Origin of the sequence: Streptomyces sp. NBC_01352 (genome assembly GCF_036237295.1) — a bacterium.
In the GTDB taxonomy this organism is placed as follows: Bacteria; Actinomycetota; Actinomycetes; order Streptomycetales; family Streptomycetaceae; genus Streptomyces; species Streptomyces plumbiresistens.
Genome location: NZ_CP108354.1, coordinates 5,654,717 through 5,708,551, shown reverse-complemented (window position 1 = coordinate 5,708,551; position 53,835 = coordinate 5,654,717). Strand labels below are relative to the sequence as shown.

At 70.1% G+C, this 53,835-nt stretch carries 61 protein-coding genes, 3 tRNA genes and 1 pseudogene (2 of these 65 only partly in view); 39 read left to right on the top strand and 26 right to left on the bottom strand.

Features of this window, described 5'->3' with window-relative positions:
* Positions 1-461, bottom strand: the 5' portion of a protein-coding gene (locus tag OG252_RS26510) for a GAF and ANTAR domain-containing protein (RefSeq protein ID WP_266436962.1). 238 nt of this gene lie to the left of the window's left edge; the window shows 461 of its 699 coding nt (coding positions 1-461); the start codon lies at positions 459-461; the stop codon falls past the left edge of the window.
* A gap of 52 nt (positions 462-513) precedes the next feature.
* Positions 514-1,236 (bottom strand): ANTAR domain-containing protein, encoded by a 723-nt coding sequence (locus OG252_RS26505; protein WP_329339208.1) that lies wholly within the window; start codon positions 1,234-1,236, stop codon positions 514-516.
* 221 nt (positions 1,237-1,457) lie between these two features.
* On the opposite strand from OG252_RS26505, the gene OG252_RS26500 reads away from it, so the two are divergent.
* Positions 1,458-1,820, top strand: coding sequence for an STAS domain-containing protein (locus OG252_RS26500; protein WP_266436957.1), 363 nt, complete (start codon positions 1,458-1,460; stop codon positions 1,818-1,820).
* 44 nt (positions 1,821-1,864) lie between these two features.
* On the top strand, positions 1,865-2,341 hold the full coding sequence (locus OG252_RS26495) for a PPOX class F420-dependent oxidoreductase (protein ID WP_266436954.1): 477 nt from the start codon (positions 1,865-1,867) through the stop codon (positions 2,339-2,341).
* A gap of 70 nt (positions 2,342-2,411) precedes the next feature.
* On the opposite strand, the gene OG252_RS26490 is transcribed toward OG252_RS26495, so the two are convergent.
* The 8 genes from OG252_RS26490 to OG252_RS26455 form a co-directional block, all read right to left on the bottom strand.
* Positions 2,412-3,185, bottom strand: a complete 774-nt coding sequence (locus tag OG252_RS26490; RefSeq protein ID WP_329339204.1) for a TetR/AcrR family transcriptional regulator — start codon at positions 3,183-3,185, stop codon at positions 2,412-2,414.
* A 122-nt stretch (positions 3,186-3,307) separates the two neighbouring features.
* Positions 3,308-4,807: an MFS transporter gene (locus OG252_RS26485; RefSeq protein ID WP_329339202.1), complete on the bottom strand. Its 1,500-nt coding sequence runs from the start codon at positions 4,805-4,807 to the stop codon at positions 3,308-3,310.
* A 113-nt stretch (positions 4,808-4,920) separates the two neighbouring features.
* Positions 4,921-7,107: an ArnT family glycosyltransferase gene (locus OG252_RS26480; protein WP_329339200.1), complete on the bottom strand. Its 2,187-nt coding sequence runs from the start codon at positions 7,105-7,107 to the stop codon at positions 4,921-4,923.
* Positions 7,104-8,609: a bifunctional glycosyltransferase family 2/GtrA family protein gene (locus tag OG252_RS26475; protein ID WP_329339198.1), complete on the bottom strand. Its 1,506-nt coding sequence runs from the start codon at positions 8,607-8,609 to the stop codon at positions 7,104-7,106. The genes OG252_RS26480 and OG252_RS26475 overlap by 4 nt, the downstream gene beginning before the upstream one ends.
* Before the next feature lie 14 nt (positions 8,610-8,623).
* On the bottom strand, positions 8,624-10,228 hold the full coding sequence (locus OG252_RS26470; protein ID WP_329339196.1) for a sensor histidine kinase: 1,605 nt from the start codon (positions 10,226-10,228) through the stop codon (positions 8,624-8,626).
* Positions 10,225-10,965, bottom strand: a complete 741-nt coding sequence (locus OG252_RS26465) for a response regulator transcription factor (protein WP_329339193.1) — start codon at positions 10,963-10,965, stop codon at positions 10,225-10,227. Before OG252_RS26465 ends, OG252_RS26470 begins: the two co-directional genes overlap by 4 nt.
* Positions 10,966-11,090: 125 nt before the next feature.
* Positions 11,091-11,969, bottom strand: a complete 879-nt coding sequence (locus tag OG252_RS26460) for a DUF2797 domain-containing protein (RefSeq protein ID WP_329339190.1) — start codon at positions 11,967-11,969, stop codon at positions 11,091-11,093.
* A 48-nt stretch (positions 11,970-12,017) separates the two neighbouring features.
* On the bottom strand, positions 12,018-12,413 hold the full coding sequence (locus tag OG252_RS26455; RefSeq protein ID WP_266436938.1) for an HGxxPAAW family protein: 396 nt from the start codon (positions 12,411-12,413) through the stop codon (positions 12,018-12,020).
* Between the two features lie 103 nt (positions 12,414-12,516).
* On the opposite strand from OG252_RS26455, the gene OG252_RS26450 reads away from it, so the two are divergent.
* From OG252_RS26450 to OG252_RS26435, 4 genes are all read left to right on the top strand, one after another.
* Positions 12,517-13,062 (top strand): MarR family winged helix-turn-helix transcriptional regulator, encoded by a 546-nt coding sequence (locus OG252_RS26450; protein ID WP_329339187.1) that lies wholly within the window; start codon positions 12,517-12,519, stop codon positions 13,060-13,062.
* 24 nt (positions 13,063-13,086) lie between these two features.
* Positions 13,087-13,485 (top strand): hypothetical protein, encoded by a 399-nt coding sequence (locus OG252_RS26445; protein ID WP_329339185.1) that lies wholly within the window; start codon positions 13,087-13,089, stop codon positions 13,483-13,485.
* A 180-nt stretch (positions 13,486-13,665) separates the two neighbouring features.
* Positions 13,666-14,187, top strand: a complete 522-nt coding sequence (locus tag OG252_RS26440; RefSeq protein WP_329339183.1) for a GtrA family protein — start codon at positions 13,666-13,668, stop codon at positions 14,185-14,187.
* A gap of 78 nt (positions 14,188-14,265) precedes the next feature.
* Positions 14,266-14,985, top strand: a complete 720-nt coding sequence (locus tag OG252_RS26435; RefSeq protein ID WP_266436929.1) for a hypothetical protein — start codon at positions 14,266-14,268, stop codon at positions 14,983-14,985.
* A 60-nt stretch (positions 14,986-15,045) separates the two neighbouring features.
* On the opposite strand, the gene OG252_RS26430 is transcribed toward OG252_RS26435, so the two are convergent.
* Together OG252_RS26430 and OG252_RS26425 are read right to left on the bottom strand one after the other, a co-directional pair.
* Entirely contained in the window at positions 15,046-15,402 is a 357-nt protein-coding gene (locus OG252_RS26430; RefSeq protein ID WP_329339180.1) for an SCO4225 family membrane protein, read from the bottom strand.
* A gap of 95 nt (positions 15,403-15,497) precedes the next feature.
* Positions 15,498-15,755: a GntR family transcriptional regulator gene (locus OG252_RS26425; RefSeq protein WP_266436924.1), complete on the bottom strand. Its 258-nt coding sequence runs from the start codon at positions 15,753-15,755 to the stop codon at positions 15,498-15,500.
* 165 nt (positions 15,756-15,920) lie between these two features.
* Here OG252_RS26425 and OG252_RS26420 point away from each other — a divergent pair, with 165 nt between their 5' ends.
* The 4 genes and pseudogenes from OG252_RS26420 to OG252_RS26405 all read left to right on the top strand — a co-directional run.
* Positions 15,921-16,169: a hypothetical protein gene (locus OG252_RS26420; protein WP_329339177.1), complete on the top strand. Its 249-nt coding sequence runs from the start codon at positions 15,921-15,923 to the stop codon at positions 16,167-16,169.
* Positions 16,169-16,474 carry a hypothetical protein gene (locus tag OG252_RS26415; RefSeq protein WP_329339176.1) on the top strand — a complete coding sequence of 102 codons (306 nt, stop codon included), beginning with the start codon at positions 16,169-16,171 and terminating at the stop codon, positions 16,472-16,474. Before OG252_RS26420 ends, OG252_RS26415 begins: the two co-directional genes overlap by 1 nt.
* A gap of 158 nt (positions 16,475-16,632) precedes the next feature.
* Positions 16,633-16,806, top strand: coding sequence for a hypothetical protein (locus OG252_RS26410; protein ID WP_266436915.1), 174 nt, complete (start codon positions 16,633-16,635; stop codon positions 16,804-16,806).
* A gap of 8 nt (positions 16,807-16,814) precedes the next feature.
* A pseudogene (locus OG252_RS26405) lies at positions 16,815-16,889 on the top strand (cation transporter); the annotation flags it as partial.
* An 8-nt stretch (positions 16,890-16,897) separates the two neighbouring features.
* Here the strand turns inward: OG252_RS26405 and OG252_RS26400 are convergent.
* Entirely contained in the window at positions 16,898-17,200 is a 303-nt protein-coding gene (locus OG252_RS26400) for a hypothetical protein (protein WP_329339173.1), read from the bottom strand.
* A 194-nt stretch (positions 17,201-17,394) separates the two neighbouring features.
* Here OG252_RS26400 and OG252_RS26395 point away from each other — a divergent pair, with 194 nt between their 5' ends.
* A complete protein-coding gene (locus tag OG252_RS26395; protein ID WP_266436910.1) occupies positions 17,395-17,610 on the top strand; it encodes a hypothetical protein in 216 nt (71 codons plus the stop codon).
* 270 nt (positions 17,611-17,880) lie between these two features.
* Positions 17,881-18,666 (top strand): calcium-binding protein, encoded by a 786-nt coding sequence (locus OG252_RS26390; RefSeq protein WP_329339170.1) that lies wholly within the window; start codon positions 17,881-17,883, stop codon positions 18,664-18,666.
* A gap of 441 nt (positions 18,667-19,107) precedes the next feature.
* Here the strand turns inward: OG252_RS26390 and OG252_RS26385 are convergent, their stop codons facing one another.
* Entirely contained in the window at positions 19,108-19,875 is a 768-nt protein-coding gene (locus OG252_RS26385; protein ID WP_329339168.1) for a GntR family transcriptional regulator, read from the bottom strand.
* A gap of 255 nt (positions 19,876-20,130) precedes the next feature.
* Between OG252_RS26385 and OG252_RS26380 the strand changes: the two genes are divergently transcribed.
* The 18 genes from OG252_RS26380 (at position 20,131) to OG252_RS26295 (ending at position 32,174) form a co-directional block, all read left to right on the top strand.
* Positions 20,131-20,376: a helix-turn-helix domain-containing protein gene (locus OG252_RS26380; protein ID WP_329339166.1), complete on the top strand. Its 246-nt coding sequence runs from the start codon at positions 20,131-20,133 to the stop codon at positions 20,374-20,376.
* Complete coding sequence (locus OG252_RS26375; protein WP_329339163.1) at positions 20,373-20,726, top strand: hypothetical protein; 354 nt, start codon at positions 20,373-20,375, stop codon at positions 20,724-20,726. The genes OG252_RS26380 and OG252_RS26375 overlap by 4 nt, the downstream gene beginning before the upstream one ends.
* Positions 20,726-20,881, top strand: a complete 156-nt coding sequence (locus OG252_RS26370) for a hypothetical protein (RefSeq protein ID WP_329339161.1) — start codon at positions 20,726-20,728, stop codon at positions 20,879-20,881. Before OG252_RS26375 ends, OG252_RS26370 begins: the two co-directional genes overlap by 1 nt.
* Positions 20,878-21,684, top strand: a complete 807-nt coding sequence (locus OG252_RS26365; protein WP_329339159.1) for a DUF6907 domain-containing protein — start codon at positions 20,878-20,880, stop codon at positions 21,682-21,684. The genes OG252_RS26370 and OG252_RS26365 overlap by 4 nt, the downstream gene beginning before the upstream one ends.
* Entirely contained in the window at positions 21,681-21,923 is a 243-nt protein-coding gene (locus OG252_RS26360) for a hypothetical protein (RefSeq protein ID WP_329339157.1), read from the top strand. The genes OG252_RS26365 and OG252_RS26360 overlap by 4 nt, the downstream gene beginning before the upstream one ends.
* Complete coding sequence (locus tag OG252_RS26355; protein ID WP_329339155.1) at positions 21,920-22,108, top strand: hypothetical protein; 189 nt, start codon at positions 21,920-21,922, stop codon at positions 22,106-22,108. Before OG252_RS26360 ends, OG252_RS26355 begins: the two co-directional genes overlap by 4 nt.
* On the top strand, positions 22,108-22,488 hold the full coding sequence (locus OG252_RS26350) for a DUF6907 domain-containing protein (RefSeq protein ID WP_329339153.1): 381 nt from the start codon (positions 22,108-22,110) through the stop codon (positions 22,486-22,488). The genes OG252_RS26355 and OG252_RS26350 overlap by 1 nt, the downstream gene beginning before the upstream one ends.
* Positions 22,485-22,859, top strand: coding sequence for a hypothetical protein (locus tag OG252_RS26345; protein WP_329339151.1), 375 nt, complete (start codon positions 22,485-22,487; stop codon positions 22,857-22,859). The genes OG252_RS26350 and OG252_RS26345 overlap by 4 nt, the downstream gene beginning before the upstream one ends.
* Positions 22,860-22,999: 140 nt before the next feature.
* Entirely contained in the window at positions 23,000-23,878 is an 879-nt protein-coding gene (locus OG252_RS26340; protein WP_329339149.1) for a hypothetical protein, read from the top strand.
* A gap of 85 nt (positions 23,879-23,963) precedes the next feature.
* Positions 23,964-26,090, top strand: coding sequence for a zonular occludens toxin domain-containing protein (locus OG252_RS26335; protein ID WP_329339146.1), 2,127 nt, complete (start codon positions 23,964-23,966; stop codon positions 26,088-26,090).
* 399 nt (positions 26,091-26,489) lie between these two features.
* Positions 26,490-26,711, top strand: coding sequence for a helix-turn-helix transcriptional regulator (locus OG252_RS26330; RefSeq protein ID WP_329339144.1), 222 nt, complete (start codon positions 26,490-26,492; stop codon positions 26,709-26,711).
* Positions 26,701-26,943 (top strand): helix-turn-helix transcriptional regulator, encoded by a 243-nt coding sequence (locus tag OG252_RS26325; RefSeq protein WP_329339142.1) that lies wholly within the window; start codon positions 26,701-26,703, stop codon positions 26,941-26,943. Before OG252_RS26330 ends, OG252_RS26325 begins: the two co-directional genes overlap by 11 nt.
* 295 nt (positions 26,944-27,238) lie before the next feature.
* Positions 27,239-28,138 carry a bifunctional DNA primase/polymerase gene (locus tag OG252_RS26320; protein ID WP_329339139.1) on the top strand — a complete coding sequence of 300 codons (900 nt, stop codon included), beginning with the start codon at positions 27,239-27,241 and terminating at the stop codon, positions 28,136-28,138.
* A 2-nt stretch (positions 28,139-28,140) separates the two neighbouring features.
* Positions 28,141-29,409, top strand: coding sequence for a DUF3987 domain-containing protein (locus OG252_RS26315; RefSeq protein WP_443068504.1), 1,269 nt, complete (start codon positions 28,141-28,143; stop codon positions 29,407-29,409).
* Between the two features lie 318 nt (positions 29,410-29,727).
* Positions 29,728-30,336 (top strand): hypothetical protein, encoded by a 609-nt coding sequence (locus tag OG252_RS26310; RefSeq protein WP_329339136.1) that lies wholly within the window; start codon positions 29,728-29,730, stop codon positions 30,334-30,336.
* The gene (locus OG252_RS26305) at positions 30,333-31,172 is read left to right on the top strand and encodes a hypothetical protein (RefSeq protein WP_329339134.1); all 840 of its coding nucleotides are present in this window, start codon (positions 30,333-30,335) and stop codon (positions 31,170-31,172) included. Before OG252_RS26310 ends, OG252_RS26305 begins: the two co-directional genes overlap by 4 nt.
* Positions 31,173-31,458: 286 nt before the next feature.
* A complete protein-coding gene (locus OG252_RS26300; RefSeq protein WP_329339132.1) occupies positions 31,459-31,884 on the top strand; it encodes a hypothetical protein in 426 nt (141 codons plus the stop codon).
* On the top strand, positions 31,881-32,174 hold the full coding sequence (locus OG252_RS26295; protein WP_329339130.1) for a hypothetical protein: 294 nt from the start codon (positions 31,881-31,883) through the stop codon (positions 32,172-32,174). Before OG252_RS26300 ends, OG252_RS26295 begins: the two co-directional genes overlap by 4 nt.
* 314 nt (positions 32,175-32,488) lie before the next feature.
* Here OG252_RS26295 and OG252_RS26290 read toward each other — a convergent pair whose 3' ends face one another.
* Positions 32,489-32,866 (bottom strand): DUF7715 family protein, encoded by a 378-nt coding sequence (locus OG252_RS26290; protein ID WP_329339128.1) that lies wholly within the window; start codon positions 32,864-32,866, stop codon positions 32,489-32,491.
* A 45-nt stretch (positions 32,867-32,911) separates the two neighbouring features.
* Here OG252_RS26290 and OG252_RS26285 point away from each other — a divergent pair, with 45 nt between their 5' ends.
* Positions 32,912-34,078 (top strand): tyrosine-type recombinase/integrase, encoded by a 1,167-nt coding sequence (locus OG252_RS26285; RefSeq protein ID WP_329339126.1) that lies wholly within the window; start codon positions 32,912-32,914, stop codon positions 34,076-34,078.
* A gap of 77 nt (positions 34,079-34,155) precedes the next feature.
* On the opposite strand, the gene OG252_RS26280 is transcribed toward OG252_RS26285, so the two are convergent.
* A tRNA-Arg gene (locus OG252_RS26280) sits at positions 34,156-34,228 on the bottom strand.
* A 219-nt stretch (positions 34,229-34,447) separates the two neighbouring features.
* Positions 34,448-34,538: transfer RNA gene (locus tag OG252_RS26275), tRNA-Ser, on the bottom strand.
* A 179-nt stretch (positions 34,539-34,717) separates the two neighbouring features.
* Between OG252_RS26275 and OG252_RS26270 the strand changes: the two genes are divergently transcribed.
* Positions 34,718-35,212, top strand: coding sequence for an SSI family serine proteinase inhibitor (locus OG252_RS26270; protein WP_266436829.1), 495 nt, complete (start codon positions 34,718-34,720; stop codon positions 35,210-35,212).
* Between the two features lie 291 nt (positions 35,213-35,503).
* A complete protein-coding gene (locus tag OG252_RS26265) occupies positions 35,504-40,192 on the top strand; it encodes a PAS domain-containing protein (protein WP_329339124.1) in 4,689 nt (1,562 codons plus the stop codon).
* Between the two features lie 54 nt (positions 40,193-40,246).
* Here the strand turns inward: OG252_RS26265 and OG252_RS26260 are convergent, their stop codons facing one another.
* Positions 40,247-40,825, bottom strand: a complete 579-nt coding sequence (locus OG252_RS26260) for a TetR family transcriptional regulator (protein ID WP_266436826.1) — start codon at positions 40,823-40,825, stop codon at positions 40,247-40,249.
* Positions 40,826-40,971: 146 nt separating this feature from the next.
* Between OG252_RS26260 and OG252_RS26255 the strand changes: the two genes are divergently transcribed.
* Positions 40,972-42,183 carry an MFS transporter gene (locus OG252_RS26255; RefSeq protein WP_329339121.1) on the top strand — a complete coding sequence of 404 codons (1,212 nt, stop codon included), beginning with the start codon at positions 40,972-40,974 and terminating at the stop codon, positions 42,181-42,183.
* A gap of 61 nt (positions 42,184-42,244) precedes the next feature.
* On the opposite strand, the gene OG252_RS26250 is transcribed toward OG252_RS26255, so the two are convergent.
* The 6 genes from OG252_RS26250 to OG252_RS26225 all read right to left on the bottom strand — a co-directional run bounded on the left by OG252_RS26250 (position 42,245) and on the right by OG252_RS26225 (position 48,025).
* The gene (locus tag OG252_RS26250) at positions 42,245-43,939 is read right to left on the bottom strand and encodes a long-chain fatty acid--CoA ligase (protein ID WP_329339119.1); all 1,695 of its coding nucleotides are present in this window, start codon (positions 43,937-43,939) and stop codon (positions 42,245-42,247) included.
* Positions 43,940-44,060: 121 nt separating this feature from the next.
* The gene (locus tag OG252_RS26245) at positions 44,061-44,618 is read right to left on the bottom strand and encodes a SigE family RNA polymerase sigma factor (protein WP_329339117.1); all 558 of its coding nucleotides are present in this window, start codon (positions 44,616-44,618) and stop codon (positions 44,061-44,063) included.
* 204 nt (positions 44,619-44,822) lie between these two features.
* Positions 44,823-45,989: a lipid-transfer protein gene (locus OG252_RS26240; RefSeq protein WP_329339115.1), complete on the bottom strand. Its 1,167-nt coding sequence runs from the start codon at positions 45,987-45,989 to the stop codon at positions 44,823-44,825.
* On the bottom strand, positions 45,986-46,444 hold the full coding sequence (locus OG252_RS26235) for a MaoC family dehydratase (RefSeq protein ID WP_266436821.1): 459 nt from the start codon (positions 46,442-46,444) through the stop codon (positions 45,986-45,988). The genes OG252_RS26240 and OG252_RS26235 overlap by 4 nt, the downstream gene beginning before the upstream one ends.
* Entirely contained in the window at positions 46,441-47,421 is a 981-nt protein-coding gene (locus OG252_RS26230) for a bifunctional MaoC family dehydratase N-terminal/OB-fold nucleic acid binding domain-containing protein (protein ID WP_329339113.1), read from the bottom strand. Before OG252_RS26230 ends, OG252_RS26235 begins: the two co-directional genes overlap by 4 nt.
* 289 nt (positions 47,422-47,710) lie before the next feature.
* Complete coding sequence (locus OG252_RS26225; protein WP_329339111.1) at positions 47,711-48,025, bottom strand: hypothetical protein; 315 nt, start codon at positions 48,023-48,025, stop codon at positions 47,711-47,713.
* A 356-nt stretch (positions 48,026-48,381) separates the two neighbouring features.
* Between OG252_RS26225 and OG252_RS26220 the strand changes: the two genes are divergently transcribed.
* The 3 genes from OG252_RS26220 (at position 48,382) to OG252_RS26210 (ending at position 50,344) form a co-directional block, all read left to right on the top strand.
* A complete protein-coding gene (locus OG252_RS26220) occupies positions 48,382-49,248 on the top strand; it encodes a bifunctional DNA primase/polymerase (protein WP_329339109.1) in 867 nt (288 codons plus the stop codon).
* 91 nt (positions 49,249-49,339) lie between these two features.
* Positions 49,340-49,771 carry a hypothetical protein gene (locus OG252_RS26215; RefSeq protein ID WP_329339107.1) on the top strand — a complete coding sequence of 144 codons (432 nt, stop codon included), beginning with the start codon at positions 49,340-49,342 and terminating at the stop codon, positions 49,769-49,771.
* A 51-nt stretch (positions 49,772-49,822) separates the two neighbouring features.
* The gene (locus OG252_RS26210; RefSeq protein ID WP_329339105.1) at positions 49,823-50,344 is read left to right on the top strand and encodes a DinB family protein; all 522 of its coding nucleotides are present in this window, start codon (positions 49,823-49,825) and stop codon (positions 50,342-50,344) included.
* A gap of 54 nt (positions 50,345-50,398) precedes the next feature.
* Here the strand turns inward: OG252_RS26210 and OG252_RS26205 are convergent.
* Both OG252_RS26205 and OG252_RS26200 read right to left on the bottom strand, forming a co-directional pair.
* Positions 50,399-50,485, bottom strand: a tRNA-Ser gene (locus OG252_RS26205).
* A gap of 61 nt (positions 50,486-50,546) precedes the next feature.
* Positions 50,547-52,118, bottom strand: a complete 1,572-nt coding sequence (locus OG252_RS26200) for a S1C family serine protease (protein WP_329339103.1) — start codon at positions 52,116-52,118, stop codon at positions 50,547-50,549.
* Between the two features lie 264 nt (positions 52,119-52,382).
* Between OG252_RS26200 and OG252_RS26195 the strand changes: the two genes are divergently transcribed.
* On the top strand, positions 52,383-53,210 hold the full coding sequence (locus OG252_RS26195; protein ID WP_266448314.1) for a glycerophosphodiester phosphodiesterase: 828 nt from the start codon (positions 52,383-52,385) through the stop codon (positions 53,208-53,210).
* Between the two features lie 139 nt (positions 53,211-53,349).
* A protein-coding gene (locus OG252_RS26190; RefSeq protein ID WP_266436800.1) for an ATP-binding protein crosses the window boundary here: on the top strand, positions 53,350-53,835 show its 5' portion. Its footprint extends 207 nt past the window's final position; only the first 486 of its 693 coding nucleotides appear in the window; it begins with the start codon at positions 53,350-53,352; the stop codon falls past the right edge of the window.

Below are 53,835 nucleotides of genomic sequence, written 5' to 3'. Positions count from 1 at the left end.
ATCGCGTCGCCCACCCGGGCGGCGAAGGCCCGTGCGGCGTCCCGGCCCCGGCCCAGCGCGTCGCTCTGGACGCCGTAGAGGTTGAGGGCGGCGCCTCTCTCGCCCTCGACGTCGATCGGCAGCGCCAGCACACAGCGCACGCCGGCGGAGAGGGCGTACGACGTGTAGGTGGGCCAGCGCGTCTCCGTCTCCAGGTCGGGGGCGTACTGCTCGACGTTGGTCTCGGCGGCCTCCACACACGGCCCCGAGCCGTTCTCGTACTGCCGCTGGTCGAGGCCGCTGGGCAGGCCGCGGCTGCCCGCCAGGGTCAGCAGGCGGTCGGCCCGGCGCACGGTGATGCTGCATGCGGCGGCGCCGGGCACCGCCTCGACTGCACGGTCGGTCAGATCGCGCAGCAGCGTGTCGAGGCCGCTGCTGCGCACGATGGCCATTTCCAGCGTGTCGGGCGTGTCAGGGCTCATGGACGTACGGTTATCCCGCCAACGCCCGTTAACGCCTGGCCGCTCTCGCCGCTCATGTGGTGTTGTGCGCATCGACGATGCGCCGGGCCAGGTCGCGCAGCTTGACGTTCTCCCGCTGCGAGGCCTTGACCAGGGACTCGAAGGCCTCCGCCGCGTCCATGTCCATGCGCTCCATCAGGATCCCGGTGGCCTGTCCGATCAGGTCCCGGGTGCGCATGGCCTCCGTCAGCTGCTCCCGTACGGTCGCGGAGTCCAGGGCGAGACTGACGTGCGCGGTGAACAGGCGGCCGATGCGGACGCCGGCCTCGTCGAAGGCGCGCGGTTTGCGGGCGTACGCCGTGAGCACGGTGAGGCGGCGGCGGTCGGCGCGCAGCCGCAGCGACAGCGCCGAGCGCAGGCCCAGCTCCGACAGGACGGTCCCGGCGTCGTCGGCCTCGCTGTCCTCGACCCGCAGGACGGGCGCGGTCCACAGGCCCTCCCAGTACCGGTCCTGCTCGCGGCCCGGGTGCCCGGACTCGGCCGAGCGCACGACCTCGTCGGTCCAGGCGACCGTGCGGCGCTGCTGGGTGCGCTCCATGACGGAGATGCCCGCGTGCTCGGCGCCGGGCAGGATGTGGACGGCCAGCCGGACCGCGGCACGCATCGTGCTGTGCGGGGTGCTGGTGTCGTGCAGTTGCTGAGCCGCCACCGTCAGGGCTTCCGCCAACTCGAAACCGGCAGGAAAACGGGGCAAATCAGGAAACTCGAACGCAGCCACCACGAACCTCTTCGGCATGCACGACCGATGGCCGTGCGCAGGAGAGCTCCGCAGCACATTCCCGACTGCGAGCACAGGACGGACAGCACTTTATCTGCTCTGTTGCGTCGAGGTGACGCCCGGCTGAAGCCGGGGCGCAGGCACTTTCGGGCGCCCCCGTCCGCGTGATGCAATGGGGGGCGACAGGTCAGGAAGTGGCCTCCCCGGAATCCGGACGGACGTCTGCCAGGTGAGTTGCCGTGACCTTCATCCCGAATCCGTGCGAGCTGCGTGATCTGCGCGATCTGCCCGGCTGCACCGTGATCGCCCTGCCCCCGGAGATCGACCTCTGCAACGCGGAGGGCCTGTACCACCGCATCATGTCCGCCGCGGACGCCCGCGCCGACCGCCTGCGGCTGCTGGTCCTGGACCTCACCGGGACCCACTTCATGGACTCCCAGGGCGTACGACTCGTCGACCAGGTACGCCGCGTCCTCCAGCCCCGGACACGGGTCCGGGTGGTGGCGGCGCCCCACGGGGTGGCCTGCCGCGTCCTGGAGCTGACCGGGGTGCGGCGGGACGTTCCGGTGTACGACAACCTCGCCGAGGCGCTGGAGAGGTGAGCCTGCGTCCCGGGCGCGGCAGCCCGGAGTCCTAGGCTGGGCCCATGGCACCGAACATCGCGACCAACACGGCCGTATCCCTGGACGAGCTGCTGGACTTCGTACGACCCCGGCACCACGCCATCCTGCTCACCCGCCGGTCCGACGGCAGCCCCCAGGGCTCGCCGCTGACCTGCGGCGTCGACGACTCGGGACGGATCGTCGTCTCGACCTACCCCGAGCGCGCCAAGACCCGCAACGCCAAGCGGGATCCCCGGGTCAGCCTCATCGTGCTCAGCGACGACTGGGACGGGGCGTGGGTCCAGATCGACGGCACGGCCGAGGTCATCGACCCGCCCGAGTCCGTCGAGCCGCTCGTGGAGTACTACCGGAACATCGCCGGTGAGCATCCGGACTGGGACGAGTACCGGGCGGCGATGCGGAAGCAGGGCAAGTCGATCATCCGGGTTACGCCGGAGCGGTGGGGGCCGGTTGCCACCGGCGGGTTTCCGGCTCGGCTTGCTTCGGGGGACGGCGCCTAGGAGCTGGGGGGTGCTGTAGTCGGGCGGCTGCGGGTTTGTTGTGGCTTGTCGCGCAGTTCCCCGCGCCCCTTCAGGGCGTTTGGTCATCCGTCCTTTCCACCATCGCCTCGATTCCCGCCACCAGCAGGTCCAGGGCGAACTGGAAGTCCCGTTCCATCATCTCCTGGACCGTGTCGCCGCCTCGGGCCGCCATGATCTCCGTCGACTCCTGGATGACCTCGGTGGCGCCCGGGAACTTCGTGACCTCGTTCACGGCGGACCGGAAGTACTCGTCCGGGGTCATGCCGGTGTCCGTCACGCGGCTGTAGAAGTGGCCCTCGAGCGTGCCGTAGCCGTAGACGAACTGGAAGACGGCGGAGATGGCCCCGGTCAGCCGGTGCACGGGCAGACCGGTCTTGCGGATGACCTGCTGGACGACCAGGGAGAAGGCCAGGTAGTTGGGGCCGATGTTGAGGAAGCGTCCGGCCAGCGGCGACAGCCAGGGGTGGCGGACCAGCATGGCCCGGTACCCCTGGGCCAGCGTGCGCAGTTGGTCGCGCCAGTTCTCGTCGGCCGCCGGATCGGGCAGCTCCAGCTCCCGCATCACCGCGTCCGTGGCAAGTTCGAGGAGGTCGTCCTTGGTGTCGACGTACCAGTAGACGGACATCGCCGTGACGTTCAGCTCGGCGGCCAGCCTCCGCATGGAGAACTTGGCCAGCCCCTCCGCGTCCAGCAGCCGCACGGTGACCTCGGTGATCCGGTCGCGGTCGAGCCCGGAGGGCTGCCCACCGCCCCGCCCGCCGCGACGCGCCCTGTCTTCCAGCCACACGCTGGTCCGCGCCGCCGCCCGGGCCGTCCTCGCCATGGCGCACCTTCCCTGAACTTTCCAATTGCCGCCAGCTTAAGCGCCCCTTTCAGGGGCGCGGGGAACTGCGCGACCAGCCACAACGGACCCGCAGCCGCCCACCTACCCAGCCACCCGAGCTCCTAGGCGGAGTCTGCCCGCTCGGCCCGCCGCAACAACGCGGCCGCGACCACCCCTCCAAGCAACACAGCGACCGCACCGACCAATTGACTGCTCTCCAGCCCGGAGGCAAACGCGTCCGTGATCCGAGCCTTCTCCTCGGCCGACCCCGCCGAGGCAAGCGCGGCCGGCAACGAGGAAGCCGCCACCGGAATCAACGCGGCGAACCTGGAGTTCAGCACAGCCCCGAGCACCGCGACCCCCAGCCCCTGCCCGAACTCCGCCACCGTGCCGTTGATCCCGGCCCCGACCCCGGCCTTCTCCGGCGGTATCGCACTCATGATCGCGTGCGCCATCGCGGGGCTCGCGATCGCGGTCCCCGCACCGATGAGCAGCAACCCCAACAGCGTGCCCGCGTAACCCCCGGAGGAGACCGTGGCGATCGAGACGAGGCCCGCCGCCATCACCGTCATGCCCAGCCCGATCGACACGGGGGTGCCCAGCCTGGTCGACCACTTCGCCGACACACCGGTGAAGTTCAGCGCCACGATCACCAGGGCGAGCGGTGCCGTGCGCAGCCCCGCCTCCAGGGGGCCGTACCCGAGGACGAACTGCATGTGCTGGGTGAGCAGGAAGAGCGACCCGCCCATGCCGAAGGTGATCAGTACCGCGCCGGCGACCGCTCCCGTGAAGCGCCGGTTCCTGAAGAAGTGCATGTCGAGCATGGGGTAGGGGATCCGGCTCTCCCAGTACCCGAAGGCGGCCAGCACCACGACCGCGACGGTCGCCGTCAGCAGCACCCGGCCGGACGTCCAGCCGTGCTCCGGCCCGGAGATGATCGCGAACACGAGCGAGGCCATGCCGATGGTCGACAGCAGGGCGCCCAGCAGGTCGGGACGGTCGCCCTGGGGGTTCTTGGACTCGGGGACGAGTGCCACGACCGCCACCAGGCCCAGCGCCGCGACCGGCAGGTTGATCAGGAAGATCGCTCCCCACCAGAAGTGGTTCAGCATGAAGCCGCCGATGAGCGGTCCGGTCGCGAAGCCCAGCGAGTTCACCGCGGCCCAGATGCCGATCGCCTTCGGCTGTTCCTCGGGCGCGAAGATCTGCATCGCCACGGCGAGGGTGGTGGTCATCAGCAGCGCGCCGCCGACGCCCATGCCGGCCCGCGCCGCGATCAACTGGGCCGTGGAGTCCGCCAGTCCGGCCACCAGCGATCCCACGCCGAACAGGATCAGCCCCGCCACCAGCATCTTCTTGCGGCCGTAGCGGTCGGCGGCGCTGCCCGCGGTGAGCAGCAGGCCGGACTGCACCAGCGAGTACGCGTTGATCATCCACTGGATGTCGGAGGTGGCCGCGCCCAACTCCCGGGTGAGGGAGGGGATCGCGACGTTCAGGACGGTGTTGTCGAGCAGCACGGTGAGCTGTGCGAGGCAGATGACACCGAGGATCAGCCAGCGCTGGGGGTGGCCGCCTGTCTGTTGCGTCTGCGCAGGGGTCTGTTCCTGGGGGGACGTCGTCATGCTGTACACCGTAGAACAGCTCCTATACGGCGTACAACGGGGATAACGGAGGTGCGAGGAAAGGGCGGTGGCCGCAGCCACCGCCCTTCCTCTCCTTTTGTCGATCCCGTCCCTTACGCCTTCTGCGTCAGGTCGTAGAACGTGGCCGAACCGACCGTCACCTTCTTGAAGGTGGCCTCGACCCAGGTGGTGATCTGCGAGGACGTGCCGTCGCTGCTGCCACCCATGCCGCCGCCGGTGCCCGACGAGATGAAGTAGTGGATCTTGCCGTCGGTCACGTACTGCTTGAACTGGGCCAGCGTCGGCGACGGGTCGGTGCCGTTGAAGCCGCCGATCGCCATCACCGGGTCGCCGGTGGAGAGCTGGTAGCTCGCGGCGTTCTGCGCGCCGATGGCCGCCGCGGCCCAGGTGTACTGGTCGGCGTCGGTCTCCAGCAGCTTCTTGGCCTCGTCGGTGACGGTGGCTCCGTTGAGCAGACCGCCCATGCCTCCGCCGCCGCCCGTGCCGCCGTCGCCGGTCCGGCCGCCGCCGGGGACGCCGTTGCCCTGCTGGTTCTGGCCGGGCGTGCCCCCGCCGGGGAAGGTACCGGTGCCGCCGCCGGGCGTGCCGCCCTGCGTGTTCCCGTTGCCGTTCTGCTGGTTCTGGCCACCGCCCGGGAAGCCGCCGCCCATGCCGCCACCGCCGGGACCGCCGCCCCGGCCGCCCATCATGCCGGCGCCCGCCGGACCGGCCGTCGGGATGGAGCCGGTGTGCGCGGAGTTCACCGTGCTCAGCGTGTACGCCGCCGGGCCGGCCAGCGCGGCCACGATGCCCAGGCCCGCCGCGGCGAGCGCCAGCTGCCGGCCGAGCCTGGCCACGAAGACCAGGCCGAGCGCGGCGACCAGGCCGCCGATCAGCACCAGCCACTTCAGCCACGGCAGGTAGTCCGGGGTGCGGTTGAGCAGGACGTAACCCCAGGCGGTGCCGGCCACGACCGCGGCGGCGAGCGTGAGGGACGCCCACATCTCGGACCGCTTCTCCCACAGGGTCGCCGAGCCCATGCCGACGACGGCCGCGATGTAGGGAGCGAGGGCGATCGTGTAGTACTGGTGGAAGATGCCCGCCATGTAGCTGAAGACCACCATGGTGATCAGCAGCGAGCCGCCCCACACCAGGAACGAACTCCGGGTCACCGACGTCCGGTCGAGCTTGCGGGTGGCCACCAGGCCGGCGACGAGCAGGATCAGCGCGGCGGGCAGCAGCCAGGAGATCTGGGCGCCGATCTCGGAGTTGAACATCCGGTCCCAGCCGGTCTCGCCCCACTGTCCGGTGCCGCCCGCGCCACCGCCGCCGCCGACGCTGCCGGTCTCCTCGCCGTTGATGCGGCCGAGGCCGTTGTAGCCGAAGGTCAGTTCAAGGAAGCTGTTGTTCTGCGAGCCGCCGATGTAGGGGCGGGACGAGGCCGGCCACAGCTCGACGATCGCCACCCACCAGCCGCCGGCCACCACCATCGCGCCCGTGGCGAGGGCCAGTTGGCCGAAGCGCTTCTTCAGGTTCACCGGCGCGCAGACCGCGTACACGATCGCCAGCGACGGCAGGATCACGAAGGCCTGCAGGGTCTTGGCGAGGAACGCGAAACCGATCGCGACACCGGCCCACACCAGCCACTTCGTACGGCCGTCCTCCAGGGCCCGCACCACGAAGTAGCAGGCCAGTGCCATCAGCAGCGCCAGCATCGCGTCCGGGTTGTTGAACCGGAACATCAGCGCCGCGACCGGAGTGAGCGCGAGCACGGCGCCGGCGATCAGACCGGCCCCGGGGCCGAACCGGCGGCGCACGGAGGCGTAGACGACCGCGACGGTGCCGACGCCCATGAGGACCTCGGGCGTGAGGATCGTCCAGGAGTTCAGGCCGAAGATCCGGGCCGCGATCTCCATCGGCCACAGGAAGGCCGAGGGCTTGTCGACGGTGATGGCGTTGCTCGCGTCCAGCGAGCCGAAGAACATCGCCTTCCAGGACTTGCTGCCCGCCTGGACGGCCGCCGAGTAGAAGGAGTTGGAGTAGCCGGAGGCGCTCAGGTTGTAGAGGTAGAGCACGGCGGTCGCGAGCAGCAGGCCCAGGAACGAGGGGCGCGCCCAGCGCGGGTCCTCGGGCCGGCCCCGCCACAGTCTGCGGACGAAGGGCTGCTTGGACTCACCGGACTCGGGGGCCGGTGGAGCCGGGGGAGCGACCGGCTCCTGAACGGCCGTGTCGGTACGGGCCGTTGGCGGGCCCCAGGCGGAGGGACCCTCCTGGGTCGGGTGGTCGGTGTGGGTGGTCATCGGGTGTCCCTCGGGTCGGTGTCGGTCGGGCGCACCGGCTGCAGATGCATGGTCGCGTCCCCCCTGGTGCGGTCCGCGGCTTCACCGGCGCGGAACTGGGTGCTGTCGTACGGCGATTGCGGCGCCGTGGCGTACTGGGGCGCGTGCGCCGGCCCCTGGGCCGTCGGGCGCTGGGGCAGCGGCGGGTGCGGCTGCTGGTGGGCTTCGGGTGCCGCGAAGCAGGTCGGCGAGGACGGCGTGTGCGAGGCCACGACCGTCGACTCGCGCTTGTCCGGGAACACCCACGCCCTGAAGAGCAGGAAGCGCAGGACCGTCGCGGCCAGGTTGGCGGCGATGAGGACCGCGAGTTCGGTGGAGTGCGCGGGGTCGGAGGACGCCGCGTCCAGGGCGGCGAGGGAGCCGCTGGTCAGGGCGAGGCCGATGCCGAAGACGACCAGGCCCTGCGCCTGGTGCCGGACGGCTCCGGCGCTGCCCCGCACCCCGAAGGTCAGGCGCCGGTTGGCCGCCGTGTTGGCGACCGCCGAGACCAGCAGCGCGAGCGCGTTGGCGATCTGCGAACCGGAGAACTGGCGGAAGCCGCTGTAGAGCAGCAGGTAGAAGAGGGTCGAGAGACCGCCGACGACACAGAAGCCGACCAGCTGGCGGGCCAGGCCCTTCGGGACGTCCTTGATGTCGCGGTCGCGCGGGTCGTCGCCGAACGGCCGGGTGATCCGGTCCAGCGGCAGCGAACCGGTGGCCAGGGCCTTGCCCACGCGCCACACCCCCTTGAGGTCGTCCGTCGCCGTCTTCACGATGTGGACCGTCGAGTCCGGGTCGTCGACCCAGTCGACGGGCACCTCGTGGATCCGCAGCCCGGCCCGTTCGGCGAGCACGAGCATCTCGGTGTCGAAGAACCAGCCGCTGTCCTCCACCAGGGGCAGCAGCACCTGGGCGACATCGCGGCGGATCGCCTTGAAGCCGCACTGCGCGTCGGAGAAGCGCGCCTGGAGGGAGCCGCGCAGGATGAGGTTGTAGGAGCGGCTGATGAACTCCCGCTTGGCACCGCGCACGACCCGCGAGCTACGGGCCAGCCGGGAGCCGATCGCGAGGTCCGAGTGGCCGGAGATCAGCGGTGCCACCAGCGGCAGCAGCGCGTTGAGGTCGGTGGACAGGTCCACGTCCATGTAGGCGAGGACCGGGGCGTCCGAGGAGGACCAGACGGTCCGCAGGGCCCGGCCCCGGCCCTTCTGCTCCAGCCGGAAGGCCCGCACCTCCGGGATGTCCGCCTCCAGCCGCGCGGACACCTGCGGGGTGGTGTCCGTCGACGCGTTGTCCGCGATGGTGATGCGGAACGCGTACGGGAACGTGCGCTTGAGGTGCTCGTGCAGTCTCAGCACACACGGCTGGAGGTCCTTCTCCTCGTTGTAGACGGGGATCACTACGTCCAGGACAGGCGTACCGGCATCTCCGGCCGGGAGGTGCTCCCGCGCCGGCAGGGTGCCGGGAGAAGAGTCGGTTCGCATGACAACGACTCTGGTCAGGCCCCCTGTTGCACCCATATGGCGGCGCTGTGCTGTGCCTGTGAGTGCGATTGCCAGTTCGTTTCGGGAGCCGGACGGGGCGTCACCGGGCCCAGCGCGGGCAGGTGCACCGTGAAGACCGTGCGGCCGGGAACGCTGTCCACGGTCACCGCGCCGTCGTGCGCGGCGGCGACGGCCTGCACGATCGCCAGGCCCAGTCCGGTGGACCCGGAGGCACGGGAGCGCGAGGAGTCGCCGCGCGCGAACCGTTCGAAGACCCGCGGCAGCAGCTCGGCCGGGATGCCCTGCCCGTCGTCCTCCACGTCCACGCACAGCCACGGCCCGCGCCGCTGCACGCGCGCGGTGACGGTCGTACCGGCCGGGGTGTGCTTGCTGGCGTTGGCCAGCAGATTGACGAGCACCTGCTGCAGGCGCGCCGCGTCCGCCGACACGAGCGCCGGTTCGTCGGGCAGGTCGAGCCGCCAGGTGTGGTCCGGTCCGGCCGCGCGTGCGTCGCTGATGGTGTCCACGACGAGCGGTACGAGGTCCGTCTGCTCGAACTGGAGCGGCCGCCCGGCGTCGAGGCGCGCGAGCAGCAGCAGGTCCTCGACGAGGAAGGTCATCCGGCCGGCCTCGGACTCGATCCGTCCGAGGGCGTGCCGGGTGTCCGGCCCGACCTCTTCCCTGCCGCGTCTGGTGAGCTCGGCGTACCCCCGGATGGAGGCCAGGGGCGTCCTGAGCTCATGGCTGGCGTCCGCCACGAACTGCCGTACCCGCATCTCGCTCTGCTGCCGCGCGTGCAGGGCCCCGTGGACGTGGTTCAGCATCCGGTTCAGTGCCGCGCCGACCTGCCCGACCTCGGTGTGCGGGTCGGTCTCCGATTCGGGCACCCGCTCGCTGAGGTTCACCTCGCCGGTGTGGAGCGGGAGTTCGGAGACCCGGGTGGCGGTGGCGGCGACCTTGCGGAGGGGGCGGGTGGCGACACCGACGAGGACGTAGCCGGCGATGGCGGCGGCTACGAGTCCGGCGGCGGTGACGCTCAGTTCGACGAGGATCAGGGTGCTGATGGTGCTGTCGGTCTCGGCGGTGGGGAGGGCGACGTAGTAGGTGCCGTTGGGGCCCTCCGCGTACTTGACGCGGTAGTCGCCGAGCCCGGGGATCTCCACCGTGTGTGCGCTGTCGTCCTTCGGGACGGAGTCGAACACCTTCAGCTGTGCCGCGCTGAGCGCCACGGCGGCCATCTGCTGGAAGTCGTCCTTCTTGCCGACCCTGCCTTCGGTGACGGAGCCGTTCTCGATCTCCACCGCGATGGTGCCGCTCGGCTGCGGACCGTTCTCGACGAGCTGGTCGAGGCTCTTCTTGGGCGGCGGCTGCGCGTTCGGGGCGTCGCCGTCCTTGGCTCCGGACGGCTTGAAGTCACCCGACGCCCGCGTCGCGTTCTCGCGCACCTGCCCGTCGAGCTGCTCGTACAGATGCGACCGCAGCGCCAGTGTCGTCACGGTGCCGATCACCGCGCAGACCACGGCGATCAACACCACCGACGCGACGACGAGCCGGCTCCGCAGGGTGCGCGGCTTGCCCGCTCGCTTCTTCTGCGCCCGCGGCCGTCGTCGCCCGCTCATGACGCGGCGGGCTTGATCAGATAACCGGCCCCACGCCGGGTGTGGATCATCGGTTCGCGACCGGCGTCGATCTTCCGCCGCAGGTAGGAGATGTACAGCTCGACCACATTGGCCTGGCCGCCGAAGTCGTACGACCACACCCGGTCGAGGATCTGCGCCTTGCTCAGCACCCGGCGCGGGTTGCGCATGAGGAAGCGCAGCAGCTCGAACTCGGTCGCGGTGAGGTGGATGCCCTGGCCGGCCCGGTACACCTCGTGGCTGTCCTCGTCGAGGGTGAGGTCACCGACGACCAGCACGGAGTCGGACCGCCGGTCGGCCGCACCGGACCGCCGGATGAGCCCCCGCAGCCGCGCCACGACCTCTTCGAGGCTGAACGGCTTGGTGACGTAGTCGTCGCCACCGGCGGTGAGCCCGGCGATACGGTCCTCGACCGCGTCCTTCGCGGTCAGGAAGAGAACCGGCACCTCGGGCAGCTCACGCCGCAGCCGCCCCAGCACGGTCAGCCCGTCCATGTCGGGAAGCATCATGTCCAGGACGACGGCGTCGGGCCGGAACTCACGGGCGGTCTGGATCGCGCCCGTGCCGTCACCGGCACTCCGGATCTGCCATCCCTCATAGCGAAGGGCCATGGACAGCAGCTCGGTGATCGACAGCTCGTCGTCCACCACAAGCACTCGGACGGGGCTCCCGTCCGGCCTCAGCAGTTCGGTGCGCCCCTGGGGCGAGGTCGTGGTCATGCTGGACACGATGTCGGGGGCCTCTGAGAGCACGCTTTCGGGAACCTGTGATTTTCCTGAGAAACGCACAGGAGGCTCTCAGGGAAACCCTGGGCGACCCACCGACGCACCGACGCACCGACGCATCAGAACAGCCCGGACTGCACGCCCGGCGGCGCCGCCTTGAACTGGCGCACCGGAACGGTGACGTCCTCGCTCCCGGCGGGCACCAGCTCCCACCCCGTCATCAACCTCGTGTCGAGTACGACCGTGTCCCCGCCCCCGGTCACCAGATGCAGGTCGGGCCCTGCGGCCGCCACCAGCCGCCCGCTCACCGCGCCGCCCGCGACGAGCTCGCCCACCGCCCCGACCGCGGTCGGCAGCTCCGCGAGCCCGAACACCCGGACGTGGTCGACCGTTTGGAGGGGCGCCGGGGTGAGCGACTCCGGCCACCCACCGAGCGCCACGGCCCGCGCGTGCAACTCCGCGATCTCGGCGGCCCGCTCGGCTTCCGTCCCCGGCAACGCGGCCCGTACGACGCGCTTCTCGGCGTACGGAATCCGGTCGGGCACCCCGAGCGCGGCGCGCAGCAGTTCCTCGGTGCGGCGCGCGGCCATGAGCGGCCCGACGCCCAGCCAGCTGAAGCAGACGGCACCCTGCTCAAGCAGCCGCGCCGAGCCCCGCTCTTCGGCGGTGATCCCGACCTTGAGCATGCCGGGCCCGAACCAGGCCAGGTATACGCGGTACGGCCGCGGGTCGTCCGCGATGGTGTCGGCGGCCACGGAGTGCGCCCGGTCCAGCCGCGCGCACTCCTCGCACCGCGCCCCCGTACTCCGCGCCGGCACGGCCGCCCGCACCGGACACGCATGACCCCGCGCTCCCACACATGTCCGCACGCCCCCCTCCGCGACCCCGAAGGCCACCCGCTTTCCCCAGGTCAGCGCGCTGCGCCGACCCCCGTCCCACACCAGCTCGGGCCCGCCCGCCGACCAGCGCAGCCCCGCGCACTTCCATGCCTGTGCCATCTCTGCCGAGAGTAGAGGGCGGCACTGACAATCACGGTGGGGAGCGGCTCAGCCACCGAGGTTGGCGGTAGCGGGCTCGGGCTCCCCGCCCACCGGTGCCGCCACCGCCACCACGACCGGGGGATCCGCCGCGGCCGTACGCCGCACTCCCCGCCCCGCCATCCGGCACCCGACGCACCCCGGGTGCCCGCCGCGCGCCGACAGGTCCCGCACCCGCATCCCCCACTCCGCCCTGGGCCGCCGCCCCGGCGGCTTGCCCCAGCCGGTGAGGTGAAGGGCCCAGGTGCCGAGGAGACTCACGACCACGATCGCGAGTCCGCCGACCAGGAGCGGGGCGGACACCAGACACACTCCCGTCCCCACGACCGCGGTACCGATGCTCGCGACACCGAATCCGCCCCATCCCGCGACCGTATGGCCGTGGTCATACTGATGTGCGCTCACGTCCCCGCCTCCCAGAGCCCAAAGCCAGATCTCTCACCACGTGAGAAGTTTACTGCCTAAATCTCTCACGTACTAAGAGAATAAGGAAGTAGGAAGTACCCGCATGCAAGCCAAGCCGCGCCCCGCCGCGACCCCGGCCCAGGCGCTGTCGGCGATGGACTCCCTCGTCGCCGCCCACCTGCTCGGCCAGCAGGAGATGGCCCAGCGGCTGGGCCTGAACGTCACCGACCTCCTCTGTTTCGCCTGCGTCCTCAAGGCCGGTGAGGACCTGCTCACGGCCGGCGACCTCGCGGAGCACGCCCACGTCACCACGGGCGCGGTGACCGGCATCCTCAACCGCCTGGTCCGCGCCGGCTTCGTCACCCGCGTCGCCGACCCGAGCGACCGCCGCCGCGTCCGCGTCGCCGCCGTCCCGTCCGCGGTCGCCCGCGTCCACGCCCTCTACGAGCCCTACTACGCCCGCCTCAACGCCCTCTTCGCCGACTACTCCGCCGACGAGATCGCCGTACTCACCGACTGGTTCACCCGCACGACCACTCTCGCGCACGGCTACATCGAGGAGATGCGGGTGCAGGACGCGGGCGGCCCGGACGAGGGCGAGGAGAGAGGCGAGAGCAAGGGCAAGGCCGACCGGGATCCTCGCCCCTAACAGCCCGCCTGCCAAAATGCGCCGGTGCTACTGAATCCCGAGAACACCCTGTTCGTACGAGGAACAACTCCCGTACTGCTGCTGGCCGAAGCCCCTGTCCACGACGTCCTGCCGGCCCTGATCGCGCCGGACGGTGCGATACCCGTGTGCGATGGCTGGGGCATCGTCCCGAAGCTCACCATGTGCGTGGTGGACGGGCCGGGGGAGCACGGGCTGATCGTCCCCGCCATGGCCGCGCCGGTGCTGGACGGTGGCGCGGTGAGCGACGACGACCCCGAGGCCGCGTCCGCCTGGTGCGCCGACGCCGAGCAGGCGGGCGGTGCGGTCGTCCTGTCCCTCGACCGGCTGCCCGAAGTGCTCGACTGGTCCCACCTGTTGAGCTCGGGCACGGCGCACGGCGGCTTCGTACCGCTCCAGTCCTGACGACCCGATCTCGCCCCCAACCCCCGGGCGGCCACCCCGTCATGGTGGAGCCAGCACCACCTTCGGTTCGGTAGGGCACACCATCGTTCCGGGCGGCCCGCGACGGCATCGTTGACCTCGGTCGATCCAAGTGATCGGCCAGGCCAGAGAGTTCGAGCCCGCCGCCCGGAAGGAAACGTCATGGAGTCGCCGTCGCCGTCCTCCACCGCGAAGCCACAGGCGGCGCCGGGCCCCCTCGCCTCCTTCGTCCGCTTCGTGGTGTGCGGCGGCGGCATCGGAGTCCTCTCCAGCTTCGCCGTACCCCTGGTGGCCCTGACGATGCCCTGGGCGGTGGCCAACGCGGTGATCACCGTCGCCTCCACCCTCCTCTGCACCGAACTGCACGCCCTGTTCACCTTCGGCACCGGCCGGCGCCCCGGCTGGCGCCGGCACCTGCAGTCGGCCGGCTCGGCGACCGCCGCGTACGTCGTGACCAGCGCCGCGGTGCTGGTCCTGCACGCGCTGCAGTCCTCGCCGAGCATGCTCTGGCAGCAGGCGGTCTACCTCTCAGCGTCCGGCCTCGCCGGCATCGGCCGCTTCCTGGTCCTGCGCCTGTTCGTCTTCGCGGGCGGCGGGAGTCGCACGGACCGAACAACGGCACCGAAGCGAGCCACGAGCGACTGGAATCCTCCGTTTGTGAGGGCTGAGGCTTTTGCCGGATGACGGATCATTGGCCGGATAGCGTGCCCATGCCACTGTTCACGCGAAAGTGCACCATGTGCACGAGGGGGACTCCTTCACATGCGGAATACGCGGATCGCACGCAGTACGAGGAACGTACGGACCAAGCGAAGAGCACTCTCGCGACTGACCATCGCGCTGCTCGCCGCAACCGGCCTCGCCCTGTCCGGCCCGGGCACCGCCCAGGCCACCACCACGACCGACATCCCGGCACCCACCGCCGGCGGCGTCTCGGCCACGGTGAAGTTCTACGACACGGTCGTCCCGCAGCCCTACAACCCCGACCCCACCGCCTACTTCGGCGACCGCAAGTGCCTGAACACCTACCACGACTACGACGCGACACCCGGCTGCGGCGGCTTCAAGCTGGGCGTCACCCTCCACAACGTCCGCAACCAGCCGGGCTACCTCGCGGACCTCGGCAGCACCGACTACTGGTTCAAGGCGTACGCCGACACCGCCCGCACCTTCGGCTGCCTGCGCCCGGACGGCACGTTCGACCACGGCACCAGCTTCGTGGTCCGCACCCAGCAGCAGGAGTTGCTGCGGACCTACTACTACGCCGAGGCCAACTGGGTCCTCTACGAACACCGCCAGTACCCCACCCGCGACGCCGGCCCCCACTTCTACATGAACTTCCCGGCCGAGACCGTCGACTGCCCCGAGGGCATGACCCCGACCCAGTACGGACTCAAGGTCACCAACGTCAAGATCACGATCGCCGACGACAACGTCTTCGGCCACTCGACGTGGAGCGCGGCGGGGCCGTACTACGGATAACCCGTACTCCGGGTCGAGCTCATCAGGTCGGCGGGATCGATCTCCCCGCGCCGAACCGTCTCAGCCGCCGTGCGGACGCGGAACCCGTCGCCGCTGCCGCCCGCGCAGGGAGTCCAGGACCGCCCCGAAGGCGAGCGACTGGGCCAACGCGGAGACGACGATCCCGCCGACGAAGAACCACGCAGGGGCCGCGCCCCCGAACACCGCCTCACCGAGGCCCGCGACGACCCCGAACACGGGGAAGGTGAACAACGCGGGCCACACCCAGATCATCGAGCCGTCCGAGTTCTCCCCCAACAACGGCTCGACCGCGGCGATCACCATGGAGGCCGCGACCAGCCCGAGGTAGACCGCCGAAGCGGGGTTGGCGAACATCAGACGGACGAGCCTGCGTGAGCGTGCAGAGCGAGCGTTCATCGGTTTCTCCCCCGGTTGGTCGTCGTATGCGTCCATGGTGGATCGACCGGGCGTACGGGTCGTGAGTACCCGTACTCAGCTCTGCGACTCAGTTCTCAGCCTTCGGCGGGCGGGGTTTCGGGGCGCTCGGCGACGAAGGACCCGAGTCCCACCTCAGCTCGGACGAGCCCCTCCGATTTGAGGTGGGCCAGCGCCTTCTGCGCGGTGGAGGCCGCGATGCCGAACTCCGCGGACAACTCGACGACGGACGGCACCCGAGCACCCACCGGGTACTCGCCGGACGCGATGCGGTCGGCGATGGCAGCGGCGACCTGCCGCCAGACGGGCCGGGTGCGGTCAAGGTCGGGACTCATGCGGTGGACGCTAAAACTCTGCGGTAGACCGCGCGACCGCAGTAGACTTCGGTAGACCGCGACTGGAACGCCACTCCGCGGCCGAGGAAGGGCCATGGAAACCCCCGCGACGGGTGGAGCCGTCCGGGGGCGTGGCCACCAGCTACACCTACCGGAGCTGATGACGTGACCGACCTTATCCACCACCTCGCCACGTGGGTGGCCCTGCTGCTGAAGCCACGCAGCTCACCACCCCCGCCCCCTCACCCCACGCGCGTCCTCCCCGTACGACCGGCCGCCGCACCCCTCCCCGCTCCCCGGAGCCCGTACGGCCTCGACACCCCCCTCGACGCCACCGCGACCCGCTCCGTACGCCCGTACCTCACCGCCCACGAGCAGGGCCCGTACCGGATCCACGGGTTGGAGGTCGCCTGATGGAACCGCAGCCGCAGCCGCAGCCGCCGCGCGAACCCCGCCTCCTCCCTTGGACCGGCGCGGAGGGCAAACCCTGCTACCTGCTCACCGATGACCACCGCACCGGCCCGATCTCCCGCCTGGCCGACGCCACGGAGTCGATCCAACTCGGCATGGGCACCGAACTCCTCGCCCACGCCCATGACTTGCTCCCGAACACACCACCCGGCGAACTCCGCTACCTGGCGGAACGCCTGACGGAGGCCCTCCGGGACGCCCTCCGCGTGGCGGAAAGCCGAGGAAGACGCTTGAGCCACCTGAACTGAGACGGACGCCAAACCCCAGCCGCCCCGGGGGAAGAGCAGACCCCCGGGGTGTAGCTACCTGCCCTCTCGGTCCGGTAGGTCACTCCATGGTTCGGGAAGGCGGCTGACGGCATTGTTGAACCCAACGAAACGCAGCCGCCACCGGGAAGGAACCTCCCATGGACTACCCGACCGAGACCCGCCACGAGAGCGACCTCGCCCCGCTCCTCACCGTCTGGGACGAGGCACACCCCACCGTCGCCGACCCCGAGTGGCGACACCTGCTGGACGAACTCGCCCACCCCCACACCACCCAGGCGTTCCACCGCCTGGCAGCGACCGCGGCCCAGTAGTCCGCCTGCTCGCCGCCCTGGTCATCGCCGCGATCGCCGCAAAGGAAGGCCGCGACGCCTGGCAGGGCAAGGGCTGCTGCTGAACGGACCGTCAGGCGGCGCCGCTCACGCCCGGAGCCACGAAGCGCCGGTGCAGCGGGAAGAACTCTGGCTCGGGGTCGCTCTCCACCCCCAGTTCGCCCTTGAGTACGGGCTCGATCCTGGTGGCGATGAACCGGCCGAAGTGCTCCTCCGACTCCCAGATGTCGAGCACGTGGAACCCGTCGGCGGCGAACCACGCCACGTGCATCAGGCACCCGTCCGGGGGCTCCTCCTCCCACCGCGCCTTCTTGCGCACCGTGTCGTACAACTCGGGCGTGATCTCGGGCCAGCCAAAGGTCATCACGACTGCCATGAAGGTGCCTCTCCATCGTCTCGACGCGGCGCGATCCGCGCGGCTCCGCACGACGACGCTAAGCAGGCCGGATCTGACAGGCACCTCGGAACGGGCATTCGTGGGGGACCGTCCTCAGCCAGACCAGATCTGACCAGCACACAACCAGCGCATCACACCATGCGCCCCTCCCGGCTCAGCGTCAGGCTGATGCCATGGCCGACGCAAAGCCCATCGCGATCTACCCGCCCGGCGCGGACGGCGGCCGACGCGTCCGCGTCGACGGCCGATTCGTGGGGATGGCTTACGGGCTGCTGGACATCATCGAGTTCCTCCGCCTCGCGGGCCTGGAGGACGCCGACGACGACTGGGTGCGGCAGTCCGGCCTGATCGAGTGGCGCGAGGGCGGCCCGGACGTCTGGGAGCACTGAACGCGGCGGTGAGCCCATGTACCAATCGTCGTCGTTGACGGCGCTCGCTCACGATGTCCAGTTCGGCATCGGCCGGCGGAGAGCGACGCAGGGTATCCCGCGTCCAGCGCCGGGCCCAGCTGACTCAGTCACTGACCGCGGTGCCGTCCGGTCCCGAGCTTCTGACCTTCGCTGCTGTAGTGGGTGAGGCGTTGAAAGAAACCCGTGGTTAACCGTTGGCCAACGCCGTACGCTCCCTCTGATCAATCACAGAATCCGTGGGGGATATTTATGCGCACCACCATGCGCCTTGCCCTGCTCGGCACCAGCGTCGCGCTGGTCGCCACCGCAATCGGTGCCACCACCGCCCAGGCGGCAGACGGCGGCTCGGGCAACATCACGATCGACAAGGTCGTCGTCAACGGCGGCAAGCCGGTCGTGGTCGGTACCACCAACGTGGTGTCCGCCAAGGTCTCCGTGACCGCCTCGGACGATTCGGGCATCGCCCAGACCACGTACATCAGCGCCTACGGTCCGAATCCGAACTACGCGCAGATCTGGTACGACGACGGCGAGATCACGTGCGTCGAGGCGAGCGCCACCACGTCGACCTGCACGGGCACGCTGACCTTCGACCCGCAGGCGTCGACCGGCTTCGTCGGCAACAGCGCGGCGTCCACCTGGAACCTCGCCACGCTGGTCTCCGCCAACGACTACAACTACATCCACCGGGACGCGGCCACCACATTCAAGGTGCAGCGCTACTCGAGGCTGACGGTCAACGCCTCGCCGGAGCCGGTGAAGAAGGGCAAGACCATCACGGTCACTGGCAAGCTCTCCCGGGCCAACTGGGAGGACAACAAGTACCACGGCTACGCGAACCAGTCGGTGAAGCTGCAGTTCCGCAAGAAGGGCAGCAACACCTACACAACGGTGAAGACGATCAAGTCCGACGCCACGGGCAACCTCAGGACGACTGTCACCGCCTCCACCGACGGCTACTTCCGCTACAGCTTCGCGGGCACGACGACGACTTCGGCGGTCAACGCGACCGGCGACTTCATGGACGTCCGATAGCCACGTACCGGGAGCGTTGCCTGGTCGAGCGTCAGCGGGTGTCCAGTGGGGGCGCCGTCCTTACCGGGACGGCGCCCCCACTGGTATGACGGTCATCCTTTGAACCTGTGGCCTCATCCTTATGAGGTCGATCATCGGTTGACGCGGTTGCTGTACTTCGCTGCTGTACGCCCTTGAAAGGCAAGAGGCCCCGGATCTCTCCGGGGCCTCTCACCTGTGTGCACTCGGCAGGATTCGAACCTGCAACCTTCTGATCCGTAGTGAACCAAACAACGTGCATGACGTGCATGGTGCGAATTCCAGAGCACTGGACCGCAGGTCAGCGATACATCAGCACGTCCCGCGCACCCAGTGTGTGAGAGAGGCGTGAGACGGTCCCACATGACGAAAGCCCCTGCCCGGTGAGTCGGGCGGGGGCTTTTCTGCGTTGTCCGGCAGTCGTCACGACGGCTCTTCAGCGGGCGGGATCGGGATGGTGTAGCTGAGGGTGTACCGGTCGGCAGCGACCACGATGTCGCACGTCTCGACCGGGCGCTCGTCGACGAAGTACGTCCGCGTGATGGCGACGACTGGCACGCCGGGGGCCATCTGCAACTGCTCGGTTTCGTAGGGCCGCGGGGCGCGTGCGTTGACGTCTTCGGTGACGGTCGTGATGTGCTGGCCGATCGAGTCCATGCGCGGGACGACGCCCGTGATCGTGCCGCCCTCTGGCTGCTCGATGGGCGTACCGGCCGTCAGGGCGCGCGGCTCGTAAGACGTCGAGAGCATGATCGGCTCGTCATCGCCGAAGAACCGGTACGTCGTGCGCACGACCTCATCGCCTGGTTCGATGCCCAGCCGTTCCGCTACCGCCTTCGTGGCCGTCGTCGTGCGCGTCTGGTATTCCCACTCGGAGCGCCGGCCTTCCGCCTCGGTCTGCCGCTTCATCGGCGAGGCGACCGGACGCTTCCCGTACAGGTCGCCGGAGATGCGCTTACGCAAGGGGCGCTGCTCGCGCACGAACATGCCCTTGCCGCGCTGTGTAGTAACCAGGCCCTCGCTGACGAGGGCCTGCACCGCGTTGCGGACGACGATCCGAGAGACGCCGTACTCGGCCATCAGGTCAGCCTCGGTCGGCAGCTTGTCTCCGGCCTGGTACACGCCATCGAGGATGCGTTGGCGGATGTCGTCGGCGATCTGCTGGTACGCCGGTTTCGGCTGAGCGGCCACTGGTTCCCTTCCGTCTATTGGTCACAACAAGTGAACCACGTGGCTGACCTGCACTTCTACGGACCTTTTGTAGCGACTCGCCCGTAGCCACTTGCCGGTGGGTCATAGTTGTTATAACTTCTTCTTCAGCGGCACTTTCTGCACAAGCCGCAAGTTCCGTTCTGCCTCAGACAACGCAAAGGCCCCAGCGGGGTGATCTCGGTGGTTGCACACCGAGCCCGCCAGGGCCGACGCATCAGAGAGTTGGGTCTCCGAATGCAGCATGAGCTTATCGCGCCTGCCCAGAACCAGGCCCCGGAGGGCGAACCGCTCCGGGTCAAGAACATCGCCAGCGCCCTGCGCGTCGACACCGCCACCGTCTACCGCGAGATCAAGGCCGGTCGCCTCGACGCGTACCGGATCGGCTCCGGCCGCGGCACCTTCCGCGTCTCCCGTACCGCGTTCGCTCAGTACCTCGCCGAGCGCGGCATCCCTGCGAGCGAGCTGGCGGTGACGCTGTGACGACCACCGCCATCAAGCCGTCCGTCGACTTCCTGATGGACGCTCCGCTGCAGCAGCTCGTCGACGAATTGCACGTCACCCTCGACGAGTCGTCGATCACCGACCCGGGGTTCACCGGGTACGCCTACGTCACCCGTGACGAGGTCGTCGTGTCCCTCCCGCCGAACCGGTCGGAGCTTGAGCACGACTGCATGGCCCGGTACCTGATCGGGACGGCGTTCCGCGTCGACGGCATGCCGGAGCTGCCCGCCCCGTGGCAGATCACGGACATGACGGCGGACGTGAACCGCGCCCACAGCGACCAGGCCGCGGAGGTCGTGAGCCAGGCCCGCGAGGGTGGTGTCGCCTGATGCCGCGCCGTAACCGCAACGTCGCCACGGTCCGCCCCGAGCCCGCGCCCAACCTGGCCCGCGCGCTGCAGAGCTGGACCCTGGAGCCCCACACCGTCCCGGTCAAGCCGTCCGCCAAGCGTCGCCGCTTCCGCGTCTACGGCGGTGCCGCGTGAGTGACTTCGACGACGAGCAGGAGCGCGCGCAGCGTTCGGTGGAGCGCGCGTTCCCGGAGGTGGCCCGGTTCCTGGACCAGCTGCCCACCTACGGGCCGACCGAGGTGTTCCGCGAGGAGGACGTCACGCCGGACGCGGTCGTGCGTGTGGCGTTCGCCTTGTCCCGCGAGCAGCTGATGACGGCTCTGTCGATTGGCTTCACGGAGCTGGTCCCGGACGTCGACGCCGAGACGATCACGGTCGAGGAGACGCGGAAGGAGGTCGAGGGCTGGCTGCACGCCGCGGCCGTCATCGAGCTGGACCGGTACGTGACCCAGGGCCAGCTGACGGCGTACCCGGTCGAGGCGCAGCCCGTCATGGACGCACTCGGCCGCGCTCTCGACCGCGCGTATCCGCCCCGCACTCCGGAGCCGGTACGGCGGGCGCCCCGCTACGGCGACGGCACGGTCACCCTGGAGACGTTCGACCACGGCGAGGTCACCGTGCCTGAGCCTGCCTGGTGCATCGGCCACTCGTGGCAGCCCAACCCGCACCGGGCGGATATCACCCACAACTCGACGCGGGTGAAGGCTGCGGCGACGACGGACGGCGCCGGCCGTGTGCACCTGCTGAAGGCGTACATCAGTCACGCCCCGCACCTGGAGATCCGGCCGGAGCCGCACCCGGTCGTGTCCGTACAGCTCGAATGCATCGAGGACTTCGCGGCCGAGGACATCCCGCAACTGATCGAGGGCCTCAAGTCGGCTGAACGGGTCCTCGCGAACATCGCGGCCGAGGCGATCCGCCTGCGGGGTGAGTCGTGAGTGCCGACCGTGACCTGTTGACGGCCGTCCTCGAGGCCCTCGCCATCCCGTACCCGGCGACGGTCGGTGACGGCGAGGTGCACGACCGGATCCTGTTGGACCGCGTGATGGACGCCAGGGTCGCCCTTGAGGGTGTCCTGCAGCGCGGTGACGACGCCGGATGGTCTGCCGACTACCTGCGGTCCCGGATCGCCGAGAAGCCGGCCACCGGCTACCGCACAACGGGGGAGAGCCGGTGAGCCGCTACACGACTGTGCCCCGCCCGACCGAGCGCGCCGCGATCGCCTCGGCCGGTGAACCGTCACTCCCCCCGATCCCCGTTCTGTTCTCCCGGCTGGTCGTGGCTCAGGCCATCGGCGACCGACACGGCCGCAACCTCTTCGCGCACGCCATCGCCCGCCAAGGCGGAGAAAGGGGCGAGTGATGACCGTCATCACCGAACACCCTTCAGCAAGCGCCCTCGGTTCAGGAAAGTGCCCGTCGTGGTGCGTCATCGAGCACGGTGACGACCCGGTCGACGACATCTTTCACCGGTCCGCCTACATGCAGGTCGGTATCCCGGACGACCAGGTGCACCTGTCGTCCCGCGACCTGAAGCTCACCGCGCACCTGTGCCTCCCCGAGGTGGCCGAGCCGGGCGACGAGGACGGGTTCCTCGTCCTCGACCAGGGCGACCTGTTCGGCCCCTACGCCGAGCTCGACGTCGAGGAGTGCGACCAGTTCATCCGAGACCTGAAGACCTTCACCGCCCGCGTCGAGCAGGCCCGCGCCTGGATCGCCGCGAAGAAGGAGCAGCAGTCATGACGATCTCTCTCGAACGTCCCGTGCGGCCGGCGCCCCGCTCGATGCTCGACCAGCACACCCTCGTCGACCCCTACGACGAGCCGCACGCCAAGATCCGTATCGACGTCGTCGTGTCCCGCGACCACCTCGCCGCCGCGGTCGACATGGGCGTGCACAAGTTCTACGGCGACGGACGGACCGGAGACGACCTGACGGTCGAAGAGATCCGCTACTTCGCCGAGGCATACGTCCTCTCCGAGAGCGCGCTGGGTCTTCAGCAGGGCGCGGAGGCGATGGCTCAACTCCTCGTCGAGGACTTCCACGAGGAAGTGACCCGCAACCAGATCCTCGCCTGCTACCGGGCCGTCGACCGCGCCTACCCCCAGCTCTGACCCACCGGTTCCGTGCCCGTCTCCTACCGGGCACGGCCCCGGCTGGCCCGTGCTCGCCTCTCACCGTGCACGGTCCCCGCGGTCCCTGCCCGCACTCCACCGGGCAGGGCCCGCCCCCACTTCCCACCGAGGAGATCAACATGAAGTTCCGTAGCGAAACCCGTAGAAGGGCCGTCGAGCACACCGTCGACGGCATCACCCACACCATCAACAAGCCGTACACGAAGCGCGTGCCGGTCCTGCCGGCCGACTGGGACTCCCGCGCCATCAAGGCCGCGTCTGCCCTCGTCCTCGTTCTCACCGTCGTAGCGATCGTGTGGAGCACCGTCTCCATCGGTGCGCTGCTGCAGGGTGGCGCCGGCTACGCCGCGGCGGTCCTGTTCGACGTCTCTTGGCTCACCGTTCTGATCCTGGAATGGCTCGGCAGGTTCGACCCGGGCAAGCGCAAGTTCGCCCGCAACATGGGGTTCGTCCTCGTCGGCATCACAGCGGGCGCGATCGCCTGGCACGGCGCGCTGCTCGGTTCCGTCGCCCTGGCGGTCGTCGGTGCCGCGGTGTCAGTCATCGCCAAGGCGCTATGGATGGCCATCTTCAAGCACGTCGACAAGCCTCTGTCCGACGAAGACCGTCAGTGGGTCGACGCCGAGATCAGCAAGGCGAACGCCAAGCTGGCCGTCGCCGGCGTCCGGCGCCGGGTAGCGGTCGCCGAGGTGCAGGCCCGCGCCGAGATCCTCGCCGCCGAGCAGATCCTCAACCAGCTCGACGACGACGCGAACACGGCCGAACAGGTCGTCGACGACGAGGAGCCGGTGCCTGCTCTGGCCAGCCCGAACACGGTTCGCAAGCCCATCGAACCGGCACTCTCCATCGCCGAGTTGGCCCGGCAGCAGATCACGTCTGGTGCCTCCAACAAGGACGCGGTCGACAAGATCCTGCGCGTCCGGCCCGACGCCAACCACGAGTCCGTACAGGCCACGGTGCGCCGGGAGGCACGCCGGATCAACGGCCCGTACCTGTAGCCCCGCCCCGGGGGCGGCATCCACCGCCAAGCAGACCACCGCCCCCGGGCCTCCCATCCCTCATCAGAGAGAAGGAACCACCAGCATGACGGACATCAGTAGCCGTCCGACCGTCGAGGTAGAGAAGACACCCGAACCGGTGTCTCTGGTCAAGCCCGAACCGGTCGTTGAACAGCCCGAACACGGTTCGGAGCGGTCCCGGCGCCGTATCCGTATCGACTCACTGCGACGTGTCGTCGTCGAGGCCCGCCAGCACGACACGTACCGCGTCATCGTCCGCCACGGCTCCTACGTCGTCGGCGGTACCCGCGTCCTCACCCGACGGGCGTGGGAGTCCCGCACGACCGCGATGCACTCACGCATGATGCGCGTCGCCGAAGCCTCCGGGAACGAGGAACTCATCAGGCAGTGGGAACAGCGCGCCTACGCCTTCCGGTTCGCCCGGCACCGTCGCCGCGTCGAGCTGCTGCAGATGATGATGAACGCCCCCAAGGTGCTGTTCCAAGCGGCCGTGGCCGGTACGGGTCTGCTGCTCGCCCTCGGCGTGATGCTCGCCTGGTACAACCACGACGTACACCAGGTGCTCGCCCCGCTCGGCGCGGTCGTGCAGCTGGTCGGCTGGCTGGCATTCCTCGTGGGCGTCATCTGGGATCCGTTCCTGATGTCGCTGCCGTTCCTGGCGCTCGCCGGAGTATGGGCGGTCGGCCGGCACGCCAGGACCGCCCCCGTGTGGGCACTGCCCGTCGACGGTGACGAGCTGGACGTGCTGCCCGACGAGAACGCCATCATGCGGGCCCTGGAGAACCTGAGCATCGCCCCGCTGAACAAGGCCATCAAGGAGGGCTGGAAGCCCCGTTGGGTGCAGCCCACGACCAGGCTCGGCAACGGGTACCACACGCAGCTGCAGCTGCCGATGGGCGTCACCGTCGAGATGGTCAACAACAAGAAGAACGTCCTCGCGCACAACCTGATGCGTAAGCCCGTCGAGACGTGGCCGACCGAGCCGCCCAAGCAGCCCGGTGTGCTCGACCTGTGGGTTGCCGACCAGGGTTCCCTGAACGGGCCGGTACCGCCGTGGCCGTTGCTGCACGAGGGCACGACGGACTACTTCAAGGGCGTGCCGGTCGCCGTGTCCCAGCGCGGTGACCAGATCATCGGCCAGCTGATGGCGAAGAACTGGATCGTCGGCGGAATCATGGGGTCGGGCAAGACGTCCATCGTCGTCTCGCTGCTGCTCGGCGCCATCCTCGACCCGCTCGTCATCGCCGAGGTGTACGTGATGGCGACGAACGTGGACTACGACCCGCTCAAGCCCCGGTTGCGGGTCCTGGTCAAGGGCGACGACCCCGAGCAACTGAAGGCCGCCCTCGACGCGCTGCGGGGTCTGTCCAATGAGGTGACCGAGCGGGGCAAGCTGCTGGAAGAGCTCGGCGGTGAGTCGACCAAGCTGACGCGTGAGCTGGCCCTGAAGGACCCGCGGATGCGGCCGAAGGTCGTCGTTTTCGACGAGTGCCACGAACTGTTCATGAGCAAGGACTACGGCAAGGAAGCTGCTGAGCTGGCCATCCGTGTCATGAAGAAGGCGCGGAAGGTGGGCATCACCCTCATCTGGGTCACCGTCTCCCCGACCGCCGACAGCATCCCGCGCGACGTCACCCGCAACACCTCCCACCGGGTCGCGTTCGCGGTCGGCGACCAGGTCGCCAACGACGGTCTGCTCGGTTCCGGCAAGTACAAGGCCGGCATCAGGGCGACCGAGCTGGTTCCCGGGCAGGACGTCGGTACCGCGGTCACCTACGGATTCACCAGCAAGCCGTTCGAGGTGATCCGGGCTCACTACGTCGAGCGTGACCCCGAGAAGGGCATCGACGAGGTGACGCCGGTCGTCGAGCGCGCGATGGCCCTGTACGAGGGCACCGGGCCCGTGGACGCGCCCACGTTCGAGGTTGTCGACCCGCTCGCAGACATCGCGGCCGTCCTCGGACACGAGACCCGGATGCTCACTCAGGACGTGCTGCGCGGGCTGCAGGACCGCAACCCGACCGCCTACGGCAGCTGGTCGTTCCGGAACCTGCGGAGCGTCCTCGACGAGGCCGGCCACGGCGAGTACAAGACGAACGGCGGACGCCAGCACGTCAGCCTCGACCGGATCCTCGACGCCATCGCCGCACGCGACGACGTCGACCAGGACGACGAATCCGAGGCCGTTTAGTCGCGGGGAGGCGCCCGGATCTTGGGGAGTTCTCCCTACCCGCCTCCCTGCCCTGCCTCCCTGTACATGACCTGCGGAAATGGCCAGTCAGGGAGGCAAGGGAGGCGCTACCGGAGAGACGTCGAGACCCCGGAAAACGGGGTGTTGGCCTCCCCTGCGTCGCCTCCCTCCCCAACATCAACTCTTTACGTAGCTGATCGCTTGTAGTACGCTGCCCGGCAATTCGACAGGAATGTCGAGCTGCTAGCCCCAGGCAGCAGGCCAGTTCACCCAGGTGGAGAACAGCTTGCTGAGTAAGGCCAGCGGTGCCACCCAGGAGGTTCCAAAGGCGCCGGGCAGTGCGTGATCCAGGACGGATCGCGTCACGTGCTCGGCGTTCGCGTTTCTAAGGAACCTTCCATGGCCCGGATCTTCTCCGGCCCCCGACTCCGTGAAGCCCGGAAGTCGGCCGGCCTCTCCCCCGAACACCTCGCCATCGGCGTCGGACGCTCCACGTACACCATCCGCGAGTACGAGATGGGACGCGTCAACCCCAGCGTCGCCACGCTGGCCGCGCTCGCCGACACCCTCGGCCGCACCGTCGACGACCTCCTCGACGAGGAGACCGCCAATGCCGCGTAGCCAGACCGACATTCCAGCGTCCGCGGCCCTGAAGGCTCGGCCCACGCTCGACGACATCAAGAGCTGGCCCGCCACGGTCAACGTGCCGCAAGCCGCGCTCGCCCTCGGCTGCAGCCCTCGGCACCTGTACTACCTGATCAAGCGTGGCGAAGCACCCGTCAAGACGCTGCCGTTCGGCCGTCGTTGCGTCGTGACCACGCAATCCCTCGTGACTCTCCTGGAGTCTGCATGACCGTAAACGCGGAGAAGGGCCTGCTCGACACAGGCCCTTCTCAGGAAGACTCCGCGGCGGGCGGTAAGTCCGCTGCCATCTTGGCACAAGGCGACCCGCCCCGGGTACAGGGTCGACTCGACACCTACCGCTCCCGCTCACGTAAGTGGCACCGACAGGTCAAGGTCGAAAAGTGCCCGGGTTGCGGGCATCCGCACTTGCATCGGGCGCCGCTCCCGCTCGTGCGGTCCGTCCTCAAAAACGCGCCCTGCGGGGCCGTCTACGTCGTGCAGCTGCGCGTCTCGGCGGTGACCTCATGAGCGCATGGACCCGAGCGCGCGAGCAGGCCCGTGAGGCTGCCTGGCAGTGCGCTTACGACAACGCCCAGCAGGCGCGTGGACAAGGCTTGGGGGTCTTCCCCACCCGGAACAAGCTCCCGGCGATCCGGTCGCCCCACGAGAAGGGGCACAGCTGCAAGGGGGACTGCGGCCAGCCCGGTCACGGCGTGTACGACGCCACCACCGACGCGGCCAATGTCCGACGTCTGTTCCTGCTCGCCCCGCACGCGGACGGGTACGGCATCGCCTGCAGCGGACGCATGGTCGGGTTGGATCTCGACAGGAAGAACGGGGTCGACGGGGTCGCCACGCTCAACCGGCTCGCCCGTGAGCACGGCTTCGACGTTCCGCAGACCGTGACCATCTGCACCCCGTCCGGTGGCTTCCATCTCTGGCTCACCGTCCCGGAGGGCGTGACCGTGCCCAACTCGGTCGGTCGCCTCGGTCCCGGCATCGACGTGCGCGGGACGGGCGGGTACGTCGTCGGTCCCGGCTCGACCGGCCGGACCGGGGAGTACGGCTTTCACCCCAAGGTCGGGTACGTCGACCCTCAGCCGGTACCGGAACAGCTGCTCGCCCTGATGCTGCCTCCGGCCCCCGTCGCCCGCCCCCAGCGTCGGATCACCACCGCGCCGGACGCTGCGGGGCGGACCCTCGATGGGCTCGTGAACGTCGTCCTCAACGCCCCCCAGGGCGAGCGGAACTCGAAGCTGTACTGGGCCGCCTCGAAGGCGTGGGCTCATGTGGGAGTCGGACATCTCGCCGCCTGTGACGTCGAGGCTGAGCTGATCTCGGCGGCTCTCCAGATCGGCCTGAACGATGCGGAGGCACGGCGCACCATCGCGTCAGCCGGCCGCGGGGCGGGGGTGTCGGCGTGACGATGTACGACGGCGTACAGCCGGACGGAAAGCCGCGGCCCGAGCGGGAAGGGCCGACGCCCGACGAGCTCGTGTTCCACGGTTTCGTAGGCGGCGTCGTCACGGAACTGGAGAAGACGACCGAGGCGGACCCCGTGGCGATCCTGGTCACGTTGCTCGCCGCGGGCGGGGCGATGATCGGCCGGAAGCCGCACGTTCGGATCGGTGACGACCGGCACCCCGTCTTGCTGTGGCCGCTCATCTACGGCAACACCAGCACGGGCCGTAAGGGGTCGTCCAAGAGCACTGCGATGCGCGTCATCAGATCGGCTGACGCCATCTTCGCCACGCAGAACATCGTCGGAGGACTGTCCTCCGGGGAGGGTCTGCTCGAGGAGCTGCGCGACCCCGACGACGAGGACGACACCGGATCGGCGGACCGTCCGCGGCCGGACGACAAGCGCCGCCTGGTCGTCGAGTCCGAGTACGCGGTGACCATGGCCCGCAGCAAGCGGGAGGGCAACAGCCTGGCCGGGATGCTCCGGCAGGCATGGGACGGCGACCACCTGTCAGTCATGAACCGGAGCAAGCTGAAGGCCACAGACCCGCACGTGGCGATCGTCGCGCACATCACCCCGCGCGAGTTCAGGGCCAAGCTGCAGGACTCCGAGATGGCCGGCGGCACCTACAACCGGTTCATGCCGTTCTACTCGCACCGCAATCTGATGCTGCCCTACCCGATGGGAGCCGACGAGAAGGTCGTCGAGGAGTTCGGGGCGGCCCTCCTCAAGAAGATTGAAGCCGCCCGGCAGCTGGGACAGGTGCAGTTCAGCGCGGCAGCCAACAAGCTGTACATCGAGGAGCTGTACGAGGCTCTGACAGACGACAGCCAAGCCGGACCGGTCGCAGAGTTCACCGCCCGAGCAGCCTCGTACTGCCAGCGCGTGGCCATGCTCTACGCACTGCTCGACGGCCGTCACCAGATCGAGGAGGACGACCTCCGTGCAGGGCACGCCCTGGTCCTCTACTCGCAGGCGTCCGCCCGGCATCTGCTCGTCGGATCCGGGACCGGCGACATCCGTCTCGACAAGCTGATCCAGGCGGTCCGGGATGCCGGACCGGACGGGCTGACCAAGACGCAGATGACCCGCCTGTTCGGCAACCACGTGAAGGCCGCGGAGAAAGACGAGTTGGTCAAGAAGCTGCTCGCCATGCCCGGCTACGCCATGACGGAGCGACCGACCCAGGGCGCCGCGGCCAAGGTGCTCACCTTCTCGGAGTCTGCGAAATGAGCGAAGTTGATGAAAAGAGTCCCGTGACCAGGCACTTCGCCAATTTCACCCCTGCGAAAGAAGGCGAAAAGAGGCCCCTTGTTTCGCCTTCTTTCGCAGGGCGAAAAGAGGAGAAACAGCAGGTCAGCCCCCTTGTTTCATCAACTTCGCTTAATTCGCCAAGTCAGGAGGCCGAGTGAGCCGCAAGCAGGACAAGAAGAGAAGCGGCCGTACATGCCGCCATTGCCGCCAGTACTCCGGAAACCGCAGCGTCTGCGCCACCTGCAGCCCCAAGCGCGGCACCCGAGCCCACCGTGACAAGTACGCCAAGGAGGCGTCATGACCCCCGATCAGATCCGCGAGTCCTACAACCGGCAGATCGAGAAGATCCGCGCCCGCGAAGATCTCACCGCGCAGGCCAAGCAGGTCGCCATGGCCCGCGCACACACGGCCGCATCCTCCAAGCTGGAAGCTGTCCGGCAGGCCGACCGACAGCGGTACGAGGAGCGGCGCACCCAGCTGGAGAAGCGACTGTTCGGTAACCGGGAACTGTCCGGTACGGATGCTCTGTCGGCCCGTGACGCACGGGAGCGGGCCGCCACGTACACGCACCCCGACGAAGCGCTCGCCGCGTACAAGCGAGCCCAGCGTGACGGGGACCGCGACATGATGCGCGCCCTCGGCTCGTGGGCCGCCGACCAGGCCGCGATGCCCATCCTCGGCGACGCGTGGCGGCCCCTGGTGGAGACGCACGCCGAAGCCACCCCCGGCTACGCCGCCAACCTTCAGGAACTCCGCGGCCTCCGCGAGCCCGGCACCTACGACGACACCAGCTACATCACCCCCGACGTCCCGTCCGAGCTCGGACGGATGAGCGTCCACCAGGTCACCGCGCTCGCTGACTCTGATCTGACCGTGTACGGCAACGATGCACCGGAGGCAGCGTGATCACCTTCGACCACGACACCGGGAAGGCGCAGGCAGCCGTCAACGCGGCCCGACGCCGGAAACTCCCCGTACCGTCAGAGATCGACGACACGGCCGCAATGTGGCAGGTCGTCATGGACGCCTCACACATGCGTGCCGACGAGCGGCCCAAGCGTGAGGACGTACCCGCTACCGCCGACGAACTCCGGGCGATGATCGAGGAGCGCGCCCACGCCCACCGGATCGCGGAAGCACACCGGGCCGTGGCCGGCGACTGGCGCGAGCCGATCGCCCGCCGCTACAACCAGCTCGTCGCCGAGCAGGTACCCAGCTGGATCCTCGCCCTGCAGCCCGACTTCCTCGCCCTCGTCAAGGTGCTGGCCAAGCAGGAGAAGAAGCTCCCCGCCCTGCTCGACCCCCAGCACCTCGACCTGCGTGACCCCGCAGTGAGCGCACCGTGGGAGACAGCATCGGCAGCAGCGGTCAAGCTCGACCAACTCGTCAGCGATCGGCAGATCATGGCGCGAGCAGTCGGACAGGATCTCGGACGTGACGCAGAGCTGTACGCAGTCGCTGAGATCTCAGAACCCAGCAACGACGACGTGTTCGGCCACAAGCTGCGAGACCAGGTCGGACCAGCACTGCGCGAGTGGCGAGACCTCCGACAGCAGCCAGTCTCACGATGGCTGTACCTCGCACGCTCACCTCACTTCACCTTGCAGCTGGCGACACCAGGTGAAGTCGAGGCAAGGCAGAACGTCATGGACCGATGGCACGACGCAGTCCAGATCATCATGGGATCAGGACTCTCACACCAGGCAGCCAAGCAGGCAGTAGCAACGGCACTGCGAGGCTGACCATGAGCAGGCGTCAAGGGCATCGCGCGAGTGGCAAGCCACCAACACGCCGCGAACCTATGGCTGACGAGCAGTCCAATCCTCCAGGGGCGACTGCAAGCGCTCAGCCAGCGCCAACCCGCGGTCCGGCCGGTCAGCAGACCGCCAGCCGGCCGGACCGCACCCCAAACCAGGACCAACCACCCTGGGGGGTTAGGCCCCACCGGCACGCCGTGCGGATCGGGACGGTATAGCACCTGCCTGTCGCTGCATCGCAGAAACGTTGGATTTACCAGGGAGGCCGATCGTGGCAGATGACGAGAACACCCCTCCGCAGGCCCCTGACGGCCTCGGGGAACGGGGTCTGAGGCTGTGGACGGACACGCTCGCAGACCTCGAAATGGACCCGGACGAGCTGATGTTGCTGGAGGAAGCCTGCCGCCTGGCCGACGAGCTCGACGAGATGGGCGTGCTCCTGGCCAACTCGGAGATGTTGTCGAAGGGTTCGCGTGGCCAGCCGGTCGCCAACCCGCTCATCCGCGAGATCCGCGGCCATCGTCTGGCGCTCTCGCGAGTCCTGCGGCAGCTGGGGGCGACCAGGCCGGCCGAGGACGGCGAGGAACGGCTGACGGCATCCCAGCGCGGCCGTAAGGCTGCGATCGCCCGGCATCACGGGGCGCGCGCGCTGGCGCCGGTACGCCCGATGTGGCCGAACCAGGGTGACGCGTCGTGAGCCGACCGCGGCGCAGGCCCGCGCTGGACGAGATGCCGTTGCACGTCTCGGAGATGCAGCCGGACCGGTACCGGCAGCTGGCGGAGGAACACCTCGAGGAGCGGCCGGACGACACCTTGGGCGCGGCGATGGCGATATGGCGGGCGTACCTGTCAGAGCGCCGGGATTGGTTGCGCGACCATAAGGTGCGCCGCTACGTCGACGGCCGCGACACATTCGGTACGCCGCGGCCTCCGATCGCGTGGGTGCGTCTGACGTTCGGCACGTCCGAGGTGCGGTGGCCGTCGTGAGCCGACGCCGACGCCGGAGCGCTGCCCAGATGCCCGACTGTCTGAACCGGTTCGACTGGCGGGAGTGGCGACCGCCAGCCCCGGCAGACCACCCAGATCCGTACTACGTCGAGTGGTACCTCGCCATGCACGACTGGCAGGAAGCCAAGGATGCGTGGCTGGCCGGCGATCGCGTGTTGCTGCCCCCGGAGCGGCCGTTGCCGGACCCGATCCCGTACACAGGCATGCGCCCGATCGCATCGGGCTGGAAGCCTCCGTACCCGGACGCGGTGGCCAAGACGCCGGTACACCACCGGTCGCAGCCGCCGTACCGGCTAGATGCGGGAGCGGACGTCTCCGAGGCGCTGCTCGATGACCGTCCCCACGGGGAATTCGCCGGCCAGCTCGAGGACGTCCTCGATGATGCCGGGGATCTCGTCGGCACTGACGAGCCGGGACCGCTGTAGGGCGGAGCGGATCGCCTCGGCCGCGTCCTCCGGGGTGAAGTCGAGGTCTGACACCAGGGCCGTGGTGGTGGCCTTGCCGCTGTTGAGTCCTACGAAGGCACGGCCGCAACCGCAGCCCCCGTCAGGATCGCGTCGGTCGGTCTCGCACACGAACGGTGTGACCATGACGAGTTCGCCCTCGACGCAGAACGTGAAGTCGTTGTCTCGGTCGCCCTGCGTGCGGCCGGTCGCCGTAAGAAGCTTCATGCCGCCATCGTGCCAGTGAGGTGCGACAGCAGAGAGGAACCAGCAATGTCAGACGGGATCAAGAAGATCACGCTGAAGAACGGCAAGGTCCGATACCGGGCGGTCGTCGACGCCGGCCGTGACGCGGACGGACACAGGAAACAGATCACCATCACCAAGGACACCAAGACGGAAGTCAAGGAAGAGCGCGCCCGGATCATCTCCCAGCGGGCCGCCGGCACCTTCGTGGCGCCCAACAAGCTGACCGTGAACTACCTGGTCGAGGCGTGGCTGAAGTCCGCGACGCGAGACGTTGAGGCAGCTACCAAGCGCTCTTACGAGGACGCCATGCTGTACGTGCAAACGCACCTCGGCGGGAAGCGGCTCCAGGAGCTCACCGAGGACGACGTCGAGAGCCTGATCGACTGGATGCTGACGAGCGCCCGCCGCCGCGGTGGCAAGCCGGGAACCGGCGTCGGCGAGCGGACCGTGAGCCTCACCCTGGGACGCCTACGGGCCGCGCTCAACCTCGGAGTGCGCCGCCAGCTGGTGGCCCGGAACGTGGCCGAGCACGTCACCATCCCGCGGGCTGCCCGCAAGGAGGCCAAGGCCAAGAAGAAGACGTACATCCCGTGGACCCTGTCCGAGGTTCAGCAGTTCCTCGGCCACGTCGCCACGGATCGGCTGTACGCGGTATGGCTCCTGTCGCTGATCGGGCTCCGACCCGCTGAGGTTGCCGGCCTGCGCTGGGTCGACGTCGACCTGAAGGCCGGCACCCTGAAGATTGAGACCACGCGCACCCTGGTTGCCGGGGTGGTGGTCGAGAAGGACGCGAAGTCAGGATCAGGCGAGCGTGGGCTACCGCTGCCGGAGATCGTCCACAAGGCGCTGAAGGCTTTCCACAAGCGTCAGATCGCGGAGCAGCTGGCGGCCGGTGAAGGCTGGCACGCGTCCGGACGAGTGGCGTGCGACGAGCTGGGCCGTGCGGTCAAGACGGATTGGCTGCGTCGCCGCGCGTACAAGGCGATGGAGACCGCGGAGGTTCGCAAGGTCCGGTTGTACGACGCTCGGCACGCCTGCCTGTCCTGGATGGCGAACAACGGTGTCCCCGATGTCGTCGTGAGCGCATGGGCCGGACACGCAGACCTCGGCTTCACGAAACGGATCTACGTCCACAGTGATCCACAGGCCCTGAAGGCTGGTTCGGACAAGCTCGGCGAACTGCTCGGCTGAGGGGGTCCATACCGAGCGCCCGTGAGAAATTGTGAGAAAACGAAGCAGGGCCCCGTATCACACGGGGCCCTGACCTGTGCACTCGGCAGGATTCGAACCTGCAACCTTCTGATCCGTAGTCAGATGCTCTATCCGTTAAGCTACGAGTGCTTGTTTTGCTTCCCGCCGCTTCGGCCCTTCCGGCCCGCTCGCGGCGACAGGAAGAACATTACATGACTGCCGCCGCCATGTGAAATCCGTTTGCCATACCGCTTGTGACCTGCGAAAACGGCCCTCAGAGCGGGTTCGTGAGCGATGCCGGAACGACGTGGGAACGACATGGGGACGACGAAGCCCCGGCCTTGTCGACCGGGGCTTCGTGATCAGGTGCGGAGGCGGAGGGATTTGAACCCTCGATGGGATTGAAGTCCCAAACCGCATTAGCAGTGCGGCGCCATAGACCGGACTAGGCGACGCCTCCAGCACAACCGCCCGCGCGAGCGCGAGTGGTGCGTGCAGATGATGACACAGTCGAGCGGGGTGTCACCAATCGCCTCCCACGGTACTAGGCGGGCGGGCCGCAGGGCAAAGTCGTAAGCCGTCGAAAGTGGTGGTGGCCGTGGGGCGCAACGTCCTGGGGTGCGGGGCGTTAGTCAGGTCATGTTGCAGGTCACCCGGCTCGGCCGGTTCACGCGGTTCGCCCCACTCCTCGTCGGCGTCGGCTCCGTCGTCTCCCTGTCCGCGGTGCCCGCTGCCGCCGCCTCCGGTTCCCCTCTCCCTTCCCTCTCTTCCCTCCCCTCCCTCGCGCCCCCGGCGACGGGCGGCGACCATCTCACCGTGACCGTGCGGAACGCCGGTGAGGCGGACGGGACGTACGAGGTGGACTGTCATCCCGGCGGGGGGAGCCATCCCGATGCCGGTCGGGCGTGTGCCGCCGTCGAGCGGAACACGCGGTGGGGGAAGGACGCGTTCGCTCCCGTGCCCGGGGACAGCGTCTGCACCATGCAGTACGGCGGGCCGGCCACCGCTCATGTCACCGGGACCTGGGCCGGGCGGCCCGTCGACGCGCGGTTCGACCGCAGCAACGGGTGTGAGATCGGGCGGTGGGATCGGTTCGTGCCGTTGCTGCCAGAGGTCGGCGGCAGCGCTGGATAGGGCCCAGTCGGGGGCCACCGCGTTTTCATGGCGGACGCCCCGGCTCCGTAAAAGTCCCGTGTACGTCTCGCGGAACCGGAGCGCGGTCGAAGCGCAGCCGAAGTGGGAGGACAAGCACCTCGTCGCGGATGGGGTCACACGTTCTACGTCACTTCGTCGTGCGACCTCCCTCTCATCCGGCGTCGCGAGCGCAACCGCTGCCCTTAGACTCCCTCGCGTGACACGTCGCGGGCCGGTTGGCAAGATGGCCCGAGCGGTCGGCAAGGTGCGGTAACAGGGAGGAAGCGTCTCGTGAGCAGCAGGCCATCCCGAGGCGCTGCTCGCCTCGCAGCCATACTCGACGCGCTTCCCGATGCGTTGGTGCTGGTCAACGCCAATGGGACCGTCGTCAACGCGAACACCATCGCGCTCGAGGCCTTCGAGGCGCCGGGGACCGCGCTGGTCGGGCGCGGGCTGCTCGATCTGCTGCCGCAGTTCGACTCCAAGCTGATCCCCGGCTCCATGCGGCGGCCCGACCACATGGACCCGCGCGGGCGGACCAAGCCGACCCGGATGATCGCCCGGCGGACCGACGGGACCGAGTTCCCGGTCGAGGTCACCAGCGCGAATCTGGAGAACGGCCAGCAGGCCTACGACAGCTACAGCTACGGCGGCGACGAACTGCTGATGCTCGTCGTACGGGACCTGACCGGAACCGTGGACACCGAGGCCGAGCTGGCCCGGTCGCAGCGGCAGACCGAGATGATCCTGCGGGCCGCGTCCGAGGGCGTCGTGGGCACGGACACCGACGGACGGATCGTCCTCGTCAATCCGGCCGCCGCCCAGATACTGGGATACCGGGCCAGTGACCTCGGCGGACGTCAGCTGCACGACCTCGTGCTGCACTCCCGGGTCGACGGCACGCCCTTCCCGTACGAGGAGTCGCCGCTCGCCGACACCCTGCGCTCGGGGCGCAAGCACCGGGTGCGCGGGCAGGTGGTGTGGTCGAAGAAGGGCGAGAAGCTCCCGGTCGACCTGACGACCGCGCCCGTCCGCGACGGCGACCAGCTCGTCGGCGCCGTGCTGACCTTCACCGACCGGCGGCCGTACGACGCGCTCGCCGACGAGAAGGCCGCCGCCGAGAAGCGGTACGAGGAGGAGCTGGAGCGCCTCTCCGAGGAGCACGCCTCCGAGCTCACCGCGCTGCGCCAGAAGCACGTGACCGAACTGGAGGAGATCCAGGAGCAGCACGCCGAGGAGCTCGCCGCCGGCGAGGAGCGGTACGCCGCCCTCGGGGAGCGGGAGAAGGACCGGTTCGAGGCCCTCGCCGGACGCCACGAGCAGCTCCTCACCCTGCTCGCGCGGTCACTGCGCGGGCCCCTCGACGAGCTGCGCCGCGAGCTGGCCGCGCTCGCCGCCGACGACGCCGGGCAGCTGTGGCCCGAGGCGAACCAGGTCCTGCATCACCTCTCGGCCGGCTACTCGCGGATCACCACGCTCATCGACAACGTCCTCGGCTACCAGCGGCTCGACACCGGGGCGGACAGCATCACTCGTATGAAGGTGATGCTCGACGCCGTCGTCGCGGCAGGTGTCGACGGGGCCGTGGAGCTCATCGGGCCCGGCCGCGTGCAGTTCGCCGTGCACGCGCCGCCCATCGAGGCCGAGGTCGACGCCCGGCTCCTCGCCACGGCACTCGCGCACCTCGTCGCGGACGTCGCCGGCGTCGACGCCACCGGCAACTCGCCCGTCTCGGCGGGCGGTTACATGGACAACACGGTCGTCGTCGCGGCGGCGCAGCGCGGTGAGGTCGTACGGATCGAGGTGCGCGGGCCGTACGCCGGGGGAGACCCGGTGCACGAGCCGATCGTGCGGGGCATCGTGCGCGCCCACGGCGGCGTGCTGCAGACGCACGAGGTGCCGGGCATGAGCGGCAGTGCGTACGTCCTCGAAGTGCCGCTCGGCGGTGGGGCCGGGGCCGTCGCGGCTCCCGGTCCGGCCGCGATCGAGGCGGCTCCCGCGGAGGCCGTACTGCCCGAGCAGGCCACCGGTGGCGGTCGGCGGCGGGCCCGGCGGGCCACGACGGACGCCTTCCTGGACAGCGAGGTGCCCGGCGACGCCCCCGACGGTCCCGACGGTGAGGCCTCGGCGCCGACCGGGCGGCGCAGGCGGCGGGCCGCGGGGGCGCCCGCCCAGGAGATCGCGCCGGTTCCGGCCCAGGCTTCGGGTGACGCCGGGGAGGGTTCCGGCGGTGGTACGGGGCGGCGACGGGGGCGGCCTGCCGAGGTGACGGCCGAGGGTGCGGTCGCCGCCGGTGCGGTTGAGGGTGCGGTTGAGGGTGTGCTCGGGGGCTCGGTCGCCGGTGTCGCGGAGGGGGCCGTCGTCACGGCCGCCGAGCATGCGGCCGGGACCGCCGCCGTGGGGACCGGGCTGGGCGGGACCGTACCGCCGCAGGGTGTGCCCGCGCCCGAGGGGCAGCTTGCCCTGCGCGGAGGTGGCGAACAGCACGCGTTGCCGGCGGGGTTGCCCGCGTTGGCCTCCGGTGGTGCGGCGCAGGCGCAGGGGGCCGACGCGGGGCCCGTCGCGCATGCCGAGGGTGCCGACGGTGCCGGCGATGTCGAGAACGGTGGGCAGCCGACCGGGCGGCGCCGGCGTGCGCTGGCCGCCGCGTCGGAGCGGGCCGCGGCGCAGGAGGCCGGACCCCGTGCGGTGTTCGCCCTGCCGCCTGCGGACGCGGACCGGGCGGCCGAGACTGCGGGAGCGGCTGGGGCGGCGGGGGCGGCTGGGGCTGTACCAGGTCAGGTGCCGGGTCAGGTGCCGGGTCAGCCTCAGGTTCAGGGGCAGGTGCCAGGGGTCGTTCCTGGGGCTCCAGGTGTTCCTGGTGTTCCGGGTGTTCCCGCTACTGGACACGCTCAGGTTCCCGGCCAGGGTGGTCCCGGTGACGCCCTCGTCGACGACGGTCGGCACGATGCCGTGCCGCACAGCCAGGCCGATGACCACACTCCTCCGCAGCCGCATCCCACGAGCGTGCCGACGGGGCGTCGCCGACGGGCCGTCGGCCAGGGCGCGGAGGCGGAGCCGACCGGGGTTCCCGTTCAGGAGGTTCCGGCGCAGGGAGCACCGGTCCCGGCAGCCGGTGTGCCTCAGGCCCATGCGGCCCAGGCAGGCACGGTCGCCCAGGGCGGCGCGGCAGGACAGCCGGTGCCGCCAGTGCCGCCGGTGCCGCCCGGTCAGATGATGCAGCCGGGGCAGCATCCCGGCGTGCCCGTCCAGCCCGGCGCCCCCGTCCCGCCGCAGGCCGCAGCGCACGGTCGGCCGACCACCACTCCGGCCGCGCAGCCCGCACAGCCCGGCCCGGCGGCGCCCGCCCAAGCCGCACCCGGCCACCCCGTGCCCAACCCGGCCCAGCCCGCCCTCGGCCAGCCCCTCCCGGCCGAGGCAACCGCCGCCCAGGGCGCCCCCGCCCCCCAGCCGTGGCCCGCCGCCGACGACAGCACCGGCGCCGGCATGCCCGTACCGCCGAACGGCGCCGCCACCGCCGTACCCCCCAACCCGGCAACCCCGCAGAACCCGCAGAACCCGCAGCCCCACCCAGGCACCCCGGCCCCCGGCACCCCCCTCCCTCCCGAGGCAACCGGAGTGACCGGAGCCACCGGCACCGCCCCCACTGCCCCCACCGCCAACGCAACCGGCACGACCGCGCCCGCCCCCGCCGCACCCCCCCGTGCCGCCCAACCGCTCCCCGCCGAAGCCGCCTCAGCACCCGCCTCCGCACCCGCATCCCCGCCCCCCGTGGACCCCAACTCCACACAGGGCAGGGCGATCAGCGTGCGGACCTTGGGGCAGGGTGTGCCGTTCAATCGGCAGGCCCTGCAGGTGCAGCAGCCCTCGGCGGGCGGCGCCGGTCCGCTGCCGTCGGCCACGCCTCCCCCGAACCAGCCGGGCGGTTCCGGCAGGCGCCGGAAGCTCGGTACGCGGCCCGACCCCGCCACGGCTACGGCCACGGCACCCGAGCAGGCGGCACGGCCGCACCCGTCGGCCGAGCAGCCCGCCGTACCGCCCCGGCCGAACACGCAACCGCAGTCGCCGTCGCAGCCCGCGCCCCAGCCCTCGCTCGCCGGGCAGTCGCGGCTCGCGCAGATGACCGAGGGCACCGGGCGGTCGTACGCCATAGGGGCGCCCGACGAGAACGCTGCCGAGGGGCCCGAGCCGCTGGACGGTCCCGGCGGGGCCGTCGAGATCGCGGACACCCCGCGTCCGCAGCCGATGGACGACGAGCTGCCGCCGGAGCCGCTCGACAACCCGCGGCGGCTGCTCGTATGGCCCGCGCCGGACGTGACCACGCAGCAGGCGCTGAGCGATCGCGGGTACCGGCCGGTCATCGTGCACTCGCGCGAGGAGGTCGACGCGCAGATCGCGGCCTTCCCCGCCGCGCTGTTCGTCGACCCGCTGACCGGGCCGATCACGCGGACCGCGCTGCAGTCGCTGCGGCAGGCCGCCGTGGCCGCGGAGGTGCCGGTCCTTGTGACGGCCGGGCTCGGGCAGGCGTCGCGGGAGGCCGCGTACGGGGCCGATCCCGCCGTACTGCTGAAGGCGCTCGCGCCGCGCGACACCGAGCAGCATCCGCCGCGGGTGCTGCTGATCGAGGAGCACGCGGAGATCGCGCTCGCGCTGACCGCGACGCTGGAGCGGCGCGGGATGCAGGTGGCGCGGGCCGCGAGTGACGCCGACGCGGTGACGCTGGCCGGGCAGCTGCGGCCGAACCTGGTCGTGATGGACCTGATGCAGGTGCACAAGCGCCGGGCCGGCATCGTGGACTGGCTGCGCGCGAACGGGCAGCTCAACCGCACCCCGCTGGTCGTCTACACGGCCGCCGTCGACCAGGCGGACCTGCCGCGGCTGGCGTCCGGGGAGACGGTCCTCTTCCTCGCCGAGCGGTCCACCAGCAGCGAGGTGCAGGCGCGCATCGTGGATCTGCTGGCCCGGATCGGGACCAACTAGCCGACCGACCAGCCGAGCGACCAACCGACCGACCAGTCCGCGCCTAGGGTGCGATCAGGGTGCGATCAGCCTTCGCGCCGCCTCCTTGATCGAGGCGCGCAGGCGGGCTCGGTCGGCTTCCTCCGGGCCCGTGAGGATGCGGCGCATCTGCGGGACGGCGGCGGCCCAGTTGGCCAGGGCGGTCAGCAGGAACAGCAGGTCGCGGGGCGGGAACGCGTCGGTGATGACGCCCCGGGCCTGGCCGTCCTCGATGGCGGCGACCTTGCGCGTGTAGTGGTCCTGGCGCTCGGCCTCGTCGGGCAGCTCGGCGGTGCCGTACTCGATGCCCTCCCAGAAGAGGAGGCGCAGCAGTTCGGGGTGGGTGGCGTGGTAGTCGAGCAGCCGGTCGACCCAGCCCTCGATGTCGTCCGGGTCGACGGGGACCGCGGCGGCGAGGTCGACCATGCGCGTGCCGAGGACCTGGGTGAACAGCTCCGCCTTGTTGCCGAAGTAGGCGTAGATCAGCTGTTTGTTGGCCTTGGCCTCGGCGGCGATACGGTCGATGCGGGCGCCCGCGATGCCATGGCGAGCGAACTCGGCTACCGCCGCTTCGTAGATCCGGGCCTTGGTGGCCTCGGCGTCTCTGACTGCCATGAGGGCAGGGTACCGCCGGACGCGGCCTTTATAACCAACTGGTTGGTTGACAGGAAATTCGGGCGAGGGTCACACTGTTGGACGTTCCAACCAACCAGTTAGTTGCTAGAGCTGGCTCCAAGAAATCCGAGGAGTACGTCCCCGCCATGCCGACAGCAGTCACCGCCCAGCAGGCCCGCACCCCGACCCGGGAGCCGGGTGGTATCGCCGCCCGCTTCCTTCTCCCCCTGATCGCCCTGGCCACCGCGGTCACCGCCGCCAACATCTACCTCGCGGCCCCGCTGCTCCCGCTCATCGCCCGCGACTTCGGCTCGACCCCCTCCGCCGTGGCCTGGGTCGCCTCGGTCGCGCAGTTCGGCTACGCCGCCGGCCTGCTCCTCTTCGCCCCGCTCGGCGACACCGTCAACCGGCGCCGCCTGGTCGCCGTCCTCTCGCTCGTCACGGCCGCGGCACTGGTCGTCGGCGCGATGTCCGCCGGGACCACCGCACTCGCCGCGGCCGTCCTCATCGCCTCCGCCGCGACCGTCGTCCCGCAGCACCTCGTCCCGCTGGTCGCCCAGCGCGCGCCCGCCGACCGGCGCGCCCGCCATGTCGCGGCCGTCATAGCCGGGCTGTTCACCGGCATCGTCGCGGCCCGCGTCCTCGGCGGCCTGGCCGGGCAGGCCTTCGGCTGGCGGGCGGTGTTCGTGGGCGCGGCGGTACTGACGGCCGCGCTGGGCCTGCTGACCGCGTACGCCCTGCCCGTCGAGCACCGTGCCGCCCGCACCGGCTCCCTGTTCTCCGGCCTCGCCGCCCTGCCGTCCGTCGTCCGCCGCTCGCCCGACCTGTGGCGCGCGTGCGTGCGCCAGGCCGGGATGTACGGCGCCTGGAGCGCCCTGTGGACCTCGCTCGCGCTGCTGCTGACGGCCGAGGACGCGACGGGCTACGGCCTCACCACCGCGACAGCCGGCCTCTTCGGCCTCTTCGGGCTGGCCGCGAGCGTGGTCGCGCCGCTGGCCGGCGGCTTCGTCGACCGCTTCGGCGCCGCCAAGGTCGTACGGTCCGCGTATCTCCTCGCCGCCGCGTCCGTGCCGCTGTTCTGGCTGGGCGGGCACGTGCTGTGGGCGCTCTTCGTGGCCGCGATCGCCGTCCACGCGGCCCTGGTCGCCTCCCACGTCGCCAACCAGACCCTCGCCCTCACCACCACCTCCACCCCGGCCACCGCCAACACCGCCTACGTCGTGGCCGGCTTCGCCGGCGGCGCCATCGCCTCGGCCCTGGCCGGCTCGGCGTTCACCCACTTCGGGTGGGACGGGGTGTGCGCGGTGGCGGGGGTGTGGCTGGTATTGGGGTGGGCCACGACCGCCGTACGACGGTGAAGTCGGTGTCGGTGTACGGCGGGCAGGGCGCTCTTGGGTGCCCTGCCCGCCGTATCCCCCGCTAGCTGTGCTGACCGGACAGGTTGGTGACGTCCAGCTCCCCCTCCGCGTACCGCCTGCGCAGCACCTTCTTGTCGAACTTGCCCACGCTCGTCTTCGGCACCGCCTCGACGATCGACCAGCGCTCCGGGAGCTGCCACTTGGCGATGTGGCCCTCGTCGGCGAGGAAGGCGCGCAGGGTCTCGAAGTCGGCGGTGGAGCCCTCCTTGAGGACGACCGTGGCCAGTGGGCGCTCGCCCCACTTGTCGTCGGGGACGGCGACCACGGCCGCCTCGGCGACGTCCGGGTGGGACATCAGCGCGTTCTCCAGCTCCACCGAGGAGATCCACTCGCCGCCGGACTTGATGACGTCCTTGGCGCGGTCGGTGAGGGTGAGGAAGCCGTCCGCGCTGATGGTGCCGACGTCGCCGGTCTTGAGCCAGCCGTCCTCGCTGAACTTGTCGGCGGGGCGCAGCGGTTCGGCACCGACGCCGTTGTAATAGGCGCCGGCGATCCAGGGACCGCGGACCTCCAGTTCGCCGGCCGACTCGCCGTCCCAGGCGAGGCGTTCGCCGCCGGGGCCGGTGAGGCGGGCCTCGACACTCGTCGGGAAACGGCCCTGGGTCAGGCGGTACGCGAACTCCGCGTCCGTGCCGACGGCGTCGGCCGGCGGGCGGGCGACCGTGCCGAGCGGCGACGTCTCCGTCATGCCCCAGGCGTGGCAGACGCGCATGCCGAGCTTGTCGAAGGCCTCCATCAGCGAGGGCGGGCAGGCCGAGCCGCCGATGGTGACCTGCGTGAGGGAGGAGACGTCACGCGGCTTGGCGGTCAGCTCGGCGAGCAGGCCCTGCCAGATGGTGGGCACGGCGGCCGCGTGCGTCGGCTTCTGGGTCTCGATCATCTCGGCGAGCGGGGCCGGCTGGAGGAAGCGGTCCGGCATCAGCATGTTCACGCCGGTCATGAAGGTCGCGTGCGGCAGGCCCCACGCGTTGACGTGGAACTGCGGGACCACGACGAGCGAGGTGTCCTCGTCCGTCAGACCCATCGACTGGGCCATGTTGACCTGCATGGAGTGCAGGTAGATCGAACGGTGGCTGTACACCACGCCCTTGGGGTCACCCGTGGTGCCGGAGGTGTAGCACATCGCGGCGGCCTGGCGCTCGTCCAGCTCCGGCCAGTCGTACGTGGTCGGCTTCCCGGCGATGAGCTCCTCGTACTCGTGCACCTGGACGGTGCCGGCGCCCGCGAGCAGCGAACGGTCGCCCGGACCCGACACCACCACGTGCTCCACCGTCTTGAGGTGCGGGAGCAGCGGGGCGAGCAGGGGCAGCAGCGAGCCGTTGGCGATCACGACCCGGTCGGCCGCGTGGTTCACGATCCACGCCAGCTGCTCGGGAGGGAGGCGCAGGTTGAGGGTGTGCAGGACCGCGCCCATGGAGGGGATCGCGAAGTAGGCCTCGACATGCTCGGCGTTGTTCCAGGCAAGCGTCGCCACCCGGTCGTCGCCCGCGACCGCGAGGTCCTCCCGCAGCGCGTGTGCCAGCTGGGCCGCTCGGTCGCCGATCTCGGCGAAGGAGCGCCGGTGCGGCGCCTCCTCACCGGTCCATGTGATCACCTGCGAGGTGCCGTGGATCGTCGATCCGTGGGTCAGGATTCTCGAGATCAGCAGCGGTACGTCCTGCATCGTGCTCAGCACGGTGTCCTCCCGGGGCGACATTGCCTAGGCGGTGGTAAGGGCTGCGCAAAGTCTGCGCGCATACCGCGCGGTATGTCACTAGGGAAGAGTGATCGATCAGGTCACGTTGCGGTCGATGTGTGAAGACGGTACCGGTCCGGCACTACCGGACCAGCACCAGCTCGGGGTCTTCGCGCAGCTTGCCCAGCGCCCGGGACACCGCCGACTTCACCGTGCCCACCGACACCCCGAGCACCTCGGCCGTCTGTACCTCGCTGAGGTCCTCGTAGTACCTGAGGACGACCATCGCCCGCTGCCGGGCGGGCAGCTTCGTGATCGCCCGCCACATCGCGTCGTGCAGCGCCTGCTGCTCGGCCGGGTCGTCGGCGGTGGCCACCGGCTCCGGCTCGGGCAGCTCGTCGCACGCGAACTCGTCGACCTTGCGCTTGCGCCACTGCGACGTCCGCGTGTTCAGCAGCGCCCGGCGGACATAGCCGTCCAGCGCACGATGGTCCTCGATGCGTTCCCACGCGACGTATGTCTTGGTCAGCGCGGTCTGCAGCAGGTCCTCCGCGTCGCACGGGTTCGCGGTCAGCGACCGGGCGGTACGCAGCAGCACCGGCTGGCGGGCCTTCACGTACGACGAGAACGAGGGGTACGGAAAGGTCTGCGTCGCCGGCGTGGCGGCCTTCGAAGCGCTGGTGCAGACGGGTGTGGTCATGGCTCCACGCTATGAGCGAGGGCGCCTCCGGCTCATCGGCCGTAGGTCCCGAAGACGAGTCCGCCTCAGGTTGTAGGGGTGGTGCTGGCTGCACCTCCTGAAGGTGGACGAGCGGCTCGGGGGTACTGCGGGATGACCCCTGGGGGCTGGGCGCTTCCCCCTGCGATTCATCCGCGGGGGGGGGTGCACGCTTTCCCCCGCGCTTCATCCGTCGGTGGCAAGCACCAGACCCGACGTCGGCACTCCCGTCCCCGCGGTCACCAGGATCCGCTCCGCGCCCGGTATCTGGTTCGCCGACGTGCCCCGCAACTGCCGTACTCCCTCCGCCATGCCGTTCATACCGTGCAGATACGCCTCCCCGAGCTGCCCGCCGTGCGTGTTGATCGGCAGCTCGGCCCGCCGCACGAAGTCCGCCGCCTCCCCCTTTCCGCAGAACCCGAACTCCTCCAGCTGCATCAGCACGAACGGTGTGAAGTGGTCGTACAGGATTCCCACGTCGATGTCGGCCGGTGTGCACCCGGAGGTCCGCCAGAGCTGGCGGGCCACCACGCCCATCTCCGGCAGGCCGGTCAGGTCGTCGCGGTAGAAGCTGGTCATCTGCTCCTGCGCCCGCCCCGCGCCCTGGGCGGCCGCCGCGACGACGGCGGGCCGGTGGGGCAGGTCGCGGGCCCGCTCCACCGAGGTGACGACCAGGGCCTGACCGCCGTCGGTCTCCTGGCAGCAGTCCAGCAGCCGCAGCGGTTCGACGACCCAGCGGGAGGCCGCGTGGTCGGCGAGGGTGATGGGCCGGCCGTGGAAGTACGCCGCCGGGTTGGTCGCCGCGTACCCGCGGTCCACGACGGCCACCTGCCCGAAGGCCTCCGGGGTCAGGCCGTACGTGTGCAGATACCGCTGGGCCGCCATCGCCACCCACGATGCCGGGGTGAGCAGCCCGAAGGGAAGGGACCAGCCCAGCGCCACCCCCTCGGCCGACGGCTCCCGGTGCTGCACCCCCGAGCCGAATCTCCGCCCCGACCGCTCGTTGAAGGCGCGGTAGCAGACCACCACCTCGGCGACGCCGGCGGCGACGGCGAGCGCCGCCTGCTGGACGGTCGCGCAGGCCGCGCCGCCGCCGTAGTGGACACGGGAGAAGAAGGACAGCTCGCCCATCCCGCAGGCCTGGGCCACGGTGATCTCCGGGCTGGTGTCCATCGTGAACGTGACCATCCCGTCCACGTCGGCCGGCCGCAGCCCGGCGTCGTCCAGTGCCGCCCGCACCGCCTCCGCCGCCAGCCGCAGCTCGCTGCGCCCCGAGTCCTTGGAGAACTCCGTCGCCCCGATGCCGACGATCGCCGCCCGTCCGCCGAGGGTGTCGCGGGTGCGTACGCTCATCCCGCCTCCCCGGCCGGGAGGGTGACCGGTGCCTGGCGGGCACCTGTCCGGCGGGCGGCGGGTGCCGGGAGGGCGACCGTCACCGTGCCGGTCACATGTCTGCCGACGGAGTTGGTGCCGATCACACGGACGGTCACGGTGTCGTCGGGCACGTCCTCGGCCAGGTCCTCGATCGTGCCCGTCAACACCATCGTGTCCCCCGGGTAGTTGGGTGCGCCGAGTCTGATGGCCACCTTGCGGAGTACGGCCCGCGGTCCGAAGTGGTCCGTGATGTACCTCCCTACCAGGCCGTTCGTCGTCAGGATGTTCATGAAGATGTCGGGGGAGCCCTTCTGCCGGGCCAGTTCGGCGTCGTGGTGGACGTCCTGGTAGTCGCGCGAGGCGATGGCTCCGGCGACGACGAGGGTGCGGGTGATCGGGATCTCCAGGGGCGGGAGTTCGTCACCGGGTTTCATGCGGCCTCCCCTCGGGCGCGGAAGACCGGCAGCACCAAGTCATCGTCGTACGCCTGGAATTCGAGCAGGACGGACTGGCCGATCCGCACCTTGTCGTACGGCACCCCCACCACGTTGCTGATCATCCGGACGCCTTCCGCCAGCTCGATCAGGGCGACCGCGTAGGGAGGGTCGAAGGCGGGGAAGGGCGGGTGGTGCAGGACGACGTACGAATAGACCGTCCCCTCGCCGCTCGCCTCGACCGTGTCCCAGTCCGGACAGCCGCAGGTGGTGCAGCCGGGCAGCCAGGGGTGGCGCAGGGTGCCGCAGCCGGTGCAGCGCTGGATCAGCAGCCGGTGCTGCCGGACTCCTTCCCAGAAGCCGACGTTGTCGCGGTTGACGACCGGACGAGGGCGCGGGGGTTTCTCGTGTCGGCCCGCGGGGGCGTACTTGAGGATGCGGAAGCGGTGGGTGCCGGCGAGGTCCTCGCCCACCCGGACGTCCATACGGGTCGTCACGAAGTACCCCGTGCCGAGCTTGGTCGTCTTGCGCTCCGACACCGACTCGATCACCGCGTCGAAGGTGACCTCGTCGCCCGGCCGCAGCGCTCTGACGTACTCCTGCTCGCAGTCGGTGGCGACCACCGAGGTGCAGCCCGCCTCGTCGAGAAGGGCGAGGAGGTCGTCGTACGCCTCGGTCCGTCCGATGTCGGCTCTGTGGCCGGAGAGGCCTCCCATGGTCCACGCCTGGAGCATGGTGGGCGGGGCGATGGCGTCCGGGCCCGCATACGCCGGGTTGGTGTCGCCCATCGCCTCGCACCAGTGGCGGATCATGGGCGCGTTGACGGGGTCCTTGCCGACGCCGGCGACCACGGAGGGCCGTCCCTCGAAGGCCTTCAGCCGCTTCTCCAGGTCGCCCGGGTTGCTGGTGTCGCCCAAGTTGCCCCCGTTGCCCGCGTTGCCCAGGTCATCGCTCACCTCCTGCTCGTTGTTCACCATCGCCCCCTCGTCATCCCGTGCCGCATCGCATTGACACTTTTGGTACACCGCAGCCGCCGGTCCGGTTCCCACCGATTTCCCGAAGATTTCTGACTGTCCGTCAGATGAGGGAAGGTGTCAAGGCCGGGGGCCCGCATGCGAAAACGCCTGCGCGGCGATGCCGTAGCACCGCCGCACAGACGCATTTCCACCCCCCCGCAGACCCCCCCACAGGCCCCTAAAGCGCCCCCCGCAGGCCCTCACGCACGGGAGTCGACCCAGCCGAGCCGCGAGCACCGGCCCCCTCAGATCACCACCACAGCGGGGTGAAGTTGACGGACGTGTTGTCGTTGCCCTGATTGATGGCCGTGAACGCGGAGCCGTTGACCTGGGCGGTGTTGCTCTGGTTCGAGGCACCGGAGCCGGTCGCCTGCTGCTGCGTGGTGGACGAGTTGCCGAAGTTGTCGTTCCCGACGCCGCTGCCACCGACGGTCGCCACACCAGCGTTCGATCCGTTGTCCGCGAAGGCGCCGTTGTCCGCCGTCGCGACGCCGGTGAAGAGTGCGGCGGCGAGCGGGAGGGCGGAGACAGCGGCGATGACGCGGGCGGTACGGATGCTTGCCATGTTGTTCCTCCAGAACATGTACGTGCCGGCTGCGGTGCCGGTCGTACGTGAAATACGGCTTCTACCTGGGCAGTTGGCCGACCGCCCCGGTGCTGTGCACGACGTCGCGAGATCAGAGTTGCCCACAGAAACCCCGGCGAACTACCCCTGAAGCCGTTATTCGCCCTCAAGCGTGATGACATGTCGATAAACCCCTTTCGTGACTTCACGCACCACCTCAGGACGGTTCCGGACACGTCCACCCAAGCCCCGCAAGGGGGGAAGCGTTCCGGCGCACTTCCAGCCAATCCGTTCAGCCCGGCGCGTCGCCCCACCCCCCTCTTCCCTTTTTCGAACACGCGTACGAACATAGAGGCATGGCCACCACCGACCGGCAGGCCACGACGCTGGCCCTCGCACACGCCCTGTCAGCCGCCGAACGCGGACTGGCCGTCATCCCCCTGTCCCGGACGAAGCTCCCGGCCCTGCGCTCCCCCCACCGCGACGGCCCCTCCGCCCCGCCCTGCCACGGCGAATGCGGCCGCCTCGGCCACGGGGTCTACGACGCCGCCACCGACCCGGACCGCATCCGCGAACTGTTCGCCGCCGCGCCCTGGGCGACCGGCTACGGCATCGCCTGCGGCCTCCCGCCCCACCACCTCATCGGCATCGACCTCGACACCAAGTCCGGCACGGACTCCTCGGCCGCCCTGCGCGAACTGGCCCTGCGCCACCTGTTCACGATCCCCGACACCGTCGTCGTCCTGACCCCCAGCGGCGGCCGGCACCTCTGGCTGAGCGGACCGCCGGACGTCGTCGTCCCCAACTCGGCGGGAAGGCTGGCCCCCGGCATCGACATCCGGGGGGCCGGCGGCTACCTCGTCGGCCCCGGCTCCCGCACCGACCACGGCGCCTACGCCACCGCCCCCGGCACCGCCCACCTCGCCCCCGCGGCCTGCCCGCCCGCACTGCTCCGCCTCCTGCTCCCCCCGCCCCGCAGCCACCACCCCACGCCCTCCTCCACCGGCGGACACGGCCAGGGCCTCGTCCAGTTCGTGCTCGCCGCCCACGAGGGCCAGCGCAACACCCGCCTGTTCTGGGCGGCCTGCCGCGCCTACGAGGACGGCATCGGCCCCGCCCTCGTCGACCCCCTGGTCGAAGCGGCCCTCAACACCGGGCTCACCGAACGCGAGGCCCGCGCGACCATCGCGTCGGCGGCGCGGATGACGGGGCACCGGCCGTAGCGGACAGGGAGCTCCACGGCGGGCGTACGGGCCTGCAGGGGAAACCGAAATTCACGGGAGCACCATGCACCACCGCCCCAGAGTGCCCACCATGTCCCTGGCCCGCGTGGTCCTCACCTCCGGCCGCTCGCTCGACCTCTCCGAGCTGCGGCTGTCCTCCACGTACGGCGGGATGCTGGAGGGCTACCCCTGCAAGCCGGTCAACGAGGCAAAGATCAAGGGCCTGCTACGAGCCGCCGAGCGCACGCTCCCCACCACACCCGTGCACCTCGTCCCGCCCCCGCGCGAGTATCCCGACCAGTACGCCGGAGGCCTCGGCCCGGTAGAGATCCTGCCGTCCGTGGCCTGCGTCGGCTCCTTCCGCTCCATGGCCCTGCACCCGGACCACGACCCGATCCTGTTCCGCTCCGCCCTTACGGTCGTCTGGTTCCAGCCCACGACACAGGTGCCGTCGGGCTGCGACGCGGAGACCGCGCTGCGGGACATAGCGTGGGAGGAACTGGCACGGGACTACGAGTTGTAGCCCCCCGGAAATCCAGTTTCTAGGTCAGTACCGGTGTGCCAGTGTCGCCCGGTGACTGTTTCCCAATCCGACCTGCTCCGCCGCCAGTTCGACCTCACCTGGACGCTGTTCGAATACCATCTCGACCGGCTCGAACCCGAGGACTTCCTGTGGGAACCGGCGCCCCACTGCTGGACGGTACGCCGCACCGCCGACGGCACCTGGGTCCCGGACTGGGCGGACACCGAGCCCGACCCGGTCCCCGTACCGACCATCGGCTGGCTGAGCTGGCACATCGGCTGGTGGTGGGGCACCGCCCTCGACCACGTGGAGCACCGTCCTGCCCGGGCCCGAACCGACGTCACCTGGCCCGGCCCCGGAAAGCCCACGGTCGCCTGGCTCCGCGACCTCCGCACAGCCTGGCTGACCGCCCTGGCCCGCCTCACCGACACCGACCTGTCCACCACAGCCCCCTTCCCCTGGCAGAACGACCCCGAGCACACGGTCGCCGACATGCTCGCCTGGGCGAACGCCGAGCTGATGAAGAATGTGGCGGAGATCGGGCAGGTTCGGTTGTTGCGGGCGGCGTCGTAGGCGCCGAGCCACGCAGAAGGGGTGCCCCGGATCGGAGCACCCCTTCGACGAGCGCGGTGGGTGTGGGATTTGAACCCACGGTGACATCGCTGCCACGACGGTTTTCAAGACCGTTCCCTTAGGCCGCTCGGGCAACCCACCCCGCGCTGTCGGTACCGGCAGCGCGGGACAAGAGTAACGGTTGGCGCAGGGCGGTGTGGGGTCAGCTGTCGCCTGTGCGGGAGCCCAGGGTGAGTTCGACCGTGCGGGTCTTGCCGTCGCGTTCGTAGGTGATGGTGACCTTGTCGCCGGGCTTGTGGGTCCAGATCTCGCCGATGAGGGTGGGACCGGAGTCGATCACGCGGTCGTCGAGCTTGGTGATGACGTCGCCGGGCTTGAGGCCGGCCTTGGCGGCGGGGCCGCCCGCCTCGACCGGGTCGGAGCCGCTGGCGCCCTGTTCGGTGATCTGGGCGCCGTCCGTGGAGTCGTCCAGGGAGACGGACGCGCCGATCTTGGCGTAGACGGGCTTGCCGGTCTGGATCAGCTGCTGGGCGACGTACTTGGCCTGGTTGATCGGGATGGCGAAGCCGAGGCCGATCGAGCCGGACTGACTGGTGCCGCCGAGGCCGCCGTTGCTGCTGGACTGGATGGCGGAGTTGATGCCGATGACGTTGCCCTGGGCGTCCAGGAGCGGGCCGCCGGAGTTGCCGGGGTTGATGGAGGCGTCGGTCTGCAGGGCGCTCATGTAGGACGCGTTGCTGCCGGTGCCGTCGCTGGACGCTACGGGGCGGTTCTTCGCGCTGATGATGCCTGTCGTGACCGTGTTGGAGAGGCCGAAGGGGGCGCCGATCGCGATCGTCGAGTCGCCGACGGCCACCTTGTCGGAGTCGCCGAGTGTGAGCGGCTTGAGGTCCGACGGGGCGTTCTTGAGCTTGATGACCGCCACGTCGTAGCCCTGTGCGTGGCCGACGACCTCGGCGTCGTACTTCTTGCCGTTCGGGAAGGTCGCCGTGACCTTGCCGCCGTCGACCGCGTCGGCGACCACGTGGTTGTTGGTGACGATGTGGCCCTCGGTGTCGAAGACGAACCCGGTGCCGGTGCCGCCCTCGCCGCTGGTGGACTCGGCCTCGATGGTGACGGTGCTGGGCAGCGCCTTGGCGGCGACGCCGGCGACCGTGCCGGCGTCGCGCTTGACGGAGCCGCCGCTGTCGGAGGCGGAGACGGTGGTGGAGGAGCTGCTGTCGTCGTTCTTGGCCAGCGTGTAGCCGAGGCCGCCGCCCAGGCCGCCCGCGAACAGCGCGGCCACCAGGATCGCGGCGACGAGGCCGCCGCGGCCGTTTCGGGGCTTCGGGGCGGGCTGCTGGTAGGCGGCGCCCCAGACGGATCCCGAGCCGCCGGAGCCGCCGTCGCCGTAGCCGGGGGTGCCGGAGCCGCCGTCGCCGTAACCAGGCGTGCCGGAGCCGCCGTCCGCGTACGACGGGGTGGCCGGGGGCGGTGGGGGCGGCCAGGCTCCCTGCGGCGAGGTGCCTCCATGCGGGGTGCCTGCTTGCGGGGTACCCCCCTGCGGGGCGCCGCCGGAGTCCGCCGCGGCGTAGGCGGGGGTCTGGCCCGCGTGCACCAGCTGCTGCTCCTGGGCGCCGGAGGCGCTCGGCGGCGTCGGCGGGAGCGGAGTCGTCGGGGCGCCTGCGCCGGGAGCGGGGGGCTCCTGGGGCGCCGAAGCAGCGGGAGCATCCACCGGCACGGGGGGTGCGGACGGGGCCGGGGGTACCGCGGTGCCCTCGTTCTCGGTGCTCACAGCTTCTCTCCTCGATCCACGGCTGTAGTTTGTCGGTCGCACTCGGTCACGCGCTTCATGCTTCGCGTTGGTCGACGGTCCGGCGCGATGCAGCTGTGCATGTGTGTTTGTATGCCGTCAGTTTTTCCCACAGGCCGTCAGAGCACCATAAGCGGTGCCTGTGGGTCCACGACCATTCTTTATATAGGTTATGTGGGACAAATGACGCGCAATCCCAGGGACTCTGTTCGCATGCGTACCCCCGAGCGGTGGCACCATGACGCGGTGACCCACGTACGACAGCACCGGATTCAGGTCGTCGCCCACCGCGGAGCCTCGGAAGAGGCCCCCGAGCACACCCTGGCCGCGTACCGGAAGGCGATCGAGGACGGTGCCGACGCCCTCGAATGCGATGTACGGCTGACCGCGGACGGTCATCTCGTCTGTGTCCACGACCGTCGCGTCAACCGTACGTCCAACGGCCGCGGAGCGGTCTCCGCACTGGAGCTCGCCGATCTCGCCGCCCTGGACTTCGGCTCCCGCAAGACCCGGGAGTTCTGGCGTACGCGTGACGAGGAGCCCGACTGGGAGTTCCGCCCCGAGGACCGCGAGGACACCTCCGTCCTCACCCTGGAGCGGCTGCTCGAACTCGTCGCCGACGCGGGGCGCCGGGTGGAGCTGGCGATCGAGACCAAGCACCCCACTAGGTGGGCGGGGCAGGTCGAGGAGCGGCTGCTGGTGCTGCTGAAGCGGTTCGGGCTGGACGCCCCGGCGTCCGCGGCCGAGTCGTCGGTGCGGGTCATGAGTTTCTCGGCGCGCTCGCTGCACCGGGTGCGGGCCGCCTCGCCGACGTTGCCGACGGTCTACCTGATGCAGTTCGTGTCGCCGCGGCTGCGCGACGGACGGCTGCCGGCGGGCGTCGGGATCGCGGGTCCCTCGATCCGGATCGTGCGCAATCACCCGGCGTACATCGAACGTCTGAAACGAGCCGGGAACCAGGTGCACGTGTGGACGGTGAACGAGCCGGAGGACGTCGATCTCTGCGTCGACCTGGGCGTCGACGCCATCATCACCAACCGCCCGCGCGCGGTACTGGGCCGGCTGGGCCGCTGACGCACGCGCGCGTGCGTCACGACTCTTGACCCGGCAGCCCCACCGGCCCCATCCTCCAGTCTCGGCCACACCGTCGAAATCCAGCCAGGCGACTACAGGGAGTGCTCCGGCGCGTTCGGTACGTGTTCGATCGTTGCGAATGCGTCACCGGACATGGATTGGCCGGTTTCCGGTACAGGCCAATGGGGCATCCACACCGTGGCGTGGGGCAAAGGAGGTCTCGGGGGTGGCGTTGGTGGTGGCACAGGAGGTGCCCACGTCGTCGAGCATGGCCGTACCCCATGGCCCTGCGGGCGTGGGCAAGGCAAGACACCGTATGCGCACACAGTTGCGCAGGGGCGGAGTGTCGGAAGCGGTCATCGACGACGCCGTACTCATTCTTTCCGAACTCTTGAGCAATGCGTGCAAGCACGGCAGGCCGCTGGGCGACGCCCTGGCCGGGGACGGCGACGTCCGGGCCGCATGGCGAGTGGACACGGGCGGCAGGCTCACGGTCGAGGTGACGGACGGCGGCGGACCCACCCGCCCGGCTCCGGCCACGCCCTCGGTCACCGCGCACGGCGGCCGCGGGCTGAACATCATCACCGCGCTGGCCGACGACTGGGGCGTACGGGACGAGACCCGC

Coding starts and splice junctions, on each gene's coding strand:
- OG252_RS26400 (WP_329339173.1), bottom strand. CDS start 17,200: ATGGCAGTCGTGATGACCTTTGGCTGGCCCGAGATCACGCCCGAGTTG.
- OG252_RS26250 (WP_329339119.1), bottom strand. CDS start 43,939: ATGTCGCCCCGGGAGGACACCGTGCTGAGCACGATGCAGGACGTACCG.
- OG252_RS26270 (WP_266436829.1), top strand. CDS start 34,718: ATGTTGCAGGTCACCCGGCTCGGCCGGTTCACGCGGTTCGCCCCACTC.
- OG252_RS26260 (WP_266436826.1), bottom strand. CDS start 40,825: ATGGCAGTCAGAGACGCCGAGGCCACCAAGGCCCGGATCTACGAAGCG.
- OG252_RS26245 (WP_329339117.1), bottom strand. CDS start 44,618: ATGACCACACCCGTCTGCACCAGCGCTTCGAAGGCCGCCACGCCGGCG.
- OG252_RS26495 (WP_266436954.1), top strand. CDS start 1,865: ATGGCACCGAACATCGCGACCAACACGGCCGTATCCCTGGACGAGCTG.
- OG252_RS26340 (WP_329339149.1), top strand. CDS start 23,000: ATGAAGTTCCGTAGCGAAACCCGTAGAAGGGCCGTCGAGCACACCGTC.
- OG252_RS26330 (WP_329339144.1), top strand. CDS start 26,490: ATGGCCCGGATCTTCTCCGGCCCCCGACTCCGTGAAGCCCGGAAGTCG.
- OG252_RS26485 (WP_329339202.1), bottom strand. CDS start 4,807: ATGACGACGTCCCCCCAGGAACAGACCCCTGCGCAGACGCAACAGACA.
- OG252_RS26285 (WP_329339126.1), top strand. CDS start 32,912: ATGTCAGACGGGATCAAGAAGATCACGCTGAAGAACGGCAAGGTCCGA.
- OG252_RS26505 (WP_329339208.1), bottom strand. CDS start 1,236: ATGCCGAAGAGGTTCGTGGTGGCTGCGTTCGAGTTTCCTGATTTGCCC.
- OG252_RS26390 (WP_329339170.1), top strand. CDS start 17,881: ATGCGCACCACCATGCGCCTTGCCCTGCTCGGCACCAGCGTCGCGCTG.
- OG252_RS26395 (WP_266436910.1), top strand. CDS start 17,395: ATGGCCGACGCAAAGCCCATCGCGATCTACCCGCCCGGCGCGGACGGC.
- OG252_RS26230 (WP_329339113.1), bottom strand. CDS start 47,421: ATGGTGAACAACGAGCAGGAGGTGAGCGATGACCTGGGCAACGCGGGC.
- OG252_RS26310 (WP_329339136.1), top strand. CDS start 29,728: ATGACCCCCGATCAGATCCGCGAGTCCTACAACCGGCAGATCGAGAAG.
- OG252_RS26240 (WP_329339115.1), bottom strand. CDS start 45,989: ATGAGCGTACGCACCCGCGACACCCTCGGCGGACGGGCGGCGATCGTC.
- OG252_RS26325 (WP_329339142.1), top strand. CDS start 26,701: ATGCCGCGTAGCCAGACCGACATTCCAGCGTCCGCGGCCCTGAAGGCT.
- OG252_RS26450 (WP_329339187.1), top strand. CDS start 12,517: ATGCAAGCCAAGCCGCGCCCCGCCGCGACCCCGGCCCAGGCGCTGTCG.
- OG252_RS26465 (WP_329339193.1), bottom strand. CDS start 10,965: ATGACCACGACCTCGCCCCAGGGGCGCACCGAACTGCTGAGGCCGGAC.
- OG252_RS26320 (WP_329339139.1), top strand. CDS start 27,239: ATGAGCGCATGGACCCGAGCGCGCGAGCAGGCCCGTGAGGCTGCCTGG.
- OG252_RS26460 (WP_329339190.1), bottom strand. CDS start 11,969: ATGGCACAGGCATGGAAGTGCGCGGGGCTGCGCTGGTCGGCGGGCGGG.
- OG252_RS26220 (WP_329339109.1), top strand. CDS start 48,382: ATGGCCACCACCGACCGGCAGGCCACGACGCTGGCCCTCGCACACGCC.
- OG252_RS26380 (WP_329339166.1), top strand. CDS start 20,131: ATGCAGCATGAGCTTATCGCGCCTGCCCAGAACCAGGCCCCGGAGGGC.
- OG252_RS26410 (WP_266436915.1), top strand. CDS start 16,633: ATGGACTACCCGACCGAGACCCGCCACGAGAGCGACCTCGCCCCGCTC.
- OG252_RS26425 (WP_266436924.1), bottom strand. CDS start 15,755: ATGAGTCCCGACCTTGACCGCACCCGGCCCGTCTGGCGGCAGGTCGCC.
- OG252_RS26235 (WP_266436821.1), bottom strand. CDS start 46,444: ATGAAACCCGGTGACGAACTCCCGCCCCTGGAGATCCCGATCACCCGC.
- OG252_RS26370 (WP_329339161.1), top strand. CDS start 20,726: ATGCCGCGCCGTAACCGCAACGTCGCCACGGTCCGCCCCGAGCCCGCG.
- OG252_RS26490 (WP_329339204.1), bottom strand. CDS start 3,185: ATGGCGAGGACGGCCCGGGCGGCGGCGCGGACCAGCGTGTGGCTGGAA.
- OG252_RS26255 (WP_329339121.1), top strand. CDS start 40,972: ATGCCGACAGCAGTCACCGCCCAGCAGGCCCGCACCCCGACCCGGGAG.
- OG252_RS26335 (WP_329339146.1), top strand. CDS start 23,964: ATGACGGACATCAGTAGCCGTCCGACCGTCGAGGTAGAGAAGACACCC.
- OG252_RS26290 (WP_329339128.1), bottom strand. CDS start 32,866: ATGAAGCTTCTTACGGCGACCGGCCGCACGCAGGGCGACCGAGACAAC.
- OG252_RS26440 (WP_329339183.1), top strand. CDS start 13,666: ATGGAGTCGCCGTCGCCGTCCTCCACCGCGAAGCCACAGGCGGCGCCG.
- OG252_RS26470 (WP_329339196.1), bottom strand. CDS start 10,228: ATGAGCGGGCGACGACGGCCGCGGGCGCAGAAGAAGCGAGCGGGCAAG.
- OG252_RS26475 (WP_329339198.1), bottom strand. CDS start 8,609: ATGCGAACCGACTCTTCTCCCGGCACCCTGCCGGCGCGGGAGCACCTC.
- OG252_RS26480 (WP_329339200.1), bottom strand. CDS start 7,107: ATGACCACCCACACCGACCACCCGACCCAGGAGGGTCCCTCCGCCTGG.
- OG252_RS26315 (WP_443068504.1), top strand. CDS start 28,141: ATGTACGACGGCGTACAGCCGGACGGAAAGCCGCGGCCCGAGCGGGAA.
- OG252_RS26350 (WP_329339153.1), top strand. CDS start 22,108: ATGACCGTCATCACCGAACACCCTTCAGCAAGCGCCCTCGGTTCAGGA.
- OG252_RS26215 (WP_329339107.1), top strand. CDS start 49,340: ATGTCCCTGGCCCGCGTGGTCCTCACCTCCGGCCGCTCGCTCGACCTC.
- OG252_RS26415 (WP_329339176.1), top strand. CDS start 16,169: ATGGAACCGCAGCCGCAGCCGCAGCCGCCGCGCGAACCCCGCCTCCTC.
- OG252_RS26430 (WP_329339180.1), bottom strand. CDS start 15,402: ATGAACGCTCGCTCTGCACGCTCACGCAGGCTCGTCCGTCTGATGTTC.
- OG252_RS26225 (WP_329339111.1), bottom strand. CDS start 48,025: ATGGCAAGCATCCGTACCGCCCGCGTCATCGCCGCTGTCTCCGCCCTC.
- OG252_RS26345 (WP_329339151.1), top strand. CDS start 22,485: ATGACGATCTCTCTCGAACGTCCCGTGCGGCCGGCGCCCCGCTCGATG.
- OG252_RS26435 (WP_266436929.1), top strand. CDS start 14,266: ATGCGGAATACGCGGATCGCACGCAGTACGAGGAACGTACGGACCAAG.